The sequence below is a fragment of the Neiella marina genome (assembly GCF_002165625.1).
Classification (GTDB): Bacteria; Pseudomonadota; Gammaproteobacteria; order Enterobacterales; family Neiellaceae; genus Neiella; species Neiella marina.
The window spans coordinates 1-57,671 of record NZ_NGNS01000021.1; the positions used below are offsets into that span (position 1 = coordinate 1).

The following is a 57,671-nucleotide window of genomic DNA, read 5'->3' on the forward strand; positions in this document are numbered from 1 at the left end:
TGATACTCCCCAAAAAGTAGTGTGGAGATCAGATCGAAGTTAACGGAAAAAGTTCAAAAAAATCCCCGCCAATTGCTTAGCGGGGATTTGTGTATAAGAGACAGCCCTCTGGGGTGGCTTTCTACTTTCTGGCAGCAACTAAGTCGTGCTTCAACAAGCAAGGATGCTTGTTGTAGAGCGCTCCATGGATGGACTTGAGCGTCACTACTTAGTTACTGGTTACTGTCGCTCCTCGCTGGCAACATTTCCGAAAGGGCTTGCTCTAAGCAATTCGAAAGCTACTCCTTCTGCAATTGTCAGAGGAACGAAAATTCCTTTAGCAAGACGCCGTAAAATCTTTGCTGCCGGGCTCCTGCCCTCGACAAAGCCCCTCTTCGGCCTCCTGCCTTCGCGACAAATTAATTAATTTGTCCCTTGATGACTCTACTGTCGCTTCCCTGCGGCAGAAGCTTGCTGCAGGAACCTTCATCCCTCTTCCCAAGTATCGTGATCGCATCAGCTTTGCAAAGCACAAAAAAGCCCTCAACAGTGTGAGGGCGAAAGTATTGCCACCAGCCACATGGTGGACTTGAGTACCAACTCAAAAATCAGTGAATCAGTTACAACATTTTTTGATGCGGCCGCAAAAGCTGCAAATCAAACTCAACACCAGTACCCGGTGTATCCGGAGCAACTGCCAAGCCGTTATCGTCAATCACTAACGGCCGTTTGGTGTACTGATCAATTGGGAAAGAGTGCACTTCCATCATGCCGCAGTTTGCTTGTGACGACATCAGCGACACATGCAGTTCTTGCATACCATGGCTGCACACTGGCAAGTTGTAGGCATAGGCCAATTGAGCAGCTTTCAGCCAGCCGGTGACACCACCAATATTGGATGCATCCGGCTGTAAGAAGCCGACTTTGGCTTGCTGCGCAGCATAGTTAAATTCATAAATGGTATGAAGGTTTTCGCCCATTGCTAACGGGATATTGATTGCCTCCGCAATGCGCGCATAGCCTTGATAATCATCAGGAATCGTTGGTTCTTCAAACCAACCAATGTTGTATTGATCAATGGCGCGACCAAAGCGGATAGCCTTTTCAACCGTCAATGAATAGTTGGCATCAACCATAAACTCCAGATCAGGACCAATCAGCTCCCGAACGGCTTTCACTCGAGCCACATCCTCTCGATAGTCTTCCTTGCCGACTTTAATTTTCACCGCTTTAAAACCGTTATTCAGATAACCCTGAATATTGTCGAGCAGTTTCGCCTCAGAGAAATTCAGATCGATGCCACCAGCATAGCAAGGCGTCTTGTTACTAGCGCCACCAGCAACTTTCCAAAGCGGCAAGTTCAAACGCTTACATTTGATGTCCCACAACGCAATATCAACTGCAGAAATGGCGAAACTTAACAAGCCGCCGCGACCGACATAGTGTAGGTGGTATTGCATGCCCTCCCACAAATGTTCAATACGAGCTGCATCTTTTCCTTGGAGCCATGGCTTCAATTCATCATTGATGAGCGAGTATATGGCGCGCCCACCTTTGCCGCCGGTATAGGTATAACCACACCCTTCAAAACCATCGGCAGTACGAATTCGACAAACCACTAGTTCAAAGTGGTAATGGTCGCCGTGTTTGGCATCGGATAGCACTTCGGCCAATGGGATCTGATAGTACTCGACAGCGACGGATTCAACTGCTGTTGACAACGTCGCTGTTTCGAGCCGACTGATAGCTGTCATTTAGTTCGACTTCCCTAGCTAAAATTTCATTGAACAAACTATATATTGTTAACGATATACATTAAACATAAAGTTCTATTTTTATTGATCTCGCGTTGTCGTTATGTGATCAAGTCATCAAACAGCTCGCCCTCTGATAGCAAGCATAAGTCGCTCCAGCCCGCGTAGACTCAAGCCTTAGTAGTTTCAAATAAAAACAAAGATCGACCTCACAATTTCAACAAATTGATTACGGTTAAAGGTTTATTGTTAACAATGTGGATTGATTAAAAGTGTTTTTGGGTGGTATTTTTCACCTCAATTTTTAGGCAAGGAAAGACGTCGATTTCAAATTGACGTTAGCCAATTTCACTTTTTTTCGATTCATAACAACTTTCCTTGGGGGAAACTATGGCGATGAAATCTTCTGCTTTTCGCCTGAGCACTGTCTGTATGGCAGTACTCACAGTACTGAGCGCCGGAGTGCATGCGCAAGATGCCAACGGCCCTGAACAAGAGCAAACAGATCCAAACGAAGGCGTTGAGGTTATTCAGGTCACCGGCCTGAAAGCCAGCTTAAAGAAAAGCATCAATGATAAACGTTTTGCTGAGACTATCTCTGACTCTATTAACTCTGAAGATATCGGTAAAACCACGGACCAAAACATCGCCGACGCGCTTTCTCGCGTCACTGGTGTATCGGTTCGCAGCGAGGGTGGCGAAGGCGCCAACATTACCGTTCGTGGTGCCAACTCTCAGCAGAACAACATCAGTTTAAACGGGGTTCAACTCGGTAGTACAGACTTCAGCCAAGGCGTTGACTTGTCGCAATTTTCGGCCGACATTTTGTCAAAAATTGAAGTAGTCAAAACACCAAGTGCCGATCATGAAGAAGGCTCGCTGGGCGCCAACATTAGCTTAAGTTCGGCTAAGCCTCTGGATATGAATTATTTGGTTCGTAACCTAACTTATCAAGCGCGCTACAATGACCTTGCTGAAGAGTATGACTACAAATTGTCGGGCGGTTACTCGCATAAGTTTCTTGACGAGACCTTTGGTGTATTAATTACCGCCTACACCGAAACCAACACGGTGCGCCGCGATGAGTTCTTTGCCAATGACTGGCGCGTACGCCATTCACCGTTGGCCACCGATCAGAATGGTGATCTGGTAGAAGATGCTTACGGTCTGTCGAGCTACAACAACGAATACCAAGCACACCTGCAAGATCGCGATCGCTATGGTGTTGATTTGGTCATGCAGTGGGCACCAACTGAAGATACTAGCTTAGACTTTAGCTTTAACTACTCAAAGCAGGAGCTAAGCTCAACCATGCATGGCATCCGGACTCGAGGCTCGGACTATGCCAACATGGTCGAAGATGAAGCCACTGAGTTCAACCCAGACATCATCGGTGATTACACCGATCCAACCGCCGACTGGCATACGATTAACACCAAAACCAATACCTTTACCAAGTGGGAAAATCGCTTCGCTTTGGGTGATTTGGTGCAGTCAATTGGCAAGTTTGACAACATCAACAAAATTGCCTCGTTTAACATCGAGCATCAATTGACCGACGGCATCAATGTTCGCACTGGCCTTGGTTACTCACTTGCCGAGCAAGTGCCTGACAACAACCTCTATGTTGTGTTGCAAAACTGGGGCAATGTAAACCCAACCGTACTGACTCATACGTCACCAGAAGACATTGAGCCGGTTGGTTACGACTGCACCAAAGGCGGTCGCTGTGTGTTGTCTTCAGGCACTGGTGTTATCGACTATGGCGAAAACAACACCTGGGGCGACCCAACGGCAATTTGGGACAACCGCACGACTACAGGCTTCAACCCTGATGATTTAGATGCTCAGCATTTATCGTACATGGGTCGCACCATGAACAACGTTGAAGATGAGCAAAAATCAGCTTACATCGATATTGATTGGGACGTTGAATTTGGACCGCTGACTCAAATCGAGTTTGGTGCCAAAGTATCAAATCGCAACAAGTTCGTTGATGCCCAAACCACTAGCTATAACTCGGTTGGCGAAGGTGTGGTTGTCACCAACCCAGATACTGGCCAACCAGCCGTTATCACACCAGGTTTGAAAGACATCGACACAGCCCTGTTTGCCACTAACGAGCCGTTCCCGGTCAGTGATTTTATGGGCAGCTTGGGTTACGGCCGCGATAATATTACCGATGGCTGGACCACTTTCTCAGCGGAGAAAGCCTTTGAAGCCGTACAGGGCGATCCAAAAATCGGCATCATTCCCGATAAAACCAATACTCGTGAAACCGAACTGGATAACTTTGCGGTCTACTTAAAAACCAAGTTTGACTTGCTAGACGGTCAGCTCACTGGTGATGTTGGTGTTCGATATGTATCGACTGATGTAACCGCAAATGGCTACTCAGGCGTCAATTTCTTCTATGACCCTGCCAACATGGGTCGTGTACAAGACCCGTTTAAACTGCAGCAATTACGCGATACCAGCAACCCGCTATGCCCAGAAATTTCATGGTATGGCAATGATTGGAGCGCTGAATCCCGTTGGTCTCGAGTCGACGGCCTTGGCTACGACACCAAAGGAACCAGCGATTTCCGCGATGATACCCCACTGGCAAACGCTGGCGCTTGTCATGATCCGCGCACATTATTAGGCAGCGGCGAAAATACCTGGTGGTGGTTGTGGCGTCACTCGGATGTCTCTACCGAGAAACACTATGTCTACGGCGAACGTCAGTTTGACGACAACGGCAACCTAGTGCCAACGGAAGATCGCTCTAAGCGTTCATTCGCAGTGAAAGATACTCACGACTACGATTTGTTCTTGCCTAGCTTGAACCTCAATTACGTTATCAATGATGACATGATTGCTCGTTTCGCGGTTTCTAAAACCATGTCTCGTCCGCAAATCGACTCGTTACGCCCAGGTTTCAAAGTCACCGAAACCATTTGGGGTGGTGACAACCGCAACAACACCATTACGCTGACCAATACTAAGTTGGATCCACTCGAATCAAACAACTTAGATTTATCTTACGAATGGTACTTCAGCGATTCGGGCATGTTGGCCATGGGTCTGTTCTACAAAGACATGACCAACTTCGAAGAGTCTGAAACCATTGTTACCTATATGGATGATTTGCGTGACATCGGCCTAGATCCAAACGCGCCGCAATACGATGTTAACGATTTGGTGCTGATCGCTGGCGTCGATAGCCTCGAGCAGTGCATGCCGAAACGTTTCATGCTTGATAGCGACTTTGAATCAGATTGGGTTCACTCCGGCGATCTGGAACAAATGTGTGCACAGTTCAAGACCACCCGCATTAAGAATGGTAAAGGTGCCAGCATCAAGGGTGTTGAATTACAAGTGATGCAAACCTTTGACGATCTGCCGGGTTGGATGGCAGGTTTGGGCTTACAAGCTAACTACACCTACCAAGACAGTGAGTATGACCAAGAAGTATCGTCGATTGATGAGAGCGTCATGCTGCCATCTTTGCCAGTCACCTACACCCCAGAGCACAGCTATAACGCAACAGGTTTCTGGGAAATGGATGGCCATCAAGTCCGCCTTTCGTATCAAGGCACCACGGACCAATTGGCGAAGCGTTCATGGGAAAATGGTTCACTTTGGGAGGAAGGCCGCCGTACCTTGGACTTCTCTGCCACTTACCAATTCAATGAGCACGTCGCCTTTACGTTGCAAGCGGTTAACCTGACCGATGAAGGCGTTCGCCAGTACTACACCAGCCGCTTCTTAGAATTGAATGGTGAAGTTCTCGACGAGGGCAGCCCAATGGATGATGGTGCAACTAAATCACGCACAGTTCGTGATTATCGCACTGGCACCAACTATCGCTTAGGTGTTCGAGTTAACTTCTTCTAAGCTCAAAGTAGCGCAAAAAAACACCAAAACCAGCTCTTAGGAGCTGGTTTTTTTATCCTTTCAGCGAACCAAAAAGGGGTGAACAACCGCAACAGGTCAACCAATACAACAACTGGTAACCATGTATTTCACCGTATTCGATGGTCACCTGCCCCACCCATATACCAGAAAATATCAAAACTAATCATTGAAAATCACCGACAACCACGCGCTCAAACCTTTTAGCACAAGCAAACGTCAACACCTTATGTTTTGTGATGTTAATAACAGTAACGAACTATAAAACGGCGCCAGAACGACTAAAACAATAGTTAACAATCAACCAAATTTATTCGATTGAAAAAATATATTTATTGGCGTCAACAATTACGAAGGCAGTCACACTTTTGAAAATCGGTCAACAAACATACGACAATTGTTAACAATTCACATTGATTCAATTGTTACGGCAATGTTAGGTTCGCAACCAATGGTTAACTGATTGGATCGATTTCCACCAGCAACAACCGTTAGAATCGAACTATAAGTACCTCGGGGGAGGAAACATGAACACAAAACACACAACCTTTCGCTTAAGCGCAGTCTGTTTGGCTGTTGCTTCAGTGATGAGCGCAAGTGTCTATGCAGCGGATGCAGAAGAAGCGGCAGAAGCCAATGCCGAAGAAGTAGAAGTTATTGAAGTCACTGGCTTGCGCGGCAGTATCAAAAAATCTATTAATGACAAACGCTTCGCCCAACAAATTGTTGACTCAATCAATGCCGAAGATATCGGTAAGTCAACCGACCAAAACATCGCCGAAGCGCTGGGCCGCGTCACCGGTGTATCTGTTCGTACTGAAGGTGGTGAAGGTACCCAAATCTCTGTTCGTGGTACCAACTCCCAGCAAAACAACGTCAGCCTCAATGGCGTCACTCTAGGTAGTACTGACTTCAGTCAAGGCGTTGACTTATCCCAGTTTTCTTCTGATATCTTGTCAAAAATTGAAGTTGTAAAAACGCCAAGTGCCGACCATGATGAAGGCTCTCTTGGTGCCAACATTAACCTGACTTCAGCCAAGCCTCTGGATCTCAACTACAAGGTTCGCACCCTAACCGGTCAAAGCCGGTACAACGACCTGTCCGAAGAGCACGATTACAAAATCTCTGGTTCATTCTCAGAAAAGTTTTTTGATGAAAGCTTCGCCTTTCTGATCACCGCTTACAAAGAAACCAATACCTTCCGTCGTGATCAATTTGAAGCAACAGACTGGCAAGCACAGCACTCGCCAGTTGCCCGCGACCAAGACGGCAACCTATTGGAAGATGTTTGGGGCATCACACCATTCCGCTCAAAGTACCAATACTACGAAGAAGAGCGTGACCGCATGGGTGTTGATTTGAGCTTGCAGTGGCAGCCAAACGACGACACCAACATTGATGTCAACCTCAACTACTCCAAGCAAGAGCTGACCAGCGACATGCAGGCGGTTATTGCTCGTGGCTCAAACTGGGGCAATTTAGTGGCAGGCCAACCGGCCGACTTCGACCCCAATATGGTGCCAGAATACACCGATCCAGAGGCCGATTGGCACACCCTGAACACTGACACCATGATGTGGACCAAGTGGTTAAACCGTTTCGGTTTAGGTGATTTGGAAGCGGCCTCAAACGACCTAGAAAACATCAACAAGGTCGCTTCGTTCAAAGTCGATCATCAGCTCACTGACACCGTTAACATTCAATTCGGTGCCGGTTACTCAAAAGCTGAGCAAGATCCAGGTAATCAGATTTATACCAACACTCAGAACTTCGCCAACATGAACTCGTGGACCTTGTTCCACACTCTGCCAGAAGAGTTAGAGCCGGTTGGTTACGAATGTAACAAGAGCGGTAAGAAATGTTCGTTAGTCGGTGGTGAAGGCTATATCGATTATGGCGAGAACAACGACTTTGGCGATCCAAATGCCGTTTGGGACAACCGTTCAACCACAGGTTTCAACCCACAAGAACTTGAAGCACAGCACTTAGGCTATCTATCTCGGACCTTAAGAGCAGTGGAAGATGAACAGAAAAATGTTCACTTTGACGTTGATTGGGACATTGAGTTTGGCCCAGTGACGCAAATTGAAGTGGGTGCTAAATGGTCTAACCGCGACAAATACGTCGATGACCAAGTATCAAACTTCTCATCGGTAGGCGAAGGCGTGGTGGTGACCAACCCAGATACGGGTGAACCGGTAACCTTCCAGGTTGGTTTGAAAGATTTGACCGGCGATATGTACGCAGCAGACGGCAAGTTTCCGGCCAGCGGCTTCATGTCAGGCTTGGGTTACAAGCGCGATATGTTTACCCGTGGTTGGAACCACTTTGATCCAGAAAAAGCCTTTGAAGTAGCCCTAGGTAGTGCAGAAGTAGAAATGAAGATCGATGATTCAGCCACTCGCTGGGCTGAGCTCGATACCATCGCCGCCTATTTCAAAACTAACCTTGAATTCTTTGATGGCCAAGTGACTGGTGATGCCGGTGTTCGCTACGTCAAAACCGATGTCGACACTCGCGGGTATTCTGGTGTGACCTTCCATTCAGACCCGGGTAACTTGGGCCGAGTGTTCGATCCGCACCACATGGCCGAAGTGCGTAACTCTGCTAACCCTGCCTGTCCTGGCATCATTTTCTACGGCACAGACTGGAACGAAGAAACCCGCTGGTCTCGTGTTGATGGCCTCGGCTATGACACCCTTGGTACCAATGACAAGCGTGATGACGTCAAGATCCCAGATGCCGGCGCCTGTTATGACGCCCGTGCCGAGCGCGATTCAGCAGAAGGCGGCACTTGGTGGCTATGGCGTCACTCTGATGTCTCAACTGAATCCTACTACGTTTATGGTGATGAGCGTCGCTACGACGACAATGGCAACCTGCTACCAACCGAAGATCGCAGTAAGCGCTCGTTTGGCGTAGAAGATGAGCATGATTACGACATCTGGCTACCAAGCTTGAACCTCAACTACATCATCAATGATGAAATGATTGCCCGTTTCGCCGCATCGAAGACCATGTCTCGTCCGCAAATCGATTCGTTGCGTCCAGGCTTCAAAGTGGTTGAAACGGTTTGGGGTGGCAATGATCGTAACAACACCATCACCCTGACCAATACCAAGTTGGATCCACTAGAGTCGAACAACCTCGACTTATCGTTTGAGTGGTATTTCAACGAAGCAGGTATGGTAGCCGCGACTCTGTTCTACAAAGACATGTCCAACTTCGAAGAGTCAGAAACCGTCAATACCTACATGGATGACTTGCGTGGCGTGGGCCTCGACCCAGATGCACCAGCTTATGATGTCAACGATCTGGTGAAAGTAGCCGGTGTCGATAGCCTTGAAGGCTGTATGCCAAAACGTGCCCAAATGGCCAACGAACTTTATGAAGACTGGTGGTACTCCGATAACTTGGAAGACACTTGTGCGGTGTTCAAGACTACACGTATCCGCAATGGTAAAGGTGCTGAAATTAAAGGTTTAGAACTGCAATACATGCAAACCTTTGATGAGCTCCCAGGCTGGATGTCTGGCCTAGGTGTGCAAGCCAACTACACCTATCAGGATAGTGAGTATGACCAAGAAGTTTCATCAATTGATGACAGTGTCACCTTGCCATCCCTTCCAGTGGCATACACACCAGAGAACTCGTACAACTTCACTGGTTTCTGGGAAATGAATGGCCATCAGGTTCGTTTAGCTTATCAAGGCACCGATGACCAATTGGTTCAGCGTTCTTGGGAGCAGGGCACACTGTGGGAAGAAGGTCGTAATACCCTTGACTTCTCAGCATCTTACCAGTTTAACGAACACATCCTGTTTACTTTGCAGGCCGTTAACCTGACAGATGAACCCGTTCGCCAATACTTCACCAGCCGCTTCCTCGACTTGGGTGGCAATGTGTTGGATGAAGGTGAAGGTGGTCCGTCATCTCGTACCGTCCGCAAGTACCACACAGGCACCACTTACCGTGCCGGTATTCGGGTGAACTTCTTCTAATAAGTCCTCAACCGACATTTGTGTGTGAAACGTTTAGCCAGTCCTTCGGGGCTGGCTTTTTTGTTTTTAGCTTTCAACTCGCTATCGGGAATGAGTCCAGCGATATGATTTATGAGAGCAAAGCGATGACGCGAATGGATCAATTTTACCGGTTAAACAATCAGTAGCGGCGGGCCACCCTAATATTGCTCTGGGTAACGATCTTGATTGCGTGAATTGGAATGAAGCAGCCGCTGGATCGCCGGCAGAGCCAAGGCAATTAGCGCCAGTAGGTTTAGCGCTGGAACTAGTATCGAATAAGATGCCGCCAATAGGCCGCCAGAAAGCTCGTGTTCAACAATAAAACGATCGGTAAACCGAATAATGTTTAACACTCCGAGCAACGTGAAAATCGCCATCAATTGCCCAGCAGTTTTACACAGGTAAGCAATGTTAAAACTGATAAGCCCCAGAATAAACAAGGCTTTGATAAAATTAACGCTGGCCGCACCGAGGTACCAAAAGTACTGCAGTTGCTCATAGGGCATCTGCCGGATATAAGCCATCAGTTGTCCGCCAATCAGGGCGATGATGACATTGGCGAGAGCTAAATTTCGAATAATCGGTGAGCGCCAGTTGATTAAAACCATTAACCACGCGGCGATGAGAGTGAAGTCCCCCCAATCGAACTGCTGCAAGGCTGCCCAAAAGTCGCTCATCCGTATATCGACTCAAATATGAGGTTTATTGGCTAGGTGGCTTTGGCTCTTTGCCGTCGCCGTCGCCACCGAGGAGTGGATAATTCAGCATCAGGAATCTCCTTGTTAATCACATCACGGGATAGCATATGCGAAAAGAATAGCCATATGCCGATGAGTAGCGCATGCCTGCGCTGAGTTAAAACTACCTGTTGAGCTTATGATTTTCCAGCATAAAATTGGCCTCAACTGTGATTGAGGCCAAAAACTTTGGGACTGCGTGGTTAAGCTGGACGAGCGCCCAAGGTATGGCAAATGGCGTAAGACAGATCGGCACGATTCAAGGTGTAGAAATGGAAATCTTTCACCCCTTCTTTGCGCAGTACCTTAACCATATCCATGGCAATCGAAGCGGCAAGCAAGTTACGGGTGCCTTGGTCTTCATCAAGGCCATCGTACATGGTGTGCATCCACTGCGGCACGGCAACATTGGTCATGTCGGCAAAGCGCTTTAGCTGAGTGAAATTGGTCACCGGCAAAATGCCAGGCACAATTTCAACATCGATGCCAGCTGTCAGGCAACGATCGCGAAAACGCAGATAGCTTTCGACGTTAAAGAAAAACTGAGTAATAGCGCGGTTTGCACCAGCATCGACTTTGCGCTTGAGGTTAATCAAATCAGCTTGAGCGCTTTTCGCTTCAGGGTGAACTTCTGGGTAGGCCGCGACGGAGATATCAAAATCGTGCTGAGACTTGAGCAGCTCAACCAAATCGGCAGCGTACATATCAGGGCGCTCTGGGTTGCCCTCTGGCAAGTCACCGCGCAAGGCCACAATACTGCGAATACCGTTATTCCAGTATTCATCAGCAATGCCGCGTAGCTCGTCGCGGCTGGCGTCAATGCAGGTCAAATGCGGCGCCGAAGCAACACCGGTTTCGTTCTGAATTCGTTTGACGATCTCATGGGTACGGTCACGTTCACCACCGCCAGCACCATAGGTCACCGACATGAACTTGGGCTTCAGCGGCGCCAAGCGCTTCACACTGCTCCACAGGGTTTGTTCCATCTTTTCGGTTTTCGGCGGAAAGAACTCAAATGAGACGTTAATGTCGCCGGATAGATCGGCCAAACTTTCATTCAGAGAGCCGAGGTGTTGGGCGTGGTGATAACTCATAACATTGGGTCCTTCGCAATTTAGTCAAACCGACATATAGATGTTTAGACGTCTATACGTCTTTTTACAGATGCACGCGGTGAGTGTCAACCTTGAATTTGACCGCAAGCTAGCGGTCAAACCTGTGCAAACGTTAATCAGACTTGGCGCAGTAATCGGCAAAGCCGGAATAAGTCCATCTGAATCGCCCCTGCAGCCAGTTCAAGGCCCGCGCCGGGGCCTTGCAATACGAGCGGATCTTCGGCATACCAGCGGCTACTAATTGCAGCTGCAGTAACGGCTGGCGGTAAACTGGCAAATTTATGCTCGCGCGGCACCATGCCCAACCCCGCTTGAATGACGCCACTGCGATCTAAAGTGGCTTGATAGCACAGTACCAATTCTTGTTCAGCGGCTTGCTGATAAAGTGACGCCATTTGCTGGTCCAGCAACTCGGCTTCATCCCAACAGGCATCGAGTGACATCGCTTCCCAACCGGCGGGCAATATGGTTTGACGTTCAACTTGCTCGGGCTCAACGTCAAGGTCGAGTCGCCGCGCCAAGATCAGCAGCTTGCGGACTACATCTTCACCCGACAAATCAACCCGCGGATCGGGTTCGGTCAGCCCCAGCGACATGGCTTGTTGCACCAGCTCAGTAAACGAGCCTTGACCGTCATAGTGAGCCAGTAACCAACTCCAAGTACCAGAGAACACGCCTTCGACATGCTCAACCTGATCGCCAGCAAAATGCAGCGCATCAATCGACTCGGTAATTGGCATACAAGCAGAAATGGTGGCACCAAATAACCAGTGGCGGGCGCGCTCTTGCTGATGCTGGGTGATCTCTCGATAGACACTAAGAGACGCCGCTGCGGGTTGTTTGTTGGCACTAACGACATGACAACCGGCTTCAAACAGTCGGGGATATTCAAGACCAAAGGCTTCACTGTCAGTCGCATCAATAACCACCAGCTCATCGAACGGATGGCTGGCCAGCAATTCTGTTAGCTGTGCCATATCATAATCATTGCTGTCATTGGCATAAGCGCTAAACGCTTGCTCTGGCAGACCAGCAAAATCAATCAAGGCACGCGATTCGCCGACAATACCGGCAAGCACCACATCGAGGTTGTGGTGGTTGGCCAGATGAGTTTGCTCGCGAGCATATAAATCAAGCCAAGCTTGACCTACTTTACCGGCGCCAAACAATACAATCCCGAGGCGCTTATCAGGACTAGCAATGGCCTGATGCAGTTGCGCCACCAGCTCATCCAATTCAGTTTGCCGCATCACCGCCACCAGCGACACACCATCTGGCCCTGTCTCAATAAACTCAACCGGCGCATGATCTAAGCGGCGATAAAAGCTGTGATAGTGGCGGGCATTGTCGCGCACTCCGGCACCGACCAGCGCCAGCAAACTATGGCGATCGTTGAGCGTTAGGTGACCACTGTGCGGATAGTCGGCTAGTAATTCCAAGGCGGCTGAAGCAATTTCTTCAGTGAAACAGTAACGCAAACAGGCCTGATCTTGGCTGACATGAGACGCCAACGGCATCAGCTGATGCTTGTTGAACAATTCAGTCACCGACTCATGCAGCGCAGCAACTTCTTTGCCTTTGTTGCTGTTTATTGAGATCACGCTGACCCGTTCTAAGTAAGTGACCGTCTTAGCTCCCTTATCACCCGCTTGGCCAGAGATCATTTGCGTGGCATTGCCGTGAGCAGCAAAGGTAGAGCGCACGGCTGCACGGATATGGGTGCCCAATAACGGTTGTAAGGTGCGAGCATGCAACACAGGCGATCCTAACCGGGCGAGCTCGTCGGCCTCTTGCAACGACAGTAGCGGTAAGGTGTGAGCACCGGTCACTTTGCGCGGGTCGGCGCTGTAAACCCCAGCGACATCAGTCCAAATGGTGACGGATTTGGCGTCAGCTAAGACCGCCAACATTGATGCTGAATAGTCACTACCATTGCGGCCCAACGTGACACTTTGGCCGGCCTGATTGCGAGCGATAAAACCGGTCACGATCAATCTGGCATCGGCATGCTGCTGTTGAATCGGCGCCAGTTTAGGTTTTGACTGTTCAACGCTAATGGCCGGTTGAGGACCATCACCGGCGACAAAAATCACCCGCGCATCAAGCCATTGTGCTTTGCTGCCTCGGCTATTGAGCAACGCGGCTAACAAGCGCGCCGACCAAATCTCACCGTGAATCACAAACTCGGCCTGACGTTCTAGGTTAAGGAGGTCTTGAAGCCAAGTTTCGAGGTTAGCAATATCCATCGCCAGCGCCTGCAGCAGAGGCTGTGCAGCTGCTGCTGGCAGTAAGGCTTCGATCAGCCCTTGCTGAAAGTGATGGAGCTGCTCGAGTAGATTAGTTCGCTCGGCAGCATCTTCGGTATCCATAAGGGCCAACAAGTTATTGGTAGTTTTACCGGCGGCCGAGACGACCACCATGTCACCACCATGGGTGTTTTCCTGCACCAATTCACATACTTTTTCAAAGCAGTGGGGATCGGCCAAACTTGAGCCGCCGAATTTATGGACCTGAGGGGCTGCCATGGGACTTTATTCCTCTAATCGCTGAGTACAGCGTTATTGTTTTGTTGTAGTTCTGGTTTAGCTCTTGGCGTTTTAATTAATGGCTTTTAAACCCGCCTGCAAATCGGCAATCAAATCATCGGCATGTTCAATACCCACCGATAGGCGCAGCAGATTGTCTGTGATGCCAGCCGCTAAGCGTGCGGCTTCATCCATCGCTGCGTGGGTCATGGTTGCGGGATGGGCGATTAAGCTCTCTACACCACCTAAAGATTCTGCCAAGCAGAATAGCTTGAGTTCGGCGAGGAATGCTTTGACTTCACTTAACTCAGCGTCAAGCTCAAAGGCCACCATGCCGCCAAAGCCATGTTGCTGACGCTTAGCCAGCTCATGGCTTGGGTGGTCTGCCAAGCCTGGGTAGTGAACTTTAGAAACTTTCGGATGAGCGACCAATAGCTCAACAATTTGCTGCGCATTTTCTTCATGCTGGCGAATACGTGGCAACAAGGTGCGAATACCGCGCAGGGTTAAATAGCTATCGAACGGCGCGCCAGTGACACCAATGCAATTGGACCACCAAGCAATTTGTTCACCGATTTCTGGATCTTTGGCAATTAAACAACCGCCAACCACATCACTGTGACCGTTGATAAATTTAGTGGTTGAGTGCAACACAAGGTCGGCGCCCAACGTTAGCGGCTGCTGCAGCGCTGGCGACATGAAGGTGTTATCGACCACAACCAAGGCGTCTACCTCATGGGCTTTGGCAGAGATAGCGGCAATATCAACCAAACGCATCAGCGGGTTGCTTGGTGTCTCAACCCACACCATTTTCGGCTTGCGCGCTAACGCTTGGGCTAAAGCTTGCTCATCATGCTGGTCGACAATCGCCAATTCAAAATGGCCCTTCGCCGCGAGATTGGTAAATAAACGATAGGTACCGCCGTAACAGTCGTGCGGGATCACCAACAAGTCACCGGCACTCAGTAACATGGTCGCCAAGTGACAACCGGCGGTGCCGCATGCCGTGACCACGCCATGGGCGCCCTGCTCTAACTCAGCCAGGGCTTTGCCCAGCATATTGCGAGTTGGATTACCCGAGCGTGAATAGTCAAACTCACGTTTTTCATCAAAGCCAGCGAAGCTGTAGGTCGAGGTTAAATAGACCGGCGGTACCACGGCACCAAACTGGCTATCGCTATCAATGCCAGCACGAACCGCGGTGGTGGCGACTTTTTTATCCGTCATGATGTTCTCCAGAGCTGCAAGCGCTGCCTGATTGTAGTCGTTAAATATAAGAGCAGAAGCGCGCTACTAATGGTGCCACCTTAGCCTTGCGAGTTTCGGACGTCAAGACTTCTGGACGTCTAGAAATAAGGACATATAGAAAGCCATATTTGACTGAGCCAATCAGGTCGGTAAAATCGGCACTGTTTTAACAGTTGATACACAGGCCAAGGTATGACGAGCAAGTGGAACGGCGAATACATCAGCCCATACGCCGAGCATGGAAAGAAGAATGAGCAGGTTAAGAAGATCACTGTATCTATCCCGCTCAAAGTATTGAAGGTGCTGACTGACGAGCGCACTCGCCGCCAAATCAACAACCTTCGCCATGCAACCAACTCCGAGCTACTGTGTGAAGCATTCCTCCATGCATATACCGGCCAGCCACTGCCAACCGATGATGACCTCAATAAAGAGCAGCCAGATAACATCCCGGCAGAAGTGCGACGGTTATTGCAAGAACGTGGATTACCAATCCCCGATCTTTACGAAGAAGAAGACGAATCATAAAAAAAGCCCGAGTGATCGGGCTTTTTCGTTTCTAGTGAACCTACTGCAGTAACAGCATGAGTTACTCGTTGACGGTGATGACCTTAATCCCTTCCATCCGGATATTGGTTTCAACAGCTTCACCAATTTGATCCAGTGGGAATACGTGTGTCACCAGCTTGGTGATCGGCAAACCTGCGTCTTTGATGCTCTTCATGCAAGCAATGGCATTTGGATAATCCTCAGGGCTGTAAGCCCAAGAACCAACCATGGTGATTTCTTTGTTGCACATATCGAAGTGAGGATTCACTTTCGCTTCGCCATTGTCAACAAAGAAGCCAAGCTCACATAAACCGCCACCACGGGCAATCAGTTTCCAAACCGTCGAAGCCGCCGCTGGGCTACCAGTACACTGGAATGCAAACTGAGCACCGCGGCCTAGTGTCAACTCTTGAACTTTTGCTGCGAGTGCGTCAGTTGATTCAAATTCATTGAAATTCAAGCCTTGCGAAGCGCCCAATGCTTTCGCCAATTCCAGCCGATCGTTTTGACCATCAACCGCAATGATGTTTTGAATCCCCATGGCTTTGAGCACGGCAATAATCGACAACCCGATTGGGCCCGCGCCTTGGATTAATACAGGTGACGCAAAATTCAACAGGTTGGTGGTTTTAGCACGCTCAACGGCATGAACAGCAACCGCTACTGGCTCAATTAGAATGCGTTCTTCGAGGCTGAACTCCGACACTTCAAAGAAAGTTGAGCCGGGCTTCAACACGAGATAATCACCAAACCAGCCGTTGAATTTGTTCTCCGGTTGGTCGCCCATCAACCCATAACAACCCATGTTTTCACACAAGTTGGTACGACCCGGGGTGCTGGTACAAGGCCCACACTCACCACATGGAATGATGCTGGTGATCAGCTTTGAGCCCACTTCGACTGGTTTGCCAGTAGAGTCTGTGGTGATGTTTTTACCCAATTTGACGATGCGGCCTGAGCCCTCATGGCCCAACACGACAGGGATCATGCCAAATGGGTCATTGCGATATTCATGAACATCGGTGCCGCAAACGCCGCAACCTTCAACTTTTACCAAGATTTCATCATCGCTAATTTGTGGAATCGGATGATGTTGAAACTCAAACTTTTTCAGCTCGGTCAGTACTGCGACTTTGGCCTGCTCTGGAATTGCAATAGACATATAATTTGCCCTCAATGATTAGATAATTTAGTCAGGCTCTGCAGGCTCAAAACATCTATCAATGAACCGGCACAGGCCTTGAAATTGGTTCTGCGGCTGGTGCAGAGACGTTTTCGACAAGACGCCGTGAAATCATCCCTGATGGCTCAACTGCTGCTCCCTGCAGCAGATGCTTGTCGCCAACATATCTGCACCATCCGTCAATTTGATTGCGGTTTTAGCAATGTTCTTCTCCCTCTTCTTGCCTAAGTACAATCGGCAAAAAAATGTCCCCAGCCAGCAACAGGACAATGCTGGCTGAGGTCCTGATTTGTCAGAATCAGGAGGAGGAGGAAACTATTTCAGATGCGGATTGACCGCTTTCAAGCGATCCAACACGACTTCCTGAACCCGTGGGATCACCGACTTCATCACATACGGCGGGTATGCTGCGCCGACATCGGCATCAATCTCTTTGTGCGCTTCGCGCATGTAAGTGGTGTGGACGATGGTGCCAATATTGATCTTGGCAATGCCCATGGTGATGGCTTTTTGAATGTCTTCATCAGCAATACCGGTACCGCCGTGAAGCACCAGCGGCGCCGCAACAGCGTTAGCGATTTCTTGCAGTCGATTGAAGTGAATTTTCGGTGTGGTTGGGGTAAAGCCGTGGGCCGTACCAATACCGACTGCCAACATGTCTGGGCCAGCTTCTTCGTAAAGCGCTTTGACGTCAGCAACCGATGCGAGGTAATCATCTTCACACTGCACCACCACATCACGGCCCATGATCTTGCCGATTTCCGCTTCGACGGTGACACCAGCGCTGCGGGCATAAGCCACCACTTCTTTGGTCATGGCGATGTTTTCTTTGAGGCTCTGATGCGAGCCGTCAATCATTACCGAGTCATAGCCGTCATCAATCGCACGCTTACACAAATCAACCGAGGTGCTGTGATCAAGGTGCAAAAAGATGTCGTTATTGGCGATCTTGGCAAAGCCATCGACCATCTTGCGACACAGATAAGTGCCATTGAGTTCAGCCACCGGTGGATAAGTCATCGCCATGAAGGGCAGATCAAGCTCGTTCGCAGCCAATGCCACCGCGTGCAAATCGTAAATGTCGTTAATGTTGAAACCAGCCAGGCAACGTTGCTCCTGGCGATAGGTCTGAACCAGTTGAGTTAATTTATTGGTCATCATTTAATCCTGATTGTCAGTCGCAATTAGTAGTCAAGTTTCTTGGTTAAACCACGGCCAGTGGTTGCTGGCGCAGACGCCGCTAACTCACTAACGTCAGTCCAATAGTTGAACTCTCGAAGATCATCGAGCAAATGGCCGCGGGCCATGATCCAGTGGTGATCCATGCCGTGATTCATTACTGAGGCAGCAATCGATTGCGAGCAAATGTCTTTTGGCGCCACTTCGCCATAGCAGCCGCGATAACGCATCGGGGAGTCGACAATATCGCCTTCAAAGGCGAATACAGTCGAAGCATGCGGATACTGATACTTGGCAATGGTGACCGGACCAAGCTCCTGCAGGAATTCCACCAGCATGCCGCACGACTCGGATGGGTCAAAGTTGTCGAGGATGCTGTGATTTTGCATGTCGAAGGTGGTGCCTTGGCGCAGCAATTTGGTGGAGGTGCCGCCGCAGTGCCACATACCCACTTTGTTATCGGAATGATTGACGTAGGAGAAATCCATCAAGGTTGGCAGCCCTGCGCCAAGAGTCATCTCATTGAAAGTGACCATGGTCAGCAGTGCGCCCATGTCCGACTCATCGGCAATCGGCAAGCCCAGATCCTGTACCAAGGCACCGGCACCATCACCGGCAATGCCATATTGCTCAAACAGTTCTGGCCAGTTCTTCAGGGCGACACCGATATAGCCATTGGCATTGGCGTAATCACCCACAGCAAGGGCTAAACGGACAGACAAGAACAGCTCTTTTTCGTTGACCCCGTTTTTGCCCAACAGTGGCGATGCCAGCAATGCTTCAACAATCGGATTGACCACATCGGCACCGAAGGTCTTCTCACCATGCAACCACACAGTGGCCAAATCGACCCGATCGACATCTAAACCGAAATGCTTGGAGATGGACATTTCGTTTAGTTCGCAATCGTAGAAGCCCGGTACGCGCATGCCGCCAACCATGAGGATTTTGGCAAACTTCATTCGCGCCTTGGCAGAAGCAACCCGAATGAAGCGATCCAGCGAGGCGTTGAGTGCTTCAGCACCCGGCTCTTCAAATACCCAGCTGTACTTCACTTCCATCGAAGACAGGTTGTTGAGCAGGAAGTTCTGACCGCACAAGCGGTTAGCCGTTAGGTTGCCACCCGTTACTTCGGTGTGCGACCAGCTCAGCATTGGCATGTCGTTATTGCGCAACCAAGTTGCCAGCGCCATCGCCAGATCGCCAGCGATGTACGACGCTTGGTAGATCACCGTTGCTTTCATACCTTGAGCGGCATATTGATTGAGCAGCTTGAGCAAATCTTCGCGCGTTTGAATAGGCGTTGGCTCGGCCAGCAGCGAGTTACTATCGGACATAACACCTTCAATCTGCTGCTTGGCTTGGCTGTAAGAAGCTTTGGCTTTTTCCCAATCAAAATGCAATTCAAAGCCAATACCAATCAAACCAATGGCAACATTATCGCGAGGCTGGGCAGGGCTAATGGCCTGCTTCATCAAGTCTTCAACCACGCCTTTGCGTTCTAAAAAGTTAACAGTCATGGGGTTACGCCTTACTACTAGATTCAATGAAAGAATGTACTTGTTGTGCGGATGGGAATGCCGTACGGCCACCAAGGTGGCGCGCCACAAGAGCGGCAAAAGCAGCAGCGAATTGCATCCGCTCCGCTAAGCTATCGCCACGCAACAGGGCAAACGCATAGGCTGCGTGATAGGCATCGCCACAACCTGTGGTATCGACCACTTCAACACGGAAAATGCCTTGATGAATCACGCTGTCGCCGTCCAGCGCCCAGCTACCGTTGGCACCATCGGTGATCACCAATTGGCCATCGCTATGCTCGGCAAGGCGACGCAAGCAAATTTCTGGGTTTTGCTCAGCAGCCAGTTCTTGGGCGGCTTCGAGTGGCAAGATGGCGTGGCAGGCAAGGGCCAACATTTCCATCAGCGTGGCCTTGTCGCCAGCTTCAATATCAATGACCGATGGCACATTGGCCGCTTTGGCTTGTCGTAATAACTCAAGGTTGCCATCAACGTCATAGCCATCAACAAACACCAAGCGCGTGTTTGCGACCCAAGCTGGATTGACTTCAGCTGGCGTTAACGCCCGATAGCCTTGGAGGGAATAAAACACCGTGCGGTCGCCGTTGTCTGGATCGACTTCGACTAAAGCAATGGCGGGTTGAGCGCCAGACTCATGCAGCATCAAGCTGGTATCAACACCACAGCGCGCTAGTTCAGCTTGGGCGATCTGACTTTGGGTGTTGTCACCGTTAAAGCCAAGAAAAGCCGTGCTCATACCCAAACTAGCCAAGCCACAGGCGGCGTTACCGGCAGGAGCGCCGCCTTGGATCAGGATGTTATCTACTTGGTGCTTTTTACCCGCTTCATATTGGGTCGGCAGCGTGACCAACAGGTCAACTACGTTTAGTCCTGAGACAATGACATCAAACGCCATAACTCGTCCTCATCAACAGATTTTTCAGATGGGGCAAATTTACGTCGACCGGCAACAGGTATCTAAATACTGTGTTAGAGAAAACATGTACTATTTTTCCCACGAAAGACGATTAGTGATAGAGTTCACGGAACAAATCAGACTTATTTTTTGACAACGAGCCGCTGATGAGACCCATTCTTGAGCACATCCCCCATAGCCGAGAACAATCGTTTTACGCTGGGCGCTATAAAGGCCAAGGCTTTACCTTTCCGTGGCATTACCATCCCGAGTGGGAACTGACCTACATCATTTCAGGCACAGGTACGGCTTATACCGGCAACGCCATCCGCCACTTTGGTGATGGTGAACTAGCGCTCATGGGGCCGCACTTACCCCACTGTTGGAAAAGCAACGTCAATGATGGTGAGCAGGTCAGCTCGGTATTTATTCAATGGAGTGCTGATTTATTGGGCGACAAATGGATGGAGAAGTCCGAATTCAGCGCCATTCGAAAACTGCTAATGAATTGTGAATCGGGACTATTGTTTTCAGGCTATAAAGTGCCTTTTATTGGTGAGCGAATGCGCGAACTGGTTCGAGCCAAACCGTTTGAGCGACTACTGGCTTTTATGGCATTGCTGCAAGATCTCACCACCTTAGATGCCGAGCCCATCAGCCATGGTGGCATTCAATATCAGGACAATAACGCCTCAAAGCGAATCGAGAATATCCTCAATTATGTAGCGGCCAACTACGAGCAGAAGATCGACGCTCAGCAAATGGCCGACCTCACCAATATGACACCGGTGTCGTTCTCCAAATACTTTAAGCGGGTATTCAAAAAAACCTTTACCTCTTATCTCAATGAATACCGTGTGACTCAAGCGTGCGGCCTACTGATCCGTACCGATGAACCAGTGGAAGAAATTGGCTATCGCTGCGGCTACCAGAACATGGCGTTCTTTCACCGCCAATTCAAAACCATCATGAAGCAAACCCCGTTGAAATACCGCCAGCAATTTCAGGCCGCACAAGGCTAGCCCGATGACCTGTTTTGGTCATCGGGCGCAGCTGTATTGTTGCTTTATTGATTGGACAAGCCATCAACCTGAGGTAGCAGTGAGCGACGGAACCATTGCTCAATTAGCGATTTGTCATAAGCCAGTTTGTCTTGATTGAAGTTGTAAGCGCCGCCGCTATGCAAATAATTTCTGTTGTTCAACGCCTCTGCACCTTCTAAGACCACTGAGTTAGTGCTATCGAGTACCGCAAACTTGAAGCTAATGGCAGGGCTGTAAGCACGGTCATACACTCGCACGCCTCGCATACCAGCTTGTGTTTTCGCACTGGTATCGCCAGCCAAATCCAGATCGGTGACTAGCATTTGTAGCTTGTATCCTTCGGGTAGCTTGGCGGCATTGGCAGCAATAGTATCTCCTAACTGTTTAAACACATTGGTTCGATACTTAGTCGCAGTGGCGTGGCGACCTTCGTTAATATCACGGTAATTGTGCCATTCATGCCACTGTAGCTGCATATTGTCGGTGAGCTGAGTGACTGTTGTTTCTTGCTCTTGGGCAAGCGCCGCACCTGACATCAAAGCGCCAGCCATGATCACCAAAGCAACCCATTTACCTGTCATATTCGTTAAGCTTTTCATTGTGTTTCCTCTGCCTCTCTGTGCTCGTAAGGTAGGACAAAACTCATGTCGATGGGAGAATGTTAGTGACGAAAGAACGATTAAAAAACAGTCAAAAATGAAAACAACTGTTCCGCAAAGTGAGACAAAGTCGGTACAGCGTCGCTAGCTTCTTGTTTTGGCAAGTAATTAGATTCCTGCCCTCGGTTATCCAATCCTGTTCGCGAAAAACAAATGGTCAAATCATTTGAGCATTTAAACCTTTTTTACATTTCATTCGACTAAGTAGTAGTTATTCGTTTTCAATTAAAGGCAAACCATGAAGCTCATACTCACTATCTGTCTGTCAGTTATTCTGTTCACAGCAACGGCTTGGGCCAACCCAGTCAGCAAGGTGCTGATTGTCGTATCTAATAAAGTCCATATGGGCGATCCTGAACAGCATGATGCGAGAAACAACTTATGGGAGTTCGCGCCGCCTTATCATGTTTTTCTCAGTCATGGCTTCGATGTTGATTTTGTCTCTCCTGACGGTGGCAAAGTCGAGTTCATGATGGATCCGGTTGGCATTAGTAGTTACACCATCAAGCATGAGGGCTTTTTGGATAAAGCCAATAGCTCGATGTCGCCAGGCCAAGTCAATCCAAGTGAGTACTGGGGCGTGTTCATTGGTGGTGGCTACGGGGTCATGTTTGACGTCGCAAACAACCAACAAATCCATTCGCTCATCAGCCAAATTTATCAGTCTGGCGGCATTGTTGGCGTTGGCGGTCATGGTGCAGCAGGCATTGCCAACGTCAAATTGGCCAATGGCGAATTTTTAGTGAAGGGGAAAAGAGTGGCAGGATTTCCAAACGCGACTGAAACAGCCAAACCATGGGCTAAACAAGGGACTTTGCTACCTTTTTTGATTGAAAGCCAACTCAACAAAAATGGTGCTTTGGCACAGAATAAACAGACTCTGAAAGATAAGCATGCGGTGGTTACCGATCAAAGAATCGTGTCAACCATGTTTCTGCCGTCGGCCGCACTTGTGGCGAAAGAAATGATTGTCGAAAACGCATTATAAGTCGCAGGAAACCCTCAACCAGCGACTCGAACAGGGTTTAAATAATCCGCCGAGGCCATCGTAAGCTGCCCAAGACGACTGGCATCCATCAAAAGGATGCCAGCCAAAGACTCTTTTTCTAACGTATTACTTCGCCTGTTGCGGTAATTTTATAAGCGGGCTTTTGCCGAGCTTCTTTCAAGTTGTTTTGGTAAAGCTCTTGGTAGAACTGGTCTTTCACCTTCTTGTATTCATATGATTGAAGGAGAATGTTATTGATGTTTTTCTTATTCCACTGATTCCATAGCCGTACAAGCTGTTCTTGTCGTTCAGGATATTGATCCACCAAGTTATTCTTTTCATGGGGATCATTCTTCATATCAAAAAAGCTTCTTCCCACTTCAGGCAATGGCTGATTCAAGTACTTTGAATCCATGGTGCGTACAGCAAAGATATTGTCCTGTTCTTCTAATCGCCAAAACAAGGCTTGGTGAGGCGTTCCGGTCTTTTGGCCTGTCACGTAGGGCAATAGATTGACGCCATCAAGCTCGCCGTCTTCAACTTGTGCCCCTGCTAGAGCTACTGACGTCGCGGCAATATCGAGTGAAGAAACCAACCCCTTAAACTTAACGCCTTGCTTTATTTTAGCTGGCCAGTGAGCAATGAAAGGTACGTGAATTCCGCCCTCTAAAAGCGCTACTTTACCGCGCCTAAAAGGCGAATTATCTGCCCAGTTGAATGTTGGCAACCAAGCTTCAGGAAACACACCACCATTGTCCGATAAGAAGAAGATCAGAGTATTGTCTAATTTTCCAGCTTCTTTGAGGGCGTTTACAACCATTCCAATACCCTCATCCATAGCATCAACCATGGCAGCATAGATACGGCGCTCGTTGTTTTCGATATGCTGATACTTGTCGATGAATTGTTTAGGTGCCTGCAACGGTGCATGAGGTGCGTTGTAAGACAAATACATGAGAAATGGAGCATCTTTACTGCCCTCAATGTAGCGGGCAGCATCTCGACTGAGCGCTGTGGTGAGGTATTCGTCAAATTCAGCAACACCAGTATTACGCATAATTGGTAAAGAATAGCCGTCACCACCAACAGTGACCTGTCCAGGCATGTAGTTGTGGCCGCCATCTAAGAATCCGTAGAAGTAATCAAACCCTCTCTTATTGGGTTGAAAATGAGGCGCTCCCCCCAAGTGCCACTTACCAAATATGGAAGTTTTATAGCCCACCTCTTGTAGCCGCTTAGCAAATGTTTTTTCCGTTAACGGCAGCCCCATATGCGGGTCTGAGGGCGAATAACTGACATTGTTCTCCATCCCAAAGCGGGCCTGATATCGGCCCGTCAATAATCCTGCACGGGAAGGTCCACAATAAGGATGAGTCACAAAGCCATTTTCAAAAGTTACGCCGTTTTGGGCCAATTCATCCAAATTAGGTGTTTTGATCTCCGTCGGACCGGTGAACCCAACATCGTTGTAGCCTAAGTCGTCAGCCAGAATCACGACAATATTAGGTCGGCTCTCTTCGGCTAAAACGGGGCTATTTAAGCCAACAAGGCACAGGGAAACAAATCCCAATAGTATGAGTCGATTCATTATGTTACCTCTTAATTGTGACTCTGATTGTTCTGGTACTTATTAATTCGCTCCATCGCTGAAGCCTCATATTTGCGTTGTAACTGCCACGCAGGCCTTGCCAAGGTCGTCTCCCATTGGAAAAGAGCTTTATAGAGCGCGCGAACCTTTTGCGGGTGGCTGGCTGCTAAGTCATGTTTTTCTGCCTGATCTTTTTCGAGGTTGTAGAGCTCTGCAGGTCGATCAGGGAAGCGCAATAGCTTCCAGTCGCCATCGCGTATCGCTGCTCGATTTTCTTTTTTCCAATAGAGCTTTTGATGCGGGCGAGACTGTTTAGCGCCAGTAACAAAGGGTTTTAAATCATCACCATCAAGGTCGGTCAGCTCATTTGCATTGCCACCCGCCGCATTCAAAAAGGTGGGGAGCAAATCTAATGTGCTTACGGGGTATTCATAGACTGTTGCCGCTTTGGTCACGCCAGGCCAACGCATTAGAAACGGCACTCGAATACCACCTTCTAAATGACTCGCCTTAGTGCCGCTTAACGGGTAGTTATCAGAGGCGTTTTGATCGCTAGGACCGCCGTTGTCATTGGTAAATATCACGAGGGTATTGTCGCCCAACCCTAGTTCATCGAGACGGGTCAACACCCGACCAATGGCCCGATCCATGGACAGATTCATAGCTGCAAGTGTTTTGCGTTTCCCTGTTAAATTTGGAAATTGCGCTAAGTCGTCAGGCTCAGCTTGCATCGGCGCATGAACCGCATTGAAAGAGAGATAGATAAAGAATGGTTGGTTGCCATTTTGCTCCATGTACTCAATGGCACCGTCTGCAAGTACGTCGGTTAGATAAGCTTTGGGTTCAGAGAAGTTTTTAAAATTCTCCTCCAGCCTATTTTGGGGCAGTGCATCGGCCTCTTCAGCGGTTAACTCATAATAGCTCCGAGCACCCCCTCGGAATCCGTAGAAGTAGTCAAAGCCTCGCTTGTTAGGGTGAAAGCGATCTGCGTCACCTTGGTGCCATTTGCCAAAGATAGCTGTTTTATAACCACGTTCTTGCAGGTAGTTGGCGATGGTTTTTTGGTTCAATGGCAGACCCATATCACTGCCAGTCAAACCATGTTGGCTCATGTAGCCTTCAGCGTTGATGTTGTTTTCTTCAAAACCAAATCGCTGCTGATATCTTCCTGTCAGCAAACCCGCCCTAGATGGGCCACAAACAGCGGCCGACACGTAAGCTTGATCAAATCGCATCCCTTGTTTTGCCAATTGATCCAAGTTAGGGGTTTTCATTTCGCGACTTCCATGAAAACCAAAATCAGCATACCCTGCGTCATCCGAAAAAATTAACAGAATGTTCGGTGAAGCGGCATGGGTACACTGACTCACAGCGAGCAGTATCAAAGCAATATGGCAGAGAAAGAGAGTTCGCATCTAACGCCTTAACCCGAGAGCAATAAATTATTTAGGAAGTCCGTTATAGCTCAACGAAAAAAAACAGCGTTAGTAATTGTCCAAATCACTTTAAAAATAAAACTTATCGATAAAAATTAATAACATAATAAACATCAAAAGCACTTATATTGAGACTTTTGTCAACAATAGTTAGCGTCAAAGAGAGGGCAATCTAGCCAATAGAAATGATTGAAACAGAGACTAGCATTGAGCTTTTTGCTCGGCGAGTTGTCCCGTTCGCCGCAGCCCATATCTTCGCGATGGTGTTGATATATCTGACCATGATTCGGGCAAGATTCGGTAAAGCCTATCCTGGTTTTGCCATATTTTTTCTTTGTTTAATTGTTTTTCTTTGCGGCCCAATCATCAATACATTTAATGTCAGTGTGCTTAGTACAGGCTACGATATTTTGAGAAATAGCCTGCTCTTTACGCTAGGCACGCCCGCACTGCTTAGTTCACTTTTCATGGTTTCAGGGCGCCCAATCAAGAAAGCTCTACTCGCGCTTCCATGTGCGTTAGGCGCAACTTGGTCGCTTTTATTTATTGTCACTCACCCAGAGACACAACATTGGCAACTAAATCCCTTGGGAGATGGTAACTACCCCCTTGTCTATTACTCTCAGGCCGCTTTAATTGTCCTTTGCTTGATACTGCCAGTACTCCACCTGCTTAAAACTAAACCGGAACGTTCGGTAAGGATTTACCTATTTGGCACGCTTAGTCTTTGCCTATTTATGTTAGTGGGCGATCTGTTCCAAGCTTGGGAGCTTTACTATGCTGGTTCGAGCTTAACGGCGCTGAGTTGGGGCTGGGCCGCGTTTAGCGACATTCAAGAAACCAATCGAAGAGTTGAGCAGCATGCACGCCATGAAAAGGCTTTGGCCAAAGCACAGTTTGCGTCGGCTCAACAGAATTCTTTTAGTGATTACTATCCCACAGAGCAAGATATGGCTTACCCATTTCGCGAGCGGGATGAGCTGGTTGAAGTGGTAAAGACCGCTAGCGGTGGGTTGGTCGATGAAAAAGCGACGGAACTACTCAAAGCACTGAGTATCTTCACTCACCACCAGTTGGGTACGATGCGAGTTCGATGTCGAGAGGTTTTATTTACTCTGGTTGATACCGCTATTTTCGTTGGAGCAGACGCTAAAGAACTCATCGCCACTCTAGAAAGCATAGGTAAAACGATTGAGCAGTGTCATGATGAAGGCTCACTACACCGGCTTATGATCAACGAATGCCATCAGTTAGTTGATCGAGTCGCAAATTGCTCCAACCAAAACAGGGATTTGCAACTAGTTGAACAAGTCAAAGAATGTCTTCGCACCGAGTACTATAAAGATCTATCAATCAACGACATTGCGAGTCATGTGGGAGCAAGCCGTTCTCACATAATGCGTCTATTTAAAGAGCACACAGAACAAACGATTAATCAGTACCTAACGGACATACGTATTGCTAAGGCTAAACAACTGCTTCTCTCTCGGTCAGTCACGGAAACTACCTTCGAAGTGGGCTTCAATAACACAACCTATTTTTCTACTGTGTTTAAAAAGCTCACAGGGTTAACTCCTCGACAATATCAACAACAAGCTAAACAATCCGCATGAACTCGGCGAGCTTTTCGGGCTCATGGGCACCGGAAACGGCTTGCGCGCGATTGAATACAAAGGTCGGTACTGAGCGGATGCCCATGTCGACCCACTCTAGCTCTTCAGCTCTTACCGCTTCGGCAAAGCGTTCATCGGCAAGCACCGCTTGTGCTTCGGCTTGATCTAAACCGACAGCAACGGCTTCGGTAACCAGCACAGCATCCTCATCAATGACTTTTCGCTCCCCAAAAAACGCCGAGAACAAGCGCATCTTTAGCTCTGTTTCTTTGCCAAACTGGCGAGCATAATGCAGCAGCTGATGCGCTTTGAAGGTGTTAAACATCTTCATTTCATCGAAGTAATCAAAGCGAAACCCCAAATTAGCGCCGATTTGGGTCAGCTCGGCTCGGGCATTAAAACTGCCTTCTTTGGTCGTGCCGTACTTGGCCGCCAGATGGTCACGCAAATTTTCGCCACCCAAAGGCATTTTCGGATTCAGCTCAAACGGATGCCAATGAAGCTCTACCTCTATGTCATCGGCAACCAGTTCTAATGCTCTCTCAAGCCGCTTGTAACCTATGATGCACCAAGGGCAAACCACATCAGAAACTAGGTCTAGGCGGATTTTTTTCTTACTCATTTCGATTTGCTCACATCGCTCTTGAAGCGCTCGGCATTTTCCCGCTCTTGGGCGGCCACGTCGCCTTTGCCGAAGAACGCCCAAAACGGCTTAGGGATCTCAAGCGCACGTTGGGTTGCCTCACGACCATCAATTCGATCAAACCATGCCTGCAAATGCGGCAAGCCATCGACCGAGACATTGGCCCAGTAATAAGCTCTGGCCCAAGGGTAAGTCGCCATATCAGCAATGGTGTATTCGTCATTGACGAGGTATTCGCGGCCTTGCAAATGGCTGTTTAGCACTTCCATCAAGCGTCGGCTCTCATCGACATAACGTTTGATGGCAAAAGGATGCTCCTCGCCTTGCTTAGCAGCAATACGCTGAAAATACATCGCCTGCCCCATCATTGGCCCGACGCCGCCCATTTGGAACATCAGCCACTGCAAGGTTTTCGAGCGTTCATTGGCATCTTCAGGAAGAAACTTGCCGTATTTCTCAGCTAAGTACCAAAGAATCGCGCCCGACTCGAAAACCACAAAGTTATCGTTAGAGCGATCGACAATGGTCGGAATGCGCCCGTTAGGGTTGAGCTTGACGTAATCAGGTGCTTTTTGTTCTTTCTTGGAAAAATCAATGTACGTCAGATCGTACTCCACGCCAGCTTCTTCCAAGAAGATCACTGGCTTCCAGCCATTCATAGTCGAAGCGGTGTACAGATGAATATCTTTTGCTGTGCTCATGGTCTTGCGTTGCTCCTTATCGCTGTGATGGATGGGTCCAGGCGAATGCCTTCATTGGCGCATCCACCTCGGTATGAGTCAGCGCATTGGTGAAATTGGAAATCAACTTAGACGCCAACCCCGTTAACACTTCCAACGCCTGTCGTTTGGTGTACCCAGCATCAAGAAACTGTTGCAGTTTGTCATCGCCGATATGGCCACGTTGATCGAGCAGGGCTTTGGCAAAATCATGGAGCGCTTGCAACTTGGTATCTGGGATCACGGTGCCTTCACGCAAGGCTTCAATGACCTGTTCTGGCATCTTGCCAGCTTTCATCATCCAGGTATGACCGGGCACGCAATAGTGGCAGTTATTCTCAAAATTAGAGGTCATAAACACCACTTGCTGCTCCACCGGCGATAGCGTGGTGTTGTTCATGAACAACGAGAAGGTTGTGTTATAGGCCTCATAAGTTGCCGGCGCTTCGGCGAGTATTTTGTGCAAGTTGGGTAACATGCCAAAACCTTTTTGCGACTGCTCCATCAAAGGCTTGGACTGTTCCGGTGCGTTGTCTAATTCATAGTAAGTAAACATCAATGGCTCCTAGCAATGTTGGGATCAAAATGTTGTTGGCTTATACGTCTGTTGCAGCTCAGAAGTTGGCATTCAAATGCGCTTCAAAGCGTTTGAAATCAGCTTCCACATTGGGGTTCTTCATCACGTCGTAGCAAGCGAATGTTGGCAGCGCCGTCATACCAAAGAAGCGGAAATTGGCATGCATGTGCATCATCAAGTCATCAACACTTTTACCTTGGAACAAGTATTCGCTGGCGTCGTTAAAAGACTCTTCTGGGGCATTAAAGGTCAGCGATAACATGTACTTGGTGTTTGCACGAGAGCCGCCAGTGCCATAGTTTTTCTTCGGCTCTTCCGGCGTGCGACCGTCAAAGTTGCACAATGCGCCGCCCATACCTGCGGTGAATACTTCATCCATGTACTTCTTAAATGACCATGGAATGGTCATCCAATTGATTGGCGTTTGTAGGATCACCCGATCTGCCCATTCAAAGTGACCCAGCTGTTCTTCAACAACAATGTCATCTTGCATCGTCACCACGCGCACTGCATGACCGTTAGCTTCCAGCGTTGCTTTCGCTTGGTTAACCAAAGACGCATTTAACTTACCTTCCGAATAAGGCGATGGTTCATGGGCATTGATAATTAGAACGTGACTCACTGTGGCGGCTCCTCAGTTGAATTGTCAGTAACGGTACTCAGTCTAGTACCAAATCTGTCGAACACCGGTTCATTATGGTAACCTACATACCAATTTCAATTAGTTACCTTTTGGTAACCTATATGTTTTTTGAGGTTAGCTTTGAAAAGTTATTTAGAAACAGATGACTACGGTAGAAAAAAAGTGGTCAACCCATGCCTTGAGCCCTGTTCAATCGAAAAAGGCATGCGAATGATTGGCGGCAAATGGACCGGCTCCATCATCTATCACCTCAAAGACGGCCCGGTTCGATTCAATGATTTGAGTCGCATGCTTGGTGGTGCCAGCAAAAAAATGGTCGATCAGCGACTGAAAGAATTGGAAAGCAACGGTATGGTCATTCGCAAAGTGATTAGTGACCGGCCAGTGGCGGTCACCTATGAACTAACGCCGTTTGGCCAATCGGCATTGGAGTGCTTAGACAAGTTGCGCGAATGGTCGGAGTCGAATCAACTCTAAGCACGCAGGCAAAAATCGTTGAAGCAATTATGTAAAACCGATCCAGCTCTCATCTTCTTTTTGCATCTCACCTTAGAATAAATTGTAAATTGTTAACCATTATTCAATTGCAACTATGACGCGCTTTGCTTACTCCATTGCAGCTCTCTCTATCACTATGACTTCAGTTAATCTCAGCCAAGCGGCTAGCTTTGATTCGGATCTGGCGCTGTTAGCCGACAATTACCAACCCATTGTATTAACCAGCGGCGACAATCGCCTGGCGGTATTGGCCGAGTTTCAAGGCCGCGCCATGGTGAGCAGCATGTCTGGCGATCAAGGCAATAGCATTGGTTGGTTTGACCGAGAGTTACTCAAGCAAGATCTGAGTGAGATTGAAAACCTCAATGTGGGTGGTGTCAGCCGTTTGTGGTTCGGCCCTGAAAAAGGCCCTTATGCACTGTTTTTCGAGCCGGGAACGGCGCAGGTTGCAGAAACAGTGCACTATCAAGAAGCCATTACCACTGTTGCTTTTGATATCGTCAATCAAACGCCACAACAAGTGACATTCGAGCAAGACATTCAACTTGTCAATCACATGGAAACTGAGTTCAGTTTTCATGTCAGCCGTTCTGTTGCTTTGTTTGATGCTGCCGAACTGGCGAAATCGCTAGCGGTGACCATTCCCGATGGCATTCGGGCTATTGGTTTTAGTGCGTCGACGACGCTTACCAACGCCGGCAACAAACCGTTGTCACGGCAAACCGGATTAATATCAATTTGGGAGTTAGGCTGTTTCTCCCCGAATGCCACCATCGCAATTCCGTTGAGCCAGCCCTTAACTGAGGTGACATCCTACTTCACTCCGACCAAAGCCAGTCATACCAAAATCGTTGACGAAACGGTGTTCTACAAAGCTGATGCTAGTTACATGAACAAGATTGGCGTTCCACCAGAGCAAACGAAACCCATTATTGGCAGCTATAACCCAGAGCTGAATCTGTTGACCATTGTTAAGTTTCAGTTCGAGCCGCCAGAAGATGGCAGTTACGTTAATTCGGTGTGGCAGGATGATGTCGACCCATACGGTGGCGATGTCACCAATATCTTCAACTATGGTTTGTTGGCCAACGGTCAGCCTGGGCCATTTTATGAGCTGGAAACGTCGTCTCATGCCAGAGAGTTGGCCATTGGCGAAAGCTTAAGCCATTACCACAACACCTACCACTTCAGCGGCGATCAACAACAGCTGAGCATACTGAGCGAAGCACTACTTGGCGTCTCTTTGCAGCAATTGCAGCAAGTGTTTACAGCGACCAATTAGTCACCGCTGGGCAACGCCCTCCATGCGTTTCAAACAGTCGATCGAAAGACAATGTCAAGTGACGAGAGCAAAATAGTTCAACGCTGAACAAACGACCAACATTTGCTTGCTTTTTGTTCGCCCCGAAAAAAATGCACCATAGAGATCCGTCACGCACAATATAGATGCAAAAGAATAAGGAAACGCACCAAACAAGCTCAAAAAAAACCTTAAGATTGTCGTAAGTCATTCAAAATGTTTACTTTTTATTACAGATGTGAAGAATGCTACAGCGATGCAACGGCGCATCGACAATACAATTTGAGGACTATCGTGAAAGGACTGTGGTTTTTACCCGCATTGTTAGTGGCTCTTCCAGCCCAAGCAGCAGATGAGTCGCGGGTAATTGATTTACTTTGGGTGGTTGTGGCCGCTGGCTTAGTGTTTTTTATGCAAGCAGGCTTCACCATGTTTGAATCTGGCCTCATTCGGGCCAAAAATAGCTACAACGTCGCAGTAAAAAACATATCAGACTTTACCGTTGCTGTGTTGTCATTCTGGTTTATCGGCTTTGGCCTGATGTTTGGCGAAACCAACTCGGGCTTGTTTGGCGGCACAGGATTTTTCGGTAGTTTGCTCAATCAACCCTTCGACTTTGCCTTCTTTCTATTCCAGGCAACATTTGTCGGTACCGCCGCCACCATCGTCGCTGGCGCAGTTGCCGAGCGAATGAAGTTTCGGGCCTACCTTATTATCTCTGTCATTATCAGCTTGGTGATTTATCCGGTCAGTGGCCACTGGGCATGGGGCAGCCTACTGTTGGGCGACAGTCAAGGCTGGCTCGAGACCAAGGGCTTTATGGATTTCGCTGGCTCCACAGTGGTTCACTCAGTTGGTGCTTGGGTCGCATTAGCTGGGGTGATCGTCTTAGGGCCGCGCAAAGGGCGCTTCAATGACAAAGGTGAAGTAGAGGAAATCCCCGGTCACAACCTGCTACTTGCAACTTTGGGCGTGTTTATTTTGTGGTTTGGTTGGTTTGGCTTCAACGGTGGCAGCACGCTAAAAGCAGAAGGCGCAATCGCCAAAATTATCGTCAACACCTTGCTTGCAGCTAGCGCAGGCGGTTTAACTTGCCTTATGCTGTCATGGCTACAGCACCAAGGAAAAGTAAGAGTAGAACAAGCACTAAATGGCATTTTGGCGGGTTTAGTGTCAATTACCGCTGGCTGTGCTTTTGTCGAGCCGAGTAGTGCGATTTGGATTGGTTTGATTGGCGCAGCGATAGTCTACAGCGCAGAACTCATCATCCTTCACGTCTTTAAGCTCGACGATCCGGTCGGCGCCGTTGCGGTCCATGGTATTGGTGGAATCTGGGGTACTTTAGCTGTGGCCCTGTTCGCTGAAACATCTCAACTGGCCGCCGGCTCTCACATTGAGCAATTTATGGTGCAGCTGACCGGCGTCGTCACAACCTTTGGCTGGGCCTTTGGCATGGGACTGGTGACTTTCTTCCTGCTGAAGGTGTTTCATGATTTGCGTGTTACCGAGGCTGAAGAAGACTTAGGGTTAAACGTGGTCGAACACGGCGCAAAAACGGTCTGGCTCGATACCATGAAAACCATGCATCATATTGTTCACACCGGTGACTTGACCAATCGCGCTCCTGTCGAACGAGCAACCGAAGCTGGCGAGACAGCCATTGCGTTTAACCACCTGCTCGATAAGTTCCAAAGTAGTATTGGCTTAATGGCCGATTCGGCACGCAATATTTCGGTTCAAAGCACCCAGTTGGATCAAGTCGTCACCCACAGCGCTGATGGTATCTATCGACAGCAAGGATTGACCAAAAGCATCAACGAGCTAATGGCTGATGTGTTGAATCAGGCAGAGAAAACGCAAACGTCTTCGACTCGTGGTGCCGAATTGGTATCACAGGCTCAGCAGGACGTGACTCAAGGCGTTGGTCAAGTAGAACAACTCGCTAGCGCGGTATCTCGATTGTCCACCGACTTGCACCAAGCCTCAGAACGAGCCGATCGATTGGCAGTAAAAACAAACGCCATTAGCGAAGTCGTGGAGCTGATTCAGAATATCGCAGGACAAACCAATTTGTTGGCATTGAATGCTGCAATCGAATCAGCCCGAGCTGGTAGCCACGGCAAAGGTTTTGCGGTTGTCGCCGAGGAAGTTCGACATTTAGCGCAGCGCACACAAGTCGCCACCGAGGAGATTCAGGGGCAAATCGAGTCGCTGCAAGACGAAGCGTCAACATCTGCGCAAGTACTCAAAGACTACTCCGCCAGCGCATTGACCAATGCCGATCAATCGCGAGATACCCTGACCGCTCTGAGATCACTAGTCAACGTGGTTGATAGTATTACTGATCTGAATGTCCAAATCGCTAACTCGGCCAGCCATCAGGCTCAACTATCAAAGCAAACTCACGATTTAATTGACGAAGTCCATCAAATTGCCGCAGGCAACCAAGCCAGCACCACGCAATTGGCTCAAGCGTCAGAAGAGTTAAGAAGTAGCGTGAAAGGGTTTGAACAGGACATTAAAAGCTATCGACATCGAAACTACGACCCGGTGAGCTGTTGACCATAGAGAGCTTGGTGAGTTCCAGTGAGCTCACCAAGCAACCAAACTAAACAGTAAATTGGAAACAGGTGTAGTGCTGGTAAGTTTCGCCCGGCTGCAAGATGCAACTCTGGTGGGGCCAATCGCGATTCGGGGCATCAGGTAAGAACTGAGTCTCAAGGGCAATGCCTTGATAATCCAAGCCATCACCATCTCGAGTAGGGACACCACCGAGGAAATTACCAGTGTAAACATGGACCGCAGGTTTACTGGTGAACACCGATAAGCACACTTTGCCATCAGCAGATGTCACTTGCGCAGCTGGCTTATCATCAGCTATTTCGGCATCAAGAATAAAACTGTGGTCAATACCTTTGACTCGTCGTTGCTGATCGTCACTAAGCAACTCAGCAAGGATTGTTTTCGGTTGACGAAAATCAAAACTAGTCCCTGCCACTGTTTCGATTTCGGCCTCTGGGATACCATCGACGCGGACCGGTAGATACTGTTCTGCGGCAATTTGCAAAACATGGTCAAGCATAGTGTCTCGATCGGAGTCGAGGTTAAAGTAACTGTGGTTGGTGAGATTGATCGGGCATGGTTGGTCAACTGTCGCCTGATAGCGAATGGTCAAGTCATTGTTGTCACCCAGCTCATAATGAACCTGCACAACAAGGTTGCCTGGATAGCCTTCATCGCCGTCGCGCGACTCGAATTGGTAGACTGCTGAACGACTATCATGACTCACTAGTTGCCAAGCATTGTGGCTCAGTTGACCGGCACCATGGAGATGGTTCGGCGCTTGGTTAATGGTAACTTGGTATTGCCGGTCACCAATAGCAAATTGGCCCGCCTCAATACGATTGGCGAAGCGCCCAACATTGGCGCCAAGGAACGCTGGATTATCGAGATAATCTTCACGACGGTCACAGCCAACAACGACTTCGCGCATTTCACCATCAGCCAGCGGCAACTTAATGCTAGTGATACTGGCACCGACATCAACCAACCTAACCAACATACCATTGGCGTTAGTGAGTTCTACCCAGTGATTGCTGTCGGTCATGATTGTTTATCCTTGGTTAATTTATTTTACAGTTAAAACAAATAATGACCTATTTGTTAAGCAAAGCAAATAGGCCATATCAGCAAACTTTTCTGATGTTTGCTGTAGATCATCTAGATCGTCGATGACGAGCTGCGACTCGCTACTTGAGCGACGCAAAAGGCAGCCCGCAGGCTGCCTTAGCGATCAACGAGTGATGCCTTTCATGGGGGCCTTAGAACTTACCCCGAACCCCAATGGCATAACGAGTTTTGTACTCTTGACTATCGATCAACTGATTCTTGAAGCGACCATGAGAGCGAGCGTCTTCACCTGTGATGTTGATGGCATCAAGGTACACAGTGAAGTTGTCGTTAATGTCATAACTGGCATTCATATCCCACTGACCATAGGCTTCAGTGAACACTGGCTCGTCACCCCGAGCTGGCTGATCGGTCTTTAACAAGAAGTCATCTCGCCAGTTGTAAGCAACACGCACCTGAATGCCGTCTTTCTCATAGAAGCCAACGAAGTTGGCCGAGTCGCTCAGCCCGGTGAGTGCCACCGTTTGCTCAACAGAGAACACGTCATATTCGACATCACCATCAACAAATGTTGCGTTGATAATGGTACCGAAGCCGGTTTCACCAAAGACATGCTGCAAAGCCATTTCCCAACCATCAACCGATGCATCTTCCATGTTCATTGGCGTGGTGACATCCCAGTTCATCACTGGATCGCCCGCTTGCGACTGACATTGAGGGTTTTCACCATCAGGGCAACCCGGACGAGGATTGATACTTGGATCGGTCAACGGCGTACCATCGGCACCATTGATAATCCGTTGTTCAGTATCGGTACCGATAAAGTTCTCGACCGACTTGTCAAAGTAACCAATCGATACATAGCTGGCATCGGTGTAATACCACTCCAATGACAAATCTATGTTGTCAGACGTATATGGCTCCAACCCTGGATTGCCCTGACCGGCGGTGTAAGGACCACCAGGACGATACATGGTCAAGTTTGTTGCAGGCGATAATGCTGGCAAGTCACTGCGTGTCATTGTCCGGCTGACAGCGAAACGGGCAATCAAATCGTCTGTCAGATTGACGTTAATGTCTAAGTTCGGCAGGTACTCATCGTACGATGCTTTGATTGACTCCAACGTAGCACCATTCTCGTAGTAAAGCGGCAACAGCTCGGAGATGGTCACATATTGGTATGCATAAGGTAAATTGCTTTCCGAGGAGCCAGTTACGTCAGTATCTTCATAGCGTAAACCAGCATTAACGTTGACATCATAGCCTGCGACTTCAAATTCAAAGTCGGCAGAAACATACATCGCGGTGGTTTCTTCCTCTACCCGATCGAGATCAGCAGGAAATTCTGGCGCAATCAAGCCTTGCTCTTCACCAAGTTCGAGCAAATGTTTGGGGTCAAATTCTGCCGCCGTGTTCAAACCCGGCACGCCATTGACCTTCACCCAATCGATATCAAGCTCGCTAAAATCAAGCTCAGACAAGAACGAAAACTGTAAGCGACGGCTTGAATCATATTGAAAATCGGTGTTAGACACACCAAAGTTCAATGCCACTAGCGGCCCCATGTAGAGTTCCCAACTACCGTGCAACTGAATTTGCTCAATGTCATTCTTAACTTGGTAACCACGAGCAATACCCAGATCACCCATCAAACCTTCGGTAGTAAAGCTGTCACCATTACGATCGAGAATAGTGGCAATTGGTACCCCGTTAGTCATATCTAACGTCAAGTCATCATCGAACTCTTTGCCACTTAGAATCGCCAAGTTTTCGGCAACGGTGCCATCAGGCTGAGACTCAGAAGTTGAGTCGTGGTAATCAAGCTCAAACTTCAACTCGTCAGTGGCCTGCCAAGTTAAGTTCAATCCAATAGAGTCATTTTCAGTTTCTAAGTCATTGTAGAAACCGTAGTGATTAATACGGTGATTAGCCGTGGTCGCTTTTACCACTGTGCCATTCGCATCAGTGAACCCTTCTACCTTCCAAAAGTCGTACCACCAAGCAATGTTGGTTCGCTCGATTTGCTCATCATAACGCGACAAGGTGTAATCCAAGGTCGCGACCCAGTCGTCATTTGGCGCGTACTGCAAAACAAACTGCGCATTGGTGCGCTCACGTTCGTGATCACTGGTGTTAATACTGAAATCCTGCGGCGACCAGTAATACCCTTCTGGGTTTTTGCTGCGATCGATATTGCTATCATCAATACCCGGTTGCCATTCGTTGTTGCGATCACCAATCCAACCATTAATAGCAACAAATTCCTTGCGGCTGTGGCGTTCCGAAAACGACGCATTGACTAACAGCCCGACGTTGCCCATGTCGGTTTCAAACACTTTGCTGTACAAGCCAGAAACTTCAGGCGTAATGTCATCGCCTTTCTCGTTACTGGTGTCGATATTTCCCTGTACTTTGAACATCAGGGTGTTGTCTTCTAAATCGAGCGGTCGCGAAGTTTTGATATCGATGGTGGCACCAATGCCGCCGGATGAAACATGTGCTTTACCGGTCTTAAAGACTTCGACACCACTGACACTATCGGCAGAGATCTCTTCAAAGCTGAAACTACGGCTGTTGGTGCGACCACCGGCTGAATCATTACCCAAAGCGTTAGAAGTAGGCATTTGACGACCATTAAGGGTCACCAAGTTGAATGACGGGCCAAAGCCGCGAACGGTAACCTGACTACCTTCGTTGTTGTTACGGTCAATCGAAATACCAGTAATCCGTTGCAATGATTCAGCAAGGTTAGTGTCTGGGAATTTACCGATGTCTTCTGCGGAAATGGCGTCAACAACGCCTGAAGAGGTCCGCTTAATACCAACTGCTTTATCTAATGAACCGCGAATACCGCGAACCTGAATCACTTCTGTATCTTCGTTTTGCTCCTGTGCTACTTGCTCCTGTGCGATTGCGGCGTTCATGCCACCGGCCAAGGCTGTAGCAACAGCAAGAGACAACAACTTTATAGTTAATTTCATGTTGTGTGTTTCCATTTTTTTAAGAACTCCCCCCAAGGAGTCGTGCGTGATTTGTAATATTCGAAATCTCTATCACAACCATGACTTTCGGTTAGATTAGTCCCACTGCATCCAAGCCATGATCCTCAATCACCCTGTGAGTTGATTACCTCCTGTGTCAGTCGCTGATCACCCGAGGCTAGGCCTCGGATACCAGAGTTTTTTCAATATCTTCAATACTTTTGTTCTTGGTCTCAGGTAGGAATAGCGCCACCACCAACAGTGGTATAGCGGCGAACATGCCATACATTAGAAATGTTCCCGCGGCACCAATGGTGTTGAGCTGCCAAGGAAATAAGTGCTGCACCAAATAACTGGAAATACTGGTGGTCAGGGCAAAAAACGGAATCGCCACACTGCGAATGGCATTGGGTGAGATCTCCGAAATCAATACCCACATGATTGGCCCAATGGAAAAGTGAAATGCGCCGATAAAGGCGAAAATACCGAATAGAATTACCGTGGCATTCATGGTCACAGAGGACTCAATGACGTAGCCTTCGATGAGTTTGGCATCCTTATGCTCATAGGTTTCTGCCAACAAGGTTTTGAGAGCGATATCGGAATCGAAGGTTTTACCAATATGCGGTTCGAGCTTACTGGCATCCATTGAGACAGGTACATTGTCGAGAGTACGCTGAGAGATCTCGTAACTCGCACTACTGAAGCCATACCAGCACAACAAGTGCGACGCCAGAATGGCGGCGAGTCCCATGATTAATAAAGGTCGGCGCCCCAGTTTATCGACCAGAAAAATTGCCGCCAAGGTGAAGATAAAGCCGCAAACACCAATGTATGTGGTTTGCTCAAAAGCACCATGTACGCCAGAACCCAATTGCTCAAATACCACCGGCGCATAAAACAGAATGGCATTCATACCAGTGAAACCTTGAGCCGTGGCAATGGCGATACCAAGCAACAGTACTTTGCGATACTTAGGCGCAAACGTCAGTTTCAGCGGCTTGTCTTCAGCCAGTTCATTCTTGTGACTTGCTAGATTGGCCTCCATGTCTTCCAGAGCCGCCGCCGCTGAGGCAGGGTCGTTAACGCTGAAAATCACCTGCTTCGCTTGTTCTCGCTGGCCATGCATTAACAGCCAACGCGGGGATTCAGCAATGGTAAACAACAAACCGGCCCAGATGAGTACTGGCAAAATCTCAGTGGCAAACATCACTCGCCAAATCGCCAAGCCCCATATTTCGGTTTCGCCCGGGGCCACCGACTGCACTAAACCGTAACTAATGAAATAGGCACCGGATAAACCGATGACCATCATTAATTGATTAAAGGACACTAGTTTGCCGCGGAGTTGTGGCGGCGAGACCTCGCCGATGTACATGGAGGTAACTGAAATCGAAATGAACGCGAGACCACCAATAAACCGAGCAAGCAGTAGTACGGTAAAGTTGTTGGCAAAAGCCGAACCAAGGGCCGAGATCAAGTACACCACGGCGATAATGATCAGGGTCTTTTTTCGGCCAAACAAGTCGGCCATTTTTCCGGCCAGAAACAGACCAAAAATTGCGCCCAAGCTCGGTGCGCTGACCACAGTACCTAACTCCATATCAGAGAGGCCGAACTCAGCAGTAATGTAGCGGATAGTTCCAGAAATGATTGCAGCATCAAGGCCAAAGACAAAACCGCCGAGGGTAACGATCAAGGCATACTGGCAAGCCGTTAATGTTTGTTTAGTCATTCGTATAACTTCAATGTTTCAACTGGCGACATAGTTACACAAAAGGACAACCAATTTTTTAGAATTGATCACATTAGTCAACCAAAATGACAAAATAGGTAGATCAATAACGCAACACAAAACCTCCCCATATACCCACTAACAGCATGCAAATATTAATATTTTGCGTCAGATCATTAAATCATCAACCAAAAATGAAAAATAGATAATAATGACAACAATCATTATTGGTAAACCAATGTGTGATGAATAAATGGTAAAACAAAAAAAAGCCCCAATGCTGATTAACAGCACGGGGCAAAACCACACAAAGTACAAATATAACGCTAGGTAAGGCTAACCTTGGTCGGCGTTATGCGACCTGATACTTGGCTATTTTGTGCCAGTCAAATTCCACTCCAGTACCGGGAGTGTTGGGGGCAACAGCCAAGTGTTCTTCAACCACCAACGGACGCTTGGTGTATTGATCGATCGGGAAACTATGAACTTCTAACCAGCCTGAATTAGGCTGACTGCTGACCAAGCTGACATGTAATTCTTGCATGCCATGACTACATGCAGGAATGCCATACTTATTGGCGAGCTGTGCGGCCCGCAACCAGCCGGTAACACCACCGCAATTTGATGCATCGGGCTGCACAAATGACAATGAAGCTTGTTCAAAGGCATAACCAAACTCATGGATGGTATGCAGATTTTCCCCCATAGCGAGCGGAATTGATGTGTTGCTGGCGATCTCAGCAAATCCCTGATAATCATCAGGAATGGTCGGCTCTTCGAACCAGGTTATGTCGTGTTGTTCGACAGATTTAGACAGGGTGATGGCCTGCTCGACAGTCAACGAGTAATTGGCATCAATCATAAAGGTAACGTCAGGGCCAATCAGTTCGCGCACGGCGGCAATTCGATCGATATCCTCTTGCATGTTAGCTCGACCGATTTTGATCTTTACCGCATTGTGGCCTCGCTCCAAATAACCTTCAATTGAGCGCAATAGTTTGTCGAGCGGGAAATGCAAATCAATACCGCCACAATAGGCTTTGCAGCGGTCACTGTGACCACCAGCCATTTTCCACAAAGGTTCACCTAAACGCTTACCTTTGAGATCCCAAAGCGCTATATCCACAGCAGAAATGGCGAATGAAGAAATCCCGCCACGACCAACATAGTGAATGTGCCATTCCATATGATCATAGATGGCATCAATGTTTTCGGCATCAGCGCCAATCAACGACGGAGCCAAATCGTAGTCAAGCATCGCCTTGATTGAATAGCCTCCCTTACCACCGGTATAGGTATATCCAGTGCCCTGAGAGCCATCTTCTAAAGTGATGGTACAAGTGATCAATTCAAAATGGTCATGATCACCATGCTTGGCGTCGGACAAAATTTCAGCCAATGGGATTTTGTACAGACGATTCTCAATCGACTTAATCGGACTCATAACAACTACTACTCCGAAACTAGTCTTTTAGCTGCGCCACAACAGCGGCAACTAACTCACCAATTTTGTCCCACTCGCCGGAGTTAACCAGCGTCTTGTCAACCATCCACGAGCCGCCACAAGCCAATACTCGAGGGATCGCCAGATATTCTTCAATGTTCCCGGCACCAATACCGCCAGTCGGCATTACTTGTAATTGCGGATAAGGCGCTAACAGAGCTTTCAGCATCTTGATGCCGCCAGATGGCTCCGCCGGGAAGAACTTAACGGTATCAAGACCAAGTTCAATGGCCGCTTCGATGGTTGATGGATTGTTCACACCAGGGACGATTGGAATGCCGTGTTTCTGACAAGCTTTCACTGTGTTGGGATTTAACCCAGGCGACACAATAAAAGTTGCTCCGGCATTTTTCGCAGCAATAACTTGTGCCTCATTCAGCACGGTACCAGCGCCAATCAACATGTTTGGTTGAGCTTGACGAAGCAGCCGGATGGCCTCCTCAGCAGCATCCGAGCGAAAGGTGATTTCAGCTACCGGTAAACCATTGTTAGCTAACTGCTCGCCTAACGGCAAAATATCTTCGGCTTTGTCGACCGCAATAACCGGCACGACTTTCAAGGCGCGCAGTTGCTCATTAAGATTTTCCATAGGTATTTCCGTTATATAAGTGAATTCGAATTCTACGCCTTGGCTTCATTTAGTCGGGCTTCGACTTGAGCCAACGTTGGTAATGGTGCCACTGCGCCATAACCGGTAATGGTGATCGACGCCGTTGCATTAGCGTAGGCCAACGCCTCTTCTAGATTCGCGCCGCGGACATAGTGAGTGCAGAAGGAGCCTGCAAATGAGTCGCCCGCAGCAGTAGCATCTACCGGCGTTACTTTGTGTGGCAATATCGAGAAACGCTCAGATTCAGTCGCCACCGTTGCACCTTCACCACCTTTCTTCAACACCACAATACGGGCGCCCAACTTCAGGTAGTAATCAATGATCTCGTCAGGGTGATTCAGCCCTGTTAGCAATTGCGCTTCATCAAGACTCGGGAAACAAATGTCGACATGGCGAATAGTTTCACTAATCACCCCTCGGGCTCGTTGCAACGACCACAATTTCAGACGAAGGTTAGTGTCATAAGACACTAGTGTATTGTTGGCTCGCGCTACCTCCAGTGCTTCAAACACGGCGTCACAGCTATTGGCGCTGATAGCTTGGGTGATGGCTGTGACATGGAGCAACTTGGCTGCTTTGATTGCATCAATGGGCAGCTGATGAGGTTGAATCAAACTTGCTGCGGAACCTTTGCGCAAAAAGGAAAAGTGATGCCCTTGCTCGTCATGAGTAATGAAATACACGCCTGTGTGAGCAGTCTGACTACTGACCACTAAATCAGAATGAACTGATTCACGTTGCCACAACTTCAAAAACTCACTACCAAAGGCATCAGCACCTAAGTGAGTAAAAATTCCCACGTTGGCGCCTTGACGAGCTGCTGCGATAGCGAAGTTTGATACATCGCCGCCAAAACCACTCAGGAAATCTGCATCGGCAGAATCACGTTCCTTAATTTGGCTGAACTCAAACATTGGTTCACCAAAAGTCAAAATTTCACTAGACATGCTCAACTCACAGTTTTGCGGGCTCGCCTTTTAAAAAGACAGAGTCAAAAGGTTACTAAAACGACGTCATCTTAGTGCCAGCTCGCAACTTTGGTCAACCAAAACCACAAATAATGTGATGACGTTAAAAAATAAAGAACATTTAATTGTCAACAAAATTAGTTATAAAATCAATAAAAACATAATGTTATGCATTATTTTATTAAATTAACACGTGAAATCACGCCAAATACTGATTAGCCACGCACATAAAATTGGTTTACCATTCTCTCATTCCTGATGCGTGAAGGCTCTCAAACATATAGAGAAGCAGTCTCGAGTAATTGGTTGATAAGTTGGTGACACAGATGACAACGACAACAGAAGTAAATTTGGAATCGCTAGGATTCAACGAGAAAACGAGCTTTGACCGTTCAAAGCTAGAAACAAACATTGTTCACATTGGCTTTGGTGCATTTCATCGCGGCCATCAAGCTGTCTATAACGATCTCACCAACGATCAATCAGACAAACTTTGGGGCATCTGCGAAATCAATATGTTCGGCGGTCCAGAGCTGATTGCCGACTTGCAGGCCCAACAACACTTGTTCAGTGTCGTCGAGCGTTCGGCCGATAGCATGGTGTCACGCCTAATCCGTTCGGTGACAGAGTCCATCCATACGCCAGTTGATGGCATTCAAGCCGCAATTGATAAGTTGGCCGAGCCACAAGTCAAAATTGTATCGCTGACCATTACTGAAAAAGGTTATTGCAGTGATCCACAGTCGGGCCAGCTCGACATCAACAACGGCCTGATTCAACACGATTTAAACAACCCTCAAACGCCACAATCAGCGCTCGGCTTGATCACTGAAGCGTTGCGAGTTCGTCGCGATAAAGGGCTAGCACCTTTTAGTGTTTTGTCTTGCGACAACATCCCAGAAAACGGCTTACTGACCAAAGAAGCGGTGTTGAGTTTTGCTAAGCAGTTGGATTCGGCCCTGGCGGCATGGATTGAGCAGAACGTGACGTTCCCAAGCACCATGGTTGACCGCATTGTTCCGGCCATGACCGACGACGCATTTGCCGTGATTGATGAGTGCATTGGCTATCGCGACCCTTGCGGCATCGTTTGTGAAGATTATCGTCAGTGGGTCATCGAAGACAACTTCGTCGCTGGGCGTCCAGATTGGGACAAAGCCGGCGCCATGTTCGTCGCCGATGTGCTGCCATATGAAGAAATGAAACTTCGTATGCTCAACGGTAGCCACTCATTTCTCGCCTACAACGGTTTTTTGGCGGGCTATGACTTCATTTATCAGTGTATGGAAGATAGCGACTTCCGCGCGACAACCTTACGCTTGATGCTCGAAGAGCAAGCCAAATCGCTCAATCCTAGCTTGAAAGTCGATCTGGAGCAGTATGCCTCGTTATTGATCGGCCGTTTCAGCAATCCCAACATCAAGCACAAAACAGCGCAAATCGCGATGGATGGCACTCAAAAGCTACCTCAGCGCGCCATCGACCCAATGCTAACGCTGCTCGAGCGAGGCATTACGCCAACGTGCCAACCTTTGCTGATAGCAGGTTGGGCGACATTCGTCATCAACGCCGTTAGCAACGGTGACGACTTGGTGGATCCAATGGCTGAGCAACTCAAGCAGGCCGTCAATAGTGCCACCACCGCCGAAGAGCAACTTGAAGCACTGTTGGCATTAGAGCAGATTTTTGGTCAACACCCACAAAGCAATGAAACCTTCGCTGCCCTTATCAAAGCAGCATTCGTGAACTTACAAGAAACAGGTATCAAGGGCTTGGTCCACTCGGTATCTAAAGGAAACAAATAGTTATGAAAACTCTAATTTGCAATGAGCCATTCGCCATCGAATATGTAGAACGCGACATGCCAGCGGTCGCTGCCAATGAAGTACTGCTGAAAGTAAAAGCCGTGGGGATCTGTGGTACCGATATCCATGCTTATGCTGGTCGTCAGCCTTTTTTCAGCTACCCACGCGTGCTGGGTCATGAAATCTGCGGCGAAGTCGTTGAGCTTGGCGCCGACTGTAAAGAAGCTCAGGTCGGCGATCGCTGCTCAGTGATCCCATGCATCCCTTGTGGTGAATGCCCTGCCTGTGAAGATGGTAAAACCAACTGCTGCGAAAATGTTTCTTTGTACGGTGTTCATCAAGATGGTGGCTTTACTGAGTTCCTCAGTGTGCTTGAAGACAACTTGATCAAATTACCTGCAACCATCACACCTAGCCAAGGTGCCCTGATTGAGTGTTTTGGTATCAGCGCCCACGCCGTTCGCCGCGCCGAAGTCAAAGCTGGTGAGCGCGTTCTACAAATCGGAGCGGGCCCAATCGGTATTGCAGCCGCAGCGATTGCCAAAGCAAATGGCGCTCAAGTTGTCGTTGCTGACGTTAGCCAAGCTCGTCGCCAACACATCGAGAACGTGCTTGGTGTACCTGCGCTTGACCCGCTCGCAGACGATTACGAAAGCCAGCTGAAAGAGGCATTTGGTGGTCGTTTGGCTTGTACCGTTATGGATGCAACCGGCAACAAACAATCGATGAGCCGCAGTATCGAACTGATCCGCCATGGCGGCAAAGTGGTTTTCATCGGCTTGTACATCGGCGATTTGGTATTAGACGACCCAACCTTCCATAAAAAAGAGACCACCTTGCTGAGTAGCCGAAATGCGACTCGTGAAGACTTCCAACGTGTGATCGAACTGATGGAGCAAGGCTTGATTTCTGAAGACATCATGAAGAACCAAGACTATGACTTCGCCACCTTTGGCAACAACTACAAAGAAGACGTAGTTGAAAACAAGTCGCTCATCAAAGGCGTGATCAATTTCTCTTAAGGTCGAAGTAGCAATGACAACTCAATATGTAATGGAAGCCGAGCTAAAAGCGCTCGCAGTAAAGAAACTAGAAGCCGCTGGCCTACCAGCAAAAACTGCCGATGAAGTTGCCGATGTATTGGTTCATGCCGATTCGACTGGTGTGCATTCTCACGGTGTGATGCGCGTTGAACACTACTGCACTCGTCTGCAGCAAGGCGGCCTGAATCCGAATGCAGAGTTCAGCATCGATCAAGTATCTCCGTCAGTTGCTGTGCTCGACTCCGACGATGGCATGGGCCATTCAGCGCTGATCGCCGCAACCAATCACGCCATCGAGTTGGCAGCAGAAACCGGTGTTGGTTTTGTCAGCATCAAGAACACGTCACATTGCGGTGCGCTATCTTACTTTATTCAGCAAGCCACTGACGCTGGCAAGATTGCTATCTCAATGACCCAAACCGACACTTGCGTTGCTCCTTACGGTGGTGCAGCTCGCTTCTTGGGCACTAACCCTATTGCCTTCGGTTTCCCTGTTGCTGACGGCGATCCGATGATCGTCGATATGGCGACCAGTGCAACCGCTTTTGGTAAGTTGCTGCATGCTAAAGAAACCGGTAAATCAATCGGTCCAGGCTTAGCCATTGATGTCGATGGCAACGAAACGACCGATCCACATCAAGTGGAAAATCTGTTGCCATTCGGTGGCCACAAAGGTTCCGGCATTGCATTGTCGATCGACGCTTTGACCGGCATTCTGATGGGAGCGAACTTCGGCAATCACATCGTCCGGATGTATGGTGACTACGACAAGTTCCGCAAGTTAGCCAGCTTAGTGATCGTGATCGATCCGGACAAATTGGGCAACCCACTGTTTGCGACCATGATGAAAGCCATGGTGACTGAATTACGCGATGTACCACCAGCTCCGGGTATCGATAAAGTTCGAGCGCCAAACGACTTGCAAGTGGAATACAAAGCCAAGTGCGCCAAAGAAGGTATTCCTGTGCCACAAGGGGTCTACGACTACTTAGTTAGTTAGTTAATAAAGCCGATGATTTTGACAACAGCCGCTTCTTACCAAGCGGCTTTTTTGTTCTAACTAGGTATTGATGAAAAATGTGCGCTGTTGATTCAATGACGATTTCAACGCATGCTTCAACTCCATCAGTAGACTCAATCATTTCACCCTTGCAACCCGCAGGTTTTGAGTATTTGGAGTAACAACAGCAATGGGGTTTATTAAAAGGATTAATAACGGCTTGTGTCGACGGGTTTTATGGCGCCTGCCGCCGGCATTAACACAGCCCTTGTTTCCTCGCTATGAACGGTTGCTTGTGCAGCGAGCTATGTCGATCAATGGTGGCATCATTGTCGATATTGGGGCTGGATACTTGTTACCCGACTCATTGAAGCATGTCAGTGCTGGACAAAACACCATCATCGGTATCGACATACTCAAGTCGTCGCTGCGAAAGAACCACAGCTTAGATGCAGCAATAGTCGCCGATGCTTGCCAATGTTGGCCATTAGCAGACAACTCCGTTGATCTCATAATCAGTCGCTCAGTCATGGAGCACCTGCCGAACAACGAGGTGTTCGCCGAACAAATGTATCGAGTTCTAAAACCAGGTGGCGTTTGTATTCATGTGTTGCCAGGTAAAAATGCGCCATTCTCTCTATTGAACCGAGTGCTACCCAATTCATGGACACAAAACTTAGTGAACTGGGCATTTCCGGAACGGCGCGGCGAACTGGGATTTGTCGACTACTACCACCACTGCTCTTATCCAGCATTAACAAACTTGTTTGAGCGTTATGGCTTTAAAATTAACGATATCCATTTTCGATATTATCAGTCGGCTTATTACGTCAGCTTTTTTCCAGTGTTCTTGCTGTCGTCAATTTATGATTGGGTCGTATGGAAACTTGGACTGAGAAGGTTGGCGTCGCAATTTCTTATCGTCGCTGAAAAGCCAAATCTCCCAGAGTAATGATGTAGCTTGCCAAACAAGCGACGCCGAAAAGCAAAAAAGCGGCAATCTGCCGCTTTTATCCTCAACAAAGGCGCTTAGCCCTTAGCATCTAGCTCATAATCTTGAGCAAAGAAATAGTCGTCAAAGTCGGTGTCTCCATCAACGTGGTCGGCATTGGCGATTTTGAGCAATTCTTGCTTACTGTTTTCAATGTGATTCCAAACGGCCTCTCTTGCTTCTTCCGCCGAGCGTTTTTGCAGCGCCAGCAAGATCCGTTTGTGATCGGCAATCCACATTGCTTGCAAACGCTCTTCATGAAGAAACTGATGATTGAGCTCTTTCCATAGCGGATTTTGGGTTCGCACCGAACTCCACATTTCTGCAGCTTGATTAATCAGTACCCGATTCTGGGTTGATTCTGCAATCAATGAGTGGAATTGCTGATCCAGCTCTTCAAACTTGGCGCTATCACCGTTCACTTCGCGCTCTTGAGCCTGAAGCACCTTTTTAAGCTCGCGAAGCTCGTTAAATTTGATTTGGCTGGCTGCGAAAGCAGCAATACTACTTTCAATAATTTGTCGAGCTTGCAGCAACTCAAACGGGCCAATGTCACTTTTAGGCAATATCGAGCGGTGGTTTGCCAGCTCTGGCGAATTAATGAAATAAATCCCTGCGCCCTGACGAACATTCACCAAGCCCTTAAGTTCAAGCATAATAATGGCTTCGCGAATAGTCGCCCGACTGGTTTCAAAACGCTCGCTCAGCTCACGCTCAGACGGCAGCCGCTCGCCAGCTTTGAATACGCCCGAAAAGAGCATTTCTTCTATCTGCAGACCAATGTCGTAATAACGCCGTTTAGCATCTGGGCTATTCATTTGTTGTCGTACCTTCGTCTCTATATCAATGTGCAATTGGCAATTTGGTCAATCAATTTACCAAATTACCCGGCAACTCTGGTCCCGATACTACTCTTTTTGATTATTAAAATGTAGCAACTGACGGGACTTAGATCTCATTTTTTGGCCAACAAAGTTCAAAGATACATTTTGGTTGAACAGTAAAACTCTCTAAAAGCCTTATTTTTTCTACATTGATTGGATTGATGTGATAATAATCACTTTAATGGTCAACCTATTTTAAGTATTATTGCCACAATTGGTTTACCTTTTAAGTTTCAACCTTGTTTTCGAGGAAGTTAAATGAGCAAAATCACCCACAAAATGTACATTGATGGACAATGGGCCGAATCAACAGATGGCCAGGCCATTACGGTTCTCAATCCGTCTAATGAACAAATCGTCGGATACGCCCCGCAAGGTACCCGAGAAGATGCGAAAGCCGCTCTGGCATCATCAGAGGCCGCGCAGGTTGAATGGGCACGTATGCCAGCGCAAAAACGTGCGGAATATGTCGCGGCATTAGCCAACAAACTCGAAGAGCAAGGCGAAGTATTCGCGCAAATGGTCACCGAAGAGCAAGGCAAACTGCTGACCGATGCTCGCGGAGAAGTAGCCGGTTCTGTGGGCTTCTTAAGGTACGCCGCCGAATCCGCTCGCCGTATCGAAGGAGAGATCACCACCAGTGAAAACGCCGATGAACAAATCTGGATTCAGCGGGTACCTTTCGGTGTCACCGTCGGTTTATTGGCTTGGAACTACCCGCTGGCGTTAGCTGCGCGGAAATTAGGTAATGCTTTGGTCACCGGCAACTCAATGGTACTGATGCCACCTGCAGATACCCCTCTGACAGTTCTGGAGTTTGGCAAGTTAGTTGAAGAAGTTGGCATCCCCAAAGGTGTGGTCAACATTGTTTCTGGTTTAGGCGCCGAAGTTGGCGACGAGCTGGTTCGCAATCCCATCACTAAGCTGGTCACTCTGACCGGTAGCTCCGAAGTCGGCTCTATTCTCTATCGCTCCGCCTCAGACAATATCACCGCATTAAACCTTGAGTTGGGTGGCAAAGCACCTTTCATTGTGATGGACGATATCGATGTCGATGAAGTCGTTGAGTTGGCGGTGCAATCTGGTTTTGGCAACTGCGGCCAAATCTGTACCTCGAATGAGCGCATGTACATCCATGAAGCGATCTATGACGAGTTCATGGTTAAATTCATCGATAAGGTAAAAGCCTTGAAAGTCGGTCTACCAACGGACGACACAGTCGATGTTGGTCCGAAAGTAAATGCCCGTGAAATCGAAAACCTCGAAGCTCACGTGGCGAAAGCCAAAGCAGCCGGTGCAACCATCGCTTGTGGCGGCGGCAAACCAGCTGGCGAGCTGTTTAAGCAAGGCTACTGGTTTGAGCCAACGGTGATCACCGATGTCACCAATGATATGGCAATCATGAAAGAAGAAGTGTTTGGCCCAATCGTGGCGGCAATGCCGGTCACTGGTTTGGAGCAAGCGCTGGCATTTGCCAATGATATCGACCTCGGCCTGTCGGGTTACATCTACAGCAAAGACGTTCGCACCATCATGAAAGCGGTCAATGAATTGGAAGTAGGCGAAATATATGTCAATCGCCCCAATGGAGAGCTACTTAACGGCTTCCACACTGGCTTTAAGCGCAGTGGTATCGGCGGTGAAGACGGCAAGTATGGTCTCGAAGGATACTTGCAGAAGAAAACCGTGTACTTCAACTATGGCTAAGTTTTAACACCACCCCACCCTTGTTAGAAATACCCCGATTGTGGTTTCGCCCTGGTTCCCCTCTGCCAGGGCTTTTTTTGTTTATTACATTAATCAACGCAAAAAGGGCGCCACAACGGGCGCCCTTTGACAATTTGATTTCTCAAGTAGAGGTTATGAAAGTGTCACCGTTTGACTCAAACCATTGTCGGATTGGATGGTAACCGTTGCGTCTTTATCCAATGCCAACAATCGAATCAACACCAGCGCTCTGCCGTCGGCAGTTTCAATGAGGTTGTTTTGGAATGGTTGCACACTAGCAGGAGCTCCGTTGTCGACGCCAACCAATTGAGCCGCATCATTGGTTGCAATGCTAAATGTGGTTTCCTGATGACACACGGGCTGGCCTTGGCCGTCGACTAAGTCGATGATCAAGTGGCGTACTTGCTGGTCTTGGTAGTTGGCGTCGCTATCACAGGTCTGAATTCGAATATCAGAAGCGATGCCCGTCGATTTCAATACTTGCTCAGTGACCACCTTGCCACCGGTTCGGCCAATGGCTTTCAGTTCACCTTGCTCATAAGGTACCGCCCATTTGAGAATACGGTCATCTTGTGCCGCTAGCTGACGACTGCCCAAGCTCATGCCGTTGAGCAACAATTCCATTTCATCACAGTTGGTAAACCCTTGAATCAAGATGGTCTGATTGCTGGCATAGTTCCAATGGCGATTGAGTTTTGGCCAGATCCAAACCTTAGTTTTCCAAGCATCGGCATCTTTTTCGCGCGCCGAGAAATCACTCAAATCTGCGGCATAGTTTTCCTCATCAAGCACCTGAGTTTCGATATGGACCATTGGTTGCTCTGTCCATAACGTTTTATACAGGTAATAAGGGGCTCGGCCGAATCCTGCAGTATCAAGTAAACCGGCAGCTAATGCTTTAGTTGGCCACTGCTCGTTCACTTCTCCCATGTAATCGATGCCGGTCCAGAGGAACACCCCGGACACATGAGGGCGGTCCATCACCGCTTTCCATTCGTGCCATTGTGGCAAGCTTTCGTTGCCAATGATCGGTAGATGAGGGTGATGTTGATGACCATAGTCAAAAACGACCTGACGATAGCTAAAGCCAATCACATCAAGTGCATCGGCATAGCCGGACTCATAACTAGCCGATGGCAAGATGCAGTTGGCCGTTACTGGACGGGTTTCATCAAGCTGCTTGGTCCACTTCGCCAGCTTTTGTGCCGTTTCGCCGATGTCATAGTCGTGGGCAGGCAGCTCCTTGAGCTTGCTAACAATTTCCTCTCTCGAGTTGGGTGGCAAACTCCAGAAATAATTGCCGCTCCAATCGACATCAAAGAAACCGGTAGCATCGACATTTCGCGGATAAGTCCACTCAATCTCGTTGCCAATGCTCCACATAAAGATCGACGGGTGGTTGCGATGACATAACAGTGAACTGCGCAGATCCTGTTCAGCATTGTCCTGAAAATAATCAGCGTAGCCGCGCGAGACATAGTCATCGTGCTGCTCATTCATGTTTTTGCGCTTGTCTTTCGGAAAGTCCCACTCATCAAAGAACTCATCTTGCACCAAGATGCCCAGTTCATCACAAAGTGTCAGTAGCCGATCGGATGCCGGGTTATGGGCAATTCGAATGGCATTCATGCCACCTGCTTTTAAAATATTGAGGCGACGAGCCCATACCGCATCGGGGATTGCAGCACCAACCAAACCTGCATCATGATGTAAGCAAACGCCTTTGATTTTTTGCGCTACACCATTCAAATAAAAACCTGTTTCGGGGCAGAAATGAATGTCTCTAATGCCGAACACAGTTTCGAACTGATCAATACACTGACCATCAGCTATCAGCTTGGTTTTGCCAACATAGAGATTTGCCTGTTCGGTTGACCACAAGCTTGGATTTGGCAGAGATAGTTGCAGATCAAATCCTTGTTGCTGAGCACCAGCCGCCAATGTCAGCGGTTGACTGAGCGACGCCACAGCACGAGAAGTGGCCTTCTCAACCACTTCAAACTGAACGTCTACATTGACCGAGCTGCGACGATTGTTATTCAGTTGCAGCTCATGGACTATGGTGGCCGATTGCTGACTAATGTCCTTGCAATGAATAAAGTTACCCCAAACCGGGACATGGACATCAGATAGCACCACCAGCTTCACATCACGGTAGATGCCAGAGCCAGTGTACCAACGGCTGTCTGCGATTCGAGTGCGGTCGACTCGAACCAATAATTCATTGCCATCGATCTTAACCTGCTCAGTGATATCGACAACGAATGGGGCATAGCCACTGATTTGCGTTGCCACCACTGTGCCGTTCAAGCGCACTTCTGAATGGTTATAGACACCGTCAAATACTAAAAATGCGCGCTGACTCGACTTCAAACCAACGATTTCAAAGTGTTTTTGATACCAACCGACTCCACCCGGAAGATAGCCGGTACAACCTTCTAAATCAGGCGAAAAAGGATGCTCAACGCTCCAATCGTGGGGCAACATGACGTTCCGCCAGTCGGCATCAGTCGGTTGTTCGGCCAATTGGAATTGCCAATTGGAATTAAAGCAATGTTCCTCGCGACAGCTAGCAACGGTGTATTGAGCGTGAGACATGGCATCCTCAAAAATCAGCGACAAAAATCAAGCGCGCAGTTCTAGCCCAGCAACAGCGCACAAAGCCAAGCCGCATTTATGTTTCGGGCTTGGCTTTCGGCATTCAATTCAGCGAACAACCTAGTTGGTATTTTGGTAGGTATCGAAACCCAGGATCTGACGCTTCACCTTGTAACGACAGATAAAGTTCCAGTTCCAAGACGGATCGTACTTGTGGCATAGACCCCATTCGAGCCCTGGCGTTTGTGGCTCTTGGTTATCGTTAGGGCGGAAAATCCCCAGAGCCTCAGGAGCACCTTTGATGTGGGATTTGATCTCAAAGTTGATGCCGTCTGGCGCCCACTGAACCGTATTCTTTTCTGGTCCATCTGTGGTTATCAACGAGGCAATACCGCCAGCATGGTGCCATACCGCGACTTCGTGACCACTGTTTGAAATAGGGTTGTACTCACTTTTGGTGTAAGGCCCAAGAATGTTGTCAGCAATGGCAACGCCGTGCTTAATTTCTCGACCACCAAAGTTCATGCCTTCCCCCATGGTTTCACCCTTGTAATAGAGGTAAAACTTGTCGTTGAAAAACATCAAACACGGATCGTGAACCTTGTGACTATCGAAGCTACCTTTTGATTTCACCGCGAAGCGATTGTCTTGCTCACCATGCCACTCGCCATCTTTCTCAGGGCTTAGAATTGGCGCATCAGATTTGTTCCAAGGACCAAATGGTGAATCAGCCCAAGCAATGGCAATCTCTTCATATTGACGGTTGGTGTAAGGCGTTGTCACCGTCTGATAAACCAAGTAGAACTTGCCGTCGTGGGCCAGCGCTTCGGGCGTAAAGACGGCGCGATCATCAAAGCGACCGGCTTCTCCGCGGGCAATCGCAACGCCTTGCTCTTTCCAAGTTTCACCATCTTCTGAAGTGGCGTGCCAAACTTCGGTCAAATCCCAAGGGAACACCTTGTCCTCTGGATTATCAGAACTAAAGCCAACCGTCTCACCTTCGCCTTTGGTGTACCAAACGTGGTAGACACCATCGACTTCCAATACTGCTGATGGATCACGACGAATCACACCTTCTTCATAGGCGAAGTCGCCTTTTAGTTCTTCAACGCCAAACTCAATGAACCATTCTGGGCCAGTTGAGTCATAGCCACGTTCAATGGCGCGCTTAGAAGCCAAGCTCAGCTTTTTGTTCGTCGTTTGCATGGTTACCTCGTTCATAATTTGATGAGTGCTACCTAACTAAAGGTCAACCAATAATTCAATTGGTATAGCTAATTGCCGCCAAGTCTACTCTTTTTAATTCCGATAGAAAAGTGACGAGATGCACGTTTATCGCCGCAACACCAATAAAATTGCGATAAAAAGGACAAAAACCAACATCAACAAGACTAAAAAAAACCCAAACATTGTTAACAAAATAACCTTTAAAAGCAGTACTATCTGGCTCTTGATGGTGTCAATCGAAGCAATATGTTAGCTACATCACTTACAATTGGTTGACAAATATGTATAGTCTCTCCAACTTTTCAGCTTATTGGTTTACCAGCGCTCTTCGCTTTTGACAGTGAAGCGCTGCGAATAGGAGTCGCTAGATGAGCGTCGATTCAAACAAAGTAGCCATGGGCAAAGCTTGCCTGATGTACTTTTTCTATAACTTCTTTTGGTCCTTGACCTCGGGTTCGTTGTTCGCAGTTTGGTTAGATGATCGCGTTGGCATCGATGGCGCTCAAATTGGCATCTTATTTGGTTTTCAAACTGGGTTAGCAATTCTGTTTAAGCCGTTCTTTGGTTACATTCTCGATAAACTCGGCTTGAAAAAGCACCTAATTTACTTCATCGCTTTAAGTGCCTTGATGATTGGGCCTTTTTATCTCTACGTATATGCCCCGTTACTCGCCAATGATTCAACCTTTATCTACGGCGTCATTATTGGCTCTCTATACTTGGGGATGCTGTTCCAAGCAGGCAGTGGCGTCGTTGCTTCTTACTGTGATCGCTTTGCTCGCTGCCACGGCTTCGACTTTGGCTTGGTTAATGGCTTTGGTATCGCCTCTTGGGGGGTATCCGCTCTGCTTGCGGGTGTGCTGTACAACGTCAATCCGGATTTGATGTTCTACGCTGCCTCCGTATCCGCTTTCATCATGCTCGCGTTTTGTTGGAGCCTCAAGGTCAGCCACCTTGATGACGTTGAGAACGAGGTTCTTTCGCAGGAAAAGATCGCTCCCAAAGACGTCATCAAGCTGGCTAAAAATCCAAAGATGTGGGCCTTTATGACCTATGCAGCGACGATTTCAGTGGTGTTTTGGACATCGACAACCCAGTTTACTCGCTACTTTATTAGCTTCTTTGAAACCCAAGAAGCGGGCATCGCATTTAGTTCAACCATGGACGGCATTTGTTCAGTATTTTTGTTCTTTGTCAGCGCCAGTGTGCCATTTCTAATCAACCGCATTGGCGCCAAAGGCAGTCTAATTGTCACTGCTGCGGGCATTACCTCATTTATGTTTATGATGGGTATTGCAGGTCTAGGGGAGCAAAACTTGTATTTGGCGATTGCCGGTAAATTGTTGTTTGGCGTGGCCAACCCGCTGCTCATGGTTTCGGTGTTTGCTTATGTTGCCGAGCAGTTTGATAAGAAAGTCAATTCATTCACTTACATGTTCGGCTTTCAGGTGGTGAATAACTTGTTTACTGCCATTGCATCGCCAGTAATGGGCAATATGTATGATGTCCATGGCTTCGCAATGAGTTACATCTATTTTGGCCTGTTTTCGCTAGCAGCGACATTGGTCGCTTGCTTTACCTTGAGCTCAAAAAGCAAGGCGGTAGAGCCTGAACCGGAACAACAACCCGAGACCGCTGCGGCCTAATCACTAGCCCCCCAGTATCTTTCCAAAGCACCTCTCGTTGCCTTTTCTGGTAGCGAGAGGTTGTTGATCTATTTGCCCTCATTTGTTTCTTGATCAAGGTAGCAAAAACTACTCTACCCACTTCAATCACAAACTGTCGATTGTTAACATTATGCAATATTAAAGTTAGATTTACGTTGTTCCCAGGGACGGGACTGCGGCAAAGCGCTGCAAAAATCGCTTTGCCAGTCATGGAGGGCATCGAAGCACTCGCTTGTTAAGCAGTGCCAGAACTGATAATCCACCGCTCTGGGGAGTTATATTGCATGACTATTAAAAATTATTTTGCACTTCTGGTTATGGCGTTATTTAGCTTGGCAACGCATGCCAACAGTAACGTCACAACCCCAATAATCCTTGGAGAGCGCGATCAATTGGTCGTCGATCTAATGAAGCTGGCATTCGACAAAGCCAATTACTCCTATGAAATGAACGCTGCCAATGAATGGTTAAGCGTTAATCGCCTAAAAGAAGAGGTGAAGCATGGCAACATGAGTGTTATGTGGGCTGGTGCCAGTAATGAGCTGCAGGGCGAATTAGAGGCAGTAAAAATTCCCTTGTTCAAAGGATTAGCGGGATACCGACTATTTGTCATCGAAAAAAATGCTCAACACCGCTTTAACGGCATTAACAACCTCAATCAGCTAAAGCAACTCACAGCCGGTTTGGGTCGCTTCTGGGGAGATACGCAAATTCTCGAAACAGCAGGGCTAGAAGTCGTTAAACCAGTCAAAGCAGAGAGCCTGTTTTACATGGTCGATGGTGGCCGCTTTGATTACTTACCCCTAGCGATGCACGAAATCTGGGAGGTGGTTGAAACCCACAATGACCTCAACCTAGCCGTAGAAAATGGCGTCGTTCTGCAATACCCAATGGCGATGTACCTGTACGTCGACAAAAACAATCCAGAGCTGCATCGAGCGTTGGAAAGAGGCTTAGAAACGGCCATTG

General features: G+C 48.3%; 41 protein-coding genes (1 of these 41 running past the window's edge). 16 read left to right on the forward strand and 25 right to left on the reverse strand.

From position 1 onward, the window contains the following. Positions 1–599: 599 nt before the first annotated feature. On the reverse strand, positions 600–1,733 hold the full coding sequence (locus tag CBE68_RS14490) for a mandelate racemase/muconate lactonizing enzyme family protein (protein ID WP_087506818.1): 1,134 nt from the start codon (positions 1,731–1,733) through the stop codon (positions 600–602). 396 nt (positions 1,734–2,129) lie between these two features. Between CBE68_RS14490 and CBE68_RS14495 the strand changes: the two genes are divergently transcribed. Continuing rightward, a complete protein-coding gene (locus CBE68_RS14495; protein WP_229744769.1) occupies positions 2,130–5,612 on the forward strand; it encodes a TonB-dependent receptor in 3,483 nt (1,160 codons plus the stop codon). A 545-nt stretch (positions 5,613–6,157) separates the two neighbouring features. Beyond that, positions 6,158–9,631 (forward strand): TonB-dependent receptor, encoded by a 3,474-nt coding sequence (locus tag CBE68_RS14500; protein ID WP_087506820.1) that lies wholly within the window; start codon positions 6,158–6,160, stop codon positions 9,629–9,631. Positions 9,632–9,810: 179 nt separating this feature from the next. Here CBE68_RS14500 and CBE68_RS14505 read toward each other — a convergent pair whose 3' ends face one another. The 4 genes from CBE68_RS14505 to metB all read right to left on the reverse strand — a co-directional run bounded on the left by CBE68_RS14505 (position 9,811) and on the right by metB (position 15,256). Next, positions 9,811–10,329, reverse strand: coding sequence for a hypothetical protein (locus tag CBE68_RS14505; RefSeq protein ID WP_087506821.1), 519 nt, complete (start codon positions 10,327–10,329; stop codon positions 9,811–9,813). A 263-nt stretch (positions 10,330–10,592) separates the two neighbouring features. Next, positions 10,593–11,483 carry a methylenetetrahydrofolate reductase gene (gene metF / locus CBE68_RS14510; RefSeq protein ID WP_087506822.1) on the reverse strand — a complete coding sequence of 297 codons (891 nt, stop codon included), beginning with the start codon at positions 11,481–11,483 and terminating at the stop codon, positions 10,593–10,595. Positions 11,484–11,620: 137 nt separating this feature from the next. Further along, positions 11,621–14,029 (reverse strand): bifunctional aspartate kinase/homoserine dehydrogenase II, encoded by a 2,409-nt coding sequence (metL, locus tag CBE68_RS14515; RefSeq protein WP_087506823.1) that lies wholly within the window; start codon positions 14,027–14,029, stop codon positions 11,621–11,623. Positions 14,030–14,101: 72 nt separating this feature from the next. After that, a complete protein-coding gene (gene metB, locus CBE68_RS14520) occupies positions 14,102–15,256 on the reverse strand; it encodes a cystathionine gamma-synthase (protein ID WP_087506824.1) in 1,155 nt (384 codons plus the stop codon). Positions 15,257–15,469: 213 nt separating this feature from the next. Between metB and metJ the strand changes: the two genes are divergently transcribed. Further along, positions 15,470–15,805, forward strand: coding sequence for a met regulon transcriptional regulator MetJ (metJ, locus tag CBE68_RS14525; RefSeq protein ID WP_087506825.1), 336 nt, complete (start codon positions 15,470–15,472; stop codon positions 15,803–15,805). Positions 15,806–15,866: 61 nt separating this feature from the next. Here the strand turns inward: metJ and CBE68_RS14530 are convergent, their stop codons facing one another. From CBE68_RS14530 to CBE68_RS14545, 4 genes are all read right to left on the reverse strand, one after another. Beyond that, positions 15,867–16,988, reverse strand: a complete 1,122-nt coding sequence (locus tag CBE68_RS14530) for a zinc-dependent alcohol dehydrogenase (protein ID WP_229744770.1) — start codon at positions 16,986–16,988, stop codon at positions 15,867–15,869. A gap of 336 nt (positions 16,989–17,324) precedes the next feature. After that, a complete protein-coding gene (locus CBE68_RS14535) occupies positions 17,325–18,167 on the reverse strand; it encodes a class II fructose-bisphosphate aldolase (RefSeq protein WP_158100624.1) in 843 nt (280 codons plus the stop codon). Positions 18,168–18,193: 26 nt separating this feature from the next. Next, positions 18,194–19,708 carry an L-fucose/L-arabinose isomerase family protein gene (locus CBE68_RS14540; RefSeq protein ID WP_087506827.1) on the reverse strand — a complete coding sequence of 505 codons (1,515 nt, stop codon included), beginning with the start codon at positions 19,706–19,708 and terminating at the stop codon, positions 18,194–18,196. Positions 19,709–19,712: 4 nt separating this feature from the next. Next, positions 19,713–20,624 carry a carbohydrate kinase family protein gene (locus tag CBE68_RS14545; RefSeq protein WP_087506828.1) on the reverse strand — a complete coding sequence of 304 codons (912 nt, stop codon included), beginning with the start codon at positions 20,622–20,624 and terminating at the stop codon, positions 19,713–19,715. Positions 20,625–20,791: 167 nt separating this feature from the next. Between CBE68_RS14545 and CBE68_RS14550 the strand changes: the two genes are divergently transcribed. Beyond that, entirely contained in the window at positions 20,792–21,646 is an 855-nt protein-coding gene (locus CBE68_RS14550) for an AraC family transcriptional regulator (RefSeq protein ID WP_087506829.1), read from the forward strand. A 44-nt stretch (positions 21,647–21,690) separates the two neighbouring features. On the opposite strand, the gene CBE68_RS14555 is transcribed toward CBE68_RS14550, so the two are convergent. Beyond that, positions 21,691–22,266, reverse strand: coding sequence for a DUF3016 domain-containing protein (locus CBE68_RS14555; protein ID WP_087506830.1), 576 nt, complete (start codon positions 22,264–22,266; stop codon positions 21,691–21,693). A 298-nt stretch (positions 22,267–22,564) separates the two neighbouring features. On the opposite strand from CBE68_RS14555, the gene CBE68_RS14560 reads away from it, so the two are divergent. Next, positions 22,565–23,314 carry a type 1 glutamine amidotransferase domain-containing protein gene (locus CBE68_RS14560; protein WP_087506831.1) on the forward strand — a complete coding sequence of 250 codons (750 nt, stop codon included), beginning with the start codon at positions 22,565–22,567 and terminating at the stop codon, positions 23,312–23,314. Positions 23,315–23,432: 118 nt separating this feature from the next. Here CBE68_RS14560 and CBE68_RS14565 read toward each other — a convergent pair whose 3' ends face one another. Together CBE68_RS14565 and CBE68_RS14570 are read right to left on the reverse strand one after the other, a co-directional pair. After that, positions 23,433–24,902, reverse strand: coding sequence for a sulfatase family protein (locus CBE68_RS14565; protein ID WP_087506832.1), 1,470 nt, complete (start codon positions 24,900–24,902; stop codon positions 23,433–23,435). An 11-nt stretch (positions 24,903–24,913) separates the two neighbouring features. Beyond that, positions 24,914–26,317, reverse strand: a complete 1,404-nt coding sequence (locus tag CBE68_RS14570; RefSeq protein ID WP_087506833.1) for a sulfatase — start codon at positions 26,315–26,317, stop codon at positions 24,914–24,916. A 488-nt stretch (positions 26,318–26,805) separates the two neighbouring features. Here CBE68_RS14570 and CBE68_RS14575 point away from each other — a divergent pair, with 488 nt between their 5' ends. Then, positions 26,806–27,951, forward strand: a complete 1,146-nt coding sequence (locus CBE68_RS14575; RefSeq protein WP_158100625.1) for a helix-turn-helix transcriptional regulator — start codon at positions 26,806–26,808, stop codon at positions 27,949–27,951. Here the strand turns inward: CBE68_RS14575 and CBE68_RS14580 are convergent. The 4 genes from CBE68_RS14580 to CBE68_RS14595 are packed head-to-tail and all read right to left on the reverse strand — an operon-like array spanning position 27,935 to position 30,512. Further along, positions 27,935–28,573 (reverse strand): DsbA family oxidoreductase, encoded by a 639-nt coding sequence (locus CBE68_RS14580; RefSeq protein WP_087506835.1) that lies wholly within the window; start codon positions 28,571–28,573, stop codon positions 27,935–27,937. The two genes, CBE68_RS14575 and CBE68_RS14580, sit on opposite strands and share 17 nt — an antisense overlap. After that, positions 28,570–29,295 (reverse strand): glutathione S-transferase family protein, encoded by a 726-nt coding sequence (locus tag CBE68_RS14585; RefSeq protein ID WP_087506836.1) that lies wholly within the window; start codon positions 29,293–29,295, stop codon positions 28,570–28,572. The genes CBE68_RS14580 and CBE68_RS14585 overlap by 4 nt, the downstream gene beginning before the upstream one ends. A 16-nt stretch (positions 29,296–29,311) precedes the next feature. After that, positions 29,312–29,869: a carboxymuconolactone decarboxylase family protein gene (locus CBE68_RS14590; RefSeq protein WP_087506837.1), complete on the reverse strand. Its 558-nt coding sequence runs from the start codon at positions 29,867–29,869 to the stop codon at positions 29,312–29,314. A 58-nt stretch (positions 29,870–29,927) separates the two neighbouring features. After that, positions 29,928–30,512, reverse strand: a complete 585-nt coding sequence (locus CBE68_RS14595) for an NAD(P)H-dependent oxidoreductase (RefSeq protein WP_087506838.1) — start codon at positions 30,510–30,512, stop codon at positions 29,928–29,930. Positions 30,513–30,653: 141 nt separating this feature from the next. Between CBE68_RS14595 and CBE68_RS14600 the strand changes: the two genes are divergently transcribed. From CBE68_RS14600 to amt, 3 genes are all read left to right on the forward strand, one after another. Beyond that, positions 30,654–31,010 (forward strand): winged helix-turn-helix transcriptional regulator, encoded by a 357-nt coding sequence (locus CBE68_RS14600; protein WP_087506839.1) that lies wholly within the window; start codon positions 30,654–30,656, stop codon positions 31,008–31,010. Positions 31,011–31,167: 157 nt separating this feature from the next. Continuing rightward, positions 31,168–32,313, forward strand: coding sequence for a DUF6786 family protein (locus CBE68_RS14605; protein WP_143824581.1), 1,146 nt, complete (start codon positions 31,168–31,170; stop codon positions 32,311–32,313). 312 nt (positions 32,314–32,625) lie between these two features. Beyond that, a complete protein-coding gene (gene amt / locus CBE68_RS14610) occupies positions 32,626–34,893 on the forward strand; it encodes an ammonium transporter (protein ID WP_229744771.1) in 2,268 nt (755 codons plus the stop codon). 46 nt (positions 34,894–34,939) lie between these two features. Here amt and CBE68_RS14615 read toward each other — a convergent pair whose 3' ends face one another. The 6 genes from CBE68_RS14615 to CBE68_RS14640 form a co-directional block, all read right to left on the reverse strand. Continuing rightward, positions 34,940–35,938: a galactose-1-epimerase gene (locus CBE68_RS14615; RefSeq protein ID WP_087506842.1), complete on the reverse strand. Its 999-nt coding sequence runs from the start codon at positions 35,936–35,938 to the stop codon at positions 34,940–34,942. Between the two features lie 214 nt (positions 35,939–36,152). Further along, the gene (locus CBE68_RS14620; RefSeq protein WP_229744772.1) at positions 36,153–38,942 is read right to left on the reverse strand and encodes a TonB-dependent receptor; all 2,790 of its coding nucleotides are present in this window, start codon (positions 38,940–38,942) and stop codon (positions 36,153–36,155) included. A gap of 178 nt (positions 38,943–39,120) precedes the next feature. Beyond that, the gene (locus CBE68_RS14625) at positions 39,121–40,677 is read right to left on the reverse strand and encodes an MFS transporter (protein ID WP_087506844.1); all 1,557 of its coding nucleotides are present in this window, start codon (positions 40,675–40,677) and stop codon (positions 39,121–39,123) included. A 352-nt stretch (positions 40,678–41,029) separates the two neighbouring features. Then, the gene (locus CBE68_RS14630) at positions 41,030–42,121 is read right to left on the reverse strand and encodes a mandelate racemase/muconate lactonizing enzyme family protein (RefSeq protein WP_087506845.1); all 1,092 of its coding nucleotides are present in this window, start codon (positions 42,119–42,121) and stop codon (positions 41,030–41,032) included. Positions 42,122–42,140: 19 nt separating this feature from the next. Further along, positions 42,141–42,770 (reverse strand): bifunctional 4-hydroxy-2-oxoglutarate aldolase/2-dehydro-3-deoxy-phosphogluconate aldolase, encoded by a 630-nt coding sequence (locus CBE68_RS14635; RefSeq protein ID WP_087506846.1) that lies wholly within the window; start codon positions 42,768–42,770, stop codon positions 42,141–42,143. 32 nt (positions 42,771–42,802) lie between these two features. Continuing rightward, the gene (locus CBE68_RS14640; protein ID WP_087506847.1) at positions 42,803–43,738 is read right to left on the reverse strand and encodes a sugar kinase; all 936 of its coding nucleotides are present in this window, start codon (positions 43,736–43,738) and stop codon (positions 42,803–42,805) included. A 347-nt stretch (positions 43,739–44,085) separates the two neighbouring features. On the opposite strand from CBE68_RS14640, the gene CBE68_RS14645 reads away from it, so the two are divergent. From CBE68_RS14645 to CBE68_RS14660, 4 genes are all read left to right on the forward strand, one after another. Further along, entirely contained in the window at positions 44,086–45,564 is a 1,479-nt protein-coding gene (locus CBE68_RS14645; RefSeq protein ID WP_087506848.1) for a mannitol dehydrogenase family protein, read from the forward strand. 2 nt (positions 45,565–45,566) lie between these two features. Further along, positions 45,567–46,586 carry a zinc-binding alcohol dehydrogenase family protein gene (locus CBE68_RS14650; RefSeq protein WP_087506849.1) on the forward strand — a complete coding sequence of 340 codons (1,020 nt, stop codon included), beginning with the start codon at positions 45,567–45,569 and terminating at the stop codon, positions 46,584–46,586. Positions 46,587–46,599: 13 nt separating this feature from the next. After that, the gene (locus tag CBE68_RS14655) at positions 46,600–47,607 is read left to right on the forward strand and encodes an Ldh family oxidoreductase (RefSeq protein WP_087506850.1); all 1,008 of its coding nucleotides are present in this window, start codon (positions 46,600–46,602) and stop codon (positions 47,605–47,607) included. A gap of 190 nt (positions 47,608–47,797) precedes the next feature. Then, on the forward strand, positions 47,798–48,559 hold the full coding sequence (locus CBE68_RS14660) for a class I SAM-dependent methyltransferase (RefSeq protein WP_087506851.1): 762 nt from the start codon (positions 47,798–47,800) through the stop codon (positions 48,557–48,559). A 77-nt stretch (positions 48,560–48,636) separates the two neighbouring features. On the opposite strand, the gene CBE68_RS14665 is transcribed toward CBE68_RS14660, so the two are convergent. Continuing rightward, on the reverse strand, positions 48,637–49,416 hold the full coding sequence (locus CBE68_RS14665) for an FCD domain-containing protein (RefSeq protein WP_087506852.1): 780 nt from the start codon (positions 49,414–49,416) through the stop codon (positions 48,637–48,639). Positions 49,417–49,740: 324 nt separating this feature from the next. Here CBE68_RS14665 and aldA point away from each other — a divergent pair, with 324 nt between their 5' ends. Beyond that, positions 49,741–51,189: an aldehyde dehydrogenase gene (gene aldA, locus CBE68_RS14670; RefSeq protein WP_087506853.1), complete on the forward strand. Its 1,449-nt coding sequence runs from the start codon at positions 49,741–49,743 to the stop codon at positions 51,187–51,189. A 153-nt stretch (positions 51,190–51,342) separates the two neighbouring features. On the opposite strand, the gene CBE68_RS14675 is transcribed toward aldA, so the two are convergent. Together CBE68_RS14675 and CBE68_RS14680 are read right to left on the reverse strand one after the other, a co-directional pair. Further along, the gene (locus tag CBE68_RS14675) at positions 51,343–53,808 is read right to left on the reverse strand and encodes a glycoside hydrolase family 2 TIM barrel-domain containing protein (protein ID WP_087506854.1); all 2,466 of its coding nucleotides are present in this window, start codon (positions 53,806–53,808) and stop codon (positions 51,343–51,345) included. 120 nt (positions 53,809–53,928) lie between these two features. Continuing rightward, a complete protein-coding gene (locus CBE68_RS14680; RefSeq protein ID WP_087506885.1) occupies positions 53,929–55,014 on the reverse strand; it encodes a glycoside hydrolase family 117 protein in 1,086 nt (361 codons plus the stop codon). Between the two features lie 389 nt (positions 55,015–55,403). Here CBE68_RS14680 and CBE68_RS14685 point away from each other — a divergent pair, with 389 nt between their 5' ends. Then, positions 55,404–56,681: an oligosaccharide MFS transporter gene (locus CBE68_RS14685; RefSeq protein ID WP_087506855.1), complete on the forward strand. Its 1,278-nt coding sequence runs from the start codon at positions 55,404–55,406 to the stop codon at positions 56,679–56,681. A 305-nt stretch (positions 56,682–56,986) separates the two neighbouring features. Beyond that, positions 56,987–57,671 carry the 5' portion of a hypothetical protein gene (locus CBE68_RS14690; RefSeq protein WP_087506856.1) on the forward strand. 170 nt of this gene lie beyond the right edge of the window, so 685 of the gene's 855 nt are visible here — the first part of the coding sequence; it begins with the start codon at positions 56,987–56,989; its stop codon lies beyond the right edge, outside the window.

Coding starts and splice junctions, on each gene's coding strand:
- CBE68_RS14645 (WP_087506848.1), top strand. CDS start 44,086: ATGACAACGACAACAGAAGTAAATTTGGAATCGCTAGGATTCAACGAG.
- CBE68_RS14545 (WP_087506828.1), bottom strand. CDS start 20,624: ATGGCGTTTGATGTCATTGTCTCAGGACTAAACGTAGTTGACCTGTTG.
- CBE68_RS14540 (WP_087506827.1), bottom strand. CDS start 19,708: ATGACTGTTAACTTTTTAGAACGCAAAGGCGTGGTTGAAGACTTGATG.
- CBE68_RS14490 (WP_087506818.1), bottom strand. CDS start 1,733: ATGACAGCTATCAGTCGGCTCGAAACAGCGACGTTGTCAACAGCAGTT.
- CBE68_RS14560 (WP_087506831.1), top strand. CDS start 22,565: ATGAAGCTCATACTCACTATCTGTCTGTCAGTTATTCTGTTCACAGCA.
- CBE68_RS14590 (WP_087506837.1), bottom strand. CDS start 29,869: ATGTTTACTTACTATGAATTAGACAACGCACCGGAACAGTCCAAGCCT.
- CBE68_RS14570 (WP_087506833.1), bottom strand. CDS start 26,317: ATGCGAACTCTCTTTCTCTGCCATATTGCTTTGATACTGCTCGCTGTG.
- metF (WP_087506822.1), bottom strand. CDS start 11,483: ATGAGTTATCACCACGCCCAACACCTCGGCTCTCTGAATGAAAGTTTG.
- CBE68_RS14555 (WP_087506830.1), bottom strand. CDS start 22,266: ATGAAAAGCTTAACGAATATGACAGGTAAATGGGTTGCTTTGGTGATC.
- CBE68_RS14615 (WP_087506842.1), bottom strand. CDS start 35,938: ATGACCGACAGCAATCACTGGGTAGAACTCACTAACGCCAATGGTATG.
- CBE68_RS14640 (WP_087506847.1), bottom strand. CDS start 43,738: ATGTCTAGTGAAATTTTGACTTTTGGTGAACCAATGTTTGAGTTCAGC.
- CBE68_RS14575 (WP_158100625.1), top strand. CDS start 26,806: ATGGTTTCAGGGCGCCCAATCAAGAAAGCTCTACTCGCGCTTCCATGT.
- CBE68_RS14580 (WP_087506835.1), bottom strand. CDS start 28,573: ATGAGTAAGAAAAAAATCCGCCTAGACCTAGTTTCTGATGTGGTTTGC.
- CBE68_RS14495 (WP_229744769.1), top strand. CDS start 2,130: ATGAAATCTTCTGCTTTTCGCCTGAGCACTGTCTGTATGGCAGTACTC.
- CBE68_RS14605 (WP_143824581.1), top strand. CDS start 31,168: ATGACTTCAGTTAATCTCAGCCAAGCGGCTAGCTTTGATTCGGATCTG.
- CBE68_RS14660 (WP_087506851.1), top strand. CDS start 47,798: ATGGGGTTTATTAAAAGGATTAATAACGGCTTGTGTCGACGGGTTTTA.
- CBE68_RS14585 (WP_087506836.1), bottom strand. CDS start 29,295: ATGAGCACAGCAAAAGATATTCATCTGTACACCGCTTCGACTATGAAT.
- metL (WP_087506823.1), bottom strand. CDS start 14,029: ATGGCAGCCCCTCAGGTCCATAAATTCGGCGGCTCAAGTTTGGCCGAT.
- CBE68_RS14620 (WP_229744772.1), bottom strand. CDS start 38,942: ATGAAATTAACTATAAAGTTGTTGTCTCTTGCTGTTGCTACAGCCTTG.
- CBE68_RS14635 (WP_087506846.1), bottom strand. CDS start 42,770: ATGGAAAATCTTAATGAGCAACTGCGCGCCTTGAAAGTCGTGCCGGTT.
- CBE68_RS14625 (WP_087506844.1), bottom strand. CDS start 40,677: ATGACTAAACAAACATTAACGGCTTGCCAGTATGCCTTGATCGTTACC.
- CBE68_RS14500 (WP_087506820.1), top strand. CDS start 6,158: ATGAACACAAAACACACAACCTTTCGCTTAAGCGCAGTCTGTTTGGCT.
- CBE68_RS14505 (WP_087506821.1), bottom strand. CDS start 10,329: ATGAGCGACTTTTGGGCAGCCTTGCAGCAGTTCGATTGGGGGGACTTC.
- CBE68_RS14550 (WP_087506829.1), top strand. CDS start 20,792: ATGAGACCCATTCTTGAGCACATCCCCCATAGCCGAGAACAATCGTTT.
- CBE68_RS14685 (WP_087506855.1), top strand. CDS start 55,404: ATGAGCGTCGATTCAAACAAAGTAGCCATGGGCAAAGCTTGCCTGATG.
- aldA (WP_087506853.1), top strand. CDS start 49,741: ATGAGCAAAATCACCCACAAAATGTACATTGATGGACAATGGGCCGAA.
- CBE68_RS14630 (WP_087506845.1), bottom strand. CDS start 42,121: ATGAGTCCGATTAAGTCGATTGAGAATCGTCTGTACAAAATCCCATTG.
- CBE68_RS14535 (WP_158100624.1), bottom strand. CDS start 18,167: ATGACCAATAAATTAACTCAACTGGTTCAGACCTATCGCCAGGAGCAA.
- CBE68_RS14675 (WP_087506854.1), bottom strand. CDS start 53,808: ATGTCTCACGCTCAATACACCGTTGCTAGCTGTCGCGAGGAACATTGC.
- CBE68_RS14665 (WP_087506852.1), bottom strand. CDS start 49,416: ATGAATAGCCCAGATGCTAAACGGCGTTATTACGACATTGGTCTGCAG.
- metB (WP_087506824.1), bottom strand. CDS start 15,256: ATGACGGATAAAAAAGTCGCCACCACCGCGGTTCGTGCTGGCATTGAT.
- CBE68_RS14565 (WP_087506832.1), bottom strand. CDS start 24,902: ATGAATCGACTCATACTATTGGGATTTGTTTCCCTGTGCCTTGTTGGC.
- metJ (WP_087506825.1), top strand. CDS start 15,470: ATGACGAGCAAGTGGAACGGCGAATACATCAGCCCATACGCCGAGCAT.
- CBE68_RS14650 (WP_087506849.1), top strand. CDS start 45,567: ATGAAAACTCTAATTTGCAATGAGCCATTCGCCATCGAATATGTAGAA.
- CBE68_RS14680 (WP_087506885.1), bottom strand. CDS start 55,014: ATGCAAACGACGAACAAAAAGCTGAGCTTGGCTTCTAAGCGCGCCATT.
- CBE68_RS14530 (WP_229744770.1), bottom strand. CDS start 16,988: ATGTCTATTGCAATTCCAGAGCAGGCCAAAGTCGCAGTACTGACCGAG.
- CBE68_RS14655 (WP_087506850.1), top strand. CDS start 46,600: ATGACAACTCAATATGTAATGGAAGCCGAGCTAAAAGCGCTCGCAGTA.